The organism is Halioglobus japonicus, from assembly GCF_001983995.1.
GTDB classification, from domain to species: Bacteria; Pseudomonadota; Gammaproteobacteria; order Pseudomonadales; family Halieaceae; genus Halioglobus; species Halioglobus japonicus.
This window is the reverse complement of record NZ_CP019450.1, coordinates 1,842,606-1,900,276: the sequence shown is the minus strand read 5'-3', so window position 1 is coordinate 1,900,276 and position 57,671 is coordinate 1,842,606. Positions and strand designations below refer to the sequence as shown.

44 protein-coding genes, 1 tRNA gene and 3 pseudogenes (2 of these 48 cut by a window edge) are annotated in these 57,671 nt (G+C 58.5%); 20 read left to right on the top strand and 28 right to left on the bottom strand.

All coding sequences use genetic code 11. The features are described from left to right. Together BST95_RS08925 and BST95_RS08920 are read left to right on the top strand one after the other, a co-directional pair. On the top strand, window positions 1-286 hold the final stretch of the coding sequence (locus tag BST95_RS08925) for a DEAD/DEAH box helicase (protein WP_084198968.1). The gene continues 1,376 nt to the left of window position 1, outside the view; 286 of the gene's 1,662 nt are visible here — the last part of the coding sequence; its start codon lies beyond the left edge, outside the window; it ends in the stop codon at window positions 284-286. 1,182 nt (window positions 287-1,468) lie between these two features. Beyond that, on the top strand, window positions 1,469-2,638 hold the full coding sequence (locus BST95_RS08920; RefSeq protein WP_084198967.1) for a tyrosine-type recombinase/integrase: 1,170 nt from the start codon (window positions 1,469-1,471) through the stop codon (window positions 2,636-2,638). Window positions 2,639-2,670: 32 nt separating this feature from the next. Here the strand turns inward: BST95_RS08920 and BST95_RS08915 are convergent. The 7 genes and pseudogenes from BST95_RS08915 to BST95_RS08885 form a co-directional block, all read right to left on the bottom strand. Then, a tRNA-Ser gene (locus tag BST95_RS08915) sits at window positions 2,671-2,761 on the bottom strand. 124 nt (window positions 2,762-2,885) lie between these two features. After that, a complete protein-coding gene (gene csrA, locus BST95_RS08910) occupies window positions 2,886-3,083 on the bottom strand; it encodes a carbon storage regulator CsrA (protein ID WP_084198966.1) in 198 nt (65 codons plus the stop codon). A gap of 184 nt (window positions 3,084-3,267) precedes the next feature. Continuing rightward, window positions 3,268-4,509 (bottom strand): aspartate kinase, encoded by a 1,242-nt coding sequence (locus tag BST95_RS08905; protein ID WP_066058371.1) that lies wholly within the window; start codon window positions 4,507-4,509, stop codon window positions 3,268-3,270. A 212-nt stretch (window positions 4,510-4,721) separates the two neighbouring features. After that, window positions 4,722-7,321 (bottom strand): annotated as a pseudogene (gene alaS / locus BST95_RS08900) (alanine--tRNA ligase). 33 nt (window positions 7,322-7,354) lie between these two features. Then, the gene (locus BST95_RS08895) at window positions 7,355-7,702 is read right to left on the bottom strand and encodes a histidine triad nucleotide-binding protein (RefSeq protein WP_084198965.1); all 348 of its coding nucleotides are present in this window, start codon (window positions 7,700-7,702) and stop codon (window positions 7,355-7,357) included. A 3-nt stretch (window positions 7,703-7,705) separates the two neighbouring features. Further along, a complete protein-coding gene (locus BST95_RS08890; RefSeq protein ID WP_084198964.1) occupies window positions 7,706-7,891 on the bottom strand; it encodes a Trm112 family protein in 186 nt (61 codons plus the stop codon). A 59-nt stretch (window positions 7,892-7,950) separates the two neighbouring features. After that, window positions 7,951-8,775, bottom strand: coding sequence for a M23 family metallopeptidase (locus BST95_RS08885; RefSeq protein WP_229801663.1), 825 nt, complete (start codon window positions 8,773-8,775; stop codon window positions 7,951-7,953). Between the two features lie 89 nt (window positions 8,776-8,864). Here BST95_RS08885 and greB point away from each other — a divergent pair, with 89 nt between their 5' ends. The 4 genes from greB to BST95_RS08865 all read left to right on the top strand — a co-directional run bounded on the left by greB (window position 8,865) and on the right by BST95_RS08865 (window position 13,196). Next, entirely contained in the window at window positions 8,865-9,365 is a 501-nt protein-coding gene (gene greB / locus BST95_RS08880; RefSeq protein ID WP_084198963.1) for a transcription elongation factor GreB, read from the top strand. Between the two features lie 46 nt (window positions 9,366-9,411). Continuing rightward, window positions 9,412-10,728: an MFS transporter gene (locus BST95_RS08875; RefSeq protein ID WP_084198962.1), complete on the top strand. Its 1,317-nt coding sequence runs from the start codon at window positions 9,412-9,414 to the stop codon at window positions 10,726-10,728. 41 nt (window positions 10,729-10,769) lie between these two features. Next, on the top strand, window positions 10,770-12,668 hold the full coding sequence (locus BST95_RS08870; RefSeq protein WP_146004192.1) for a hypothetical protein: 1,899 nt from the start codon (window positions 10,770-10,772) through the stop codon (window positions 12,666-12,668). A 174-nt stretch (window positions 12,669-12,842) separates the two neighbouring features. Beyond that, window positions 12,843-13,196 carry a BTB/POZ domain-containing protein gene (locus BST95_RS08865; RefSeq protein ID WP_084198960.1) on the top strand — a complete coding sequence of 118 codons (354 nt, stop codon included), beginning with the start codon at window positions 12,843-12,845 and terminating at the stop codon, window positions 13,194-13,196. 18 nt (window positions 13,197-13,214) lie between these two features. Here the strand turns inward: BST95_RS08865 and BST95_RS08860 are convergent, their stop codons facing one another. Continuing rightward, complete coding sequence (locus BST95_RS08860) at window positions 13,215-13,805, bottom strand: uracil-DNA glycosylase family protein (protein WP_084198959.1); 591 nt, start codon at window positions 13,803-13,805, stop codon at window positions 13,215-13,217. Window positions 13,806-13,932: 127 nt separating this feature from the next. Here BST95_RS08860 and gcvP point away from each other — a divergent pair, with 127 nt between their 5' ends. Both gcvP and BST95_RS08850 read left to right on the top strand, forming a co-directional pair. Then, window positions 13,933-16,830 (top strand): aminomethyl-transferring glycine dehydrogenase, encoded by a 2,898-nt coding sequence (gene gcvP / locus BST95_RS08855; protein ID WP_084198958.1) that lies wholly within the window; start codon window positions 13,933-13,935, stop codon window positions 16,828-16,830. Between the two features lie 356 nt (window positions 16,831-17,186). Next, window positions 17,187-19,700 (top strand): TonB-dependent receptor plug domain-containing protein, encoded by a 2,514-nt coding sequence (locus tag BST95_RS08850; protein WP_084198957.1) that lies wholly within the window; start codon window positions 17,187-17,189, stop codon window positions 19,698-19,700. A gap of 63 nt (window positions 19,701-19,763) precedes the next feature. Here BST95_RS08850 and BST95_RS08845 read toward each other — a convergent pair whose 3' ends face one another. Further along, the gene (locus BST95_RS08845) at window positions 19,764-20,399 is read right to left on the bottom strand and encodes a peroxiredoxin family protein (protein ID WP_169843892.1); all 636 of its coding nucleotides are present in this window, start codon (window positions 20,397-20,399) and stop codon (window positions 19,764-19,766) included. Window positions 20,400-20,594: 195 nt separating this feature from the next. Here BST95_RS08845 and BST95_RS08840 point away from each other — a divergent pair, with 195 nt between their 5' ends. The 8 genes from BST95_RS08840 to BST95_RS08805 all read left to right on the top strand — a co-directional run bounded on the left by BST95_RS08840 (window position 20,595) and on the right by BST95_RS08805 (window position 32,010). Then, on the top strand, window positions 20,595-21,344 hold the full coding sequence (locus BST95_RS08840; RefSeq protein WP_084198955.1) for a DUF3348 family protein: 750 nt from the start codon (window positions 20,595-20,597) through the stop codon (window positions 21,342-21,344). After that, entirely contained in the window at window positions 21,334-23,715 is a 2,382-nt protein-coding gene (locus tag BST95_RS08835) for a hypothetical protein (RefSeq protein ID WP_084198954.1), read from the top strand. Before BST95_RS08840 ends, BST95_RS08835 begins: the two co-directional genes overlap by 11 nt. Beyond that, on the top strand, window positions 23,715-24,359 hold the full coding sequence (locus BST95_RS08830; protein WP_084198953.1) for an OmpA family protein: 645 nt from the start codon (window positions 23,715-23,717) through the stop codon (window positions 24,357-24,359). Before BST95_RS08835 ends, BST95_RS08830 begins: the two co-directional genes overlap by 1 nt. 222 nt (window positions 24,360-24,581) lie before the next feature. Further along, a complete protein-coding gene (locus tag BST95_RS08825) occupies window positions 24,582-24,980 on the top strand; it encodes a DUF2894 domain-containing protein (protein ID WP_084198952.1) in 399 nt (132 codons plus the stop codon). Between the two features lie 14 nt (window positions 24,981-24,994). Further along, entirely contained in the window at window positions 24,995-26,746 is a 1,752-nt protein-coding gene (locus tag BST95_RS08820; protein WP_084198951.1) for a DUF885 domain-containing protein, read from the top strand. 222 nt (window positions 26,747-26,968) lie between these two features. After that, on the top strand, window positions 26,969-28,129 hold the full coding sequence (locus tag BST95_RS08815; RefSeq protein WP_084198950.1) for an efflux RND transporter periplasmic adaptor subunit: 1,161 nt from the start codon (window positions 26,969-26,971) through the stop codon (window positions 28,127-28,129). A gap of 3 nt (window positions 28,130-28,132) precedes the next feature. Next, window positions 28,133-31,258: an efflux RND transporter permease subunit gene (locus BST95_RS08810; protein ID WP_084198949.1), complete on the top strand. Its 3,126-nt coding sequence runs from the start codon at window positions 28,133-28,135 to the stop codon at window positions 31,256-31,258. 191 nt (window positions 31,259-31,449) lie between these two features. Next, window positions 31,450-32,010, top strand: coding sequence for a DUF2452 domain-containing protein (locus tag BST95_RS08805; protein WP_084198948.1), 561 nt, complete (start codon window positions 31,450-31,452; stop codon window positions 32,008-32,010). Here the strand turns inward: BST95_RS08805 and BST95_RS08800 are convergent. Then, window positions 32,007-33,275, bottom strand: a complete 1,269-nt coding sequence (locus BST95_RS08800; protein ID WP_240500284.1) for a ribonuclease J — start codon at window positions 33,273-33,275, stop codon at window positions 32,007-32,009. The two genes, BST95_RS08805 and BST95_RS08800, sit on opposite strands and share 4 nt — an antisense overlap. Before the next feature lie 166 nt (window positions 33,276-33,441). Here BST95_RS08800 and BST95_RS08795 point away from each other — a divergent pair, with 166 nt between their 5' ends. From BST95_RS08795 to BST95_RS08780, 4 genes are read left to right on the top strand one after another with little or no spacing between them, the layout of a single operon-like run. Next, on the top strand, window positions 33,442-33,654 hold the full coding sequence (locus tag BST95_RS08795; RefSeq protein WP_084198946.1) for a hypothetical protein: 213 nt from the start codon (window positions 33,442-33,444) through the stop codon (window positions 33,652-33,654). Window positions 33,655-33,671: 17 nt separating this feature from the next. After that, window positions 33,672-35,930: a PEP/pyruvate-binding domain-containing protein gene (locus BST95_RS08790; RefSeq protein WP_084198945.1), complete on the top strand. Its 2,259-nt coding sequence runs from the start codon at window positions 33,672-33,674 to the stop codon at window positions 35,928-35,930. Continuing rightward, a complete protein-coding gene (locus BST95_RS08785) occupies window positions 35,927-36,949 on the top strand; it encodes a hypothetical protein (RefSeq protein WP_084198944.1) in 1,023 nt (340 codons plus the stop codon). Before BST95_RS08790 ends, BST95_RS08785 begins: the two co-directional genes overlap by 4 nt. A gap of 12 nt (window positions 36,950-36,961) precedes the next feature. After that, window positions 36,962-37,978 (top strand): TIGR03617 family F420-dependent LLM class oxidoreductase, encoded by a 1,017-nt coding sequence (locus tag BST95_RS08780; RefSeq protein WP_084198943.1) that lies wholly within the window; start codon window positions 36,962-36,964, stop codon window positions 37,976-37,978. A gap of 51 nt (window positions 37,979-38,029) precedes the next feature. Here BST95_RS08780 and BST95_RS08775 read toward each other — a convergent pair whose 3' ends face one another. From BST95_RS08775 to BST95_RS08690, 18 genes and pseudogenes are all read right to left on the bottom strand, one after another. Further along, window positions 38,030-39,553, bottom strand: coding sequence for an arylsulfatase (locus BST95_RS08775; RefSeq protein WP_084198942.1), 1,524 nt, complete (start codon window positions 39,551-39,553; stop codon window positions 38,030-38,032). 21 nt (window positions 39,554-39,574) lie between these two features. Continuing rightward, complete coding sequence (locus tag BST95_RS08770; RefSeq protein WP_084198941.1) at window positions 39,575-39,865, bottom strand: DUF1244 domain-containing protein; 291 nt, start codon at window positions 39,863-39,865, stop codon at window positions 39,575-39,577. Window positions 39,866-39,875: 10 nt separating this feature from the next. Then, window positions 39,876-40,232, bottom strand: coding sequence for an NUDIX hydrolase (locus tag BST95_RS19940; RefSeq protein WP_268244994.1), 357 nt, complete (start codon window positions 40,230-40,232; stop codon window positions 39,876-39,878). Window positions 40,233-40,345: 113 nt separating this feature from the next. Next, window positions 40,346-43,834, bottom strand: a complete 3,489-nt coding sequence (gene dnaE, locus BST95_RS08760; protein ID WP_084198939.1) for a DNA polymerase III subunit alpha — start codon at window positions 43,832-43,834, stop codon at window positions 40,346-40,348. Window positions 43,835-44,311: 477 nt separating this feature from the next. After that, window positions 44,312-44,902: a ribonuclease HII gene (gene rnhB / locus BST95_RS08755; RefSeq protein ID WP_066058288.1), complete on the bottom strand. Its 591-nt coding sequence runs from the start codon at window positions 44,900-44,902 to the stop codon at window positions 44,312-44,314. Beyond that, window positions 44,895-46,040 carry a lipid-A-disaccharide synthase gene (gene lpxB / locus BST95_RS08750; protein WP_084198938.1) on the bottom strand — a complete coding sequence of 382 codons (1,146 nt, stop codon included), beginning with the start codon at window positions 46,038-46,040 and terminating at the stop codon, window positions 44,895-44,897. The genes rnhB and lpxB overlap by 8 nt, the downstream gene beginning before the upstream one ends. Window positions 46,041-46,045: 5 nt before the next feature. Further along, complete coding sequence (lpxA, locus tag BST95_RS08745) at window positions 46,046-46,816, bottom strand: acyl-ACP--UDP-N-acetylglucosamine O-acyltransferase (protein WP_084198937.1); 771 nt, start codon at window positions 46,814-46,816, stop codon at window positions 46,046-46,048. Continuing rightward, the gene (gene fabZ / locus BST95_RS08740) at window positions 46,813-47,244 is read right to left on the bottom strand and encodes a 3-hydroxyacyl-ACP dehydratase FabZ (RefSeq protein ID WP_084198936.1); all 432 of its coding nucleotides are present in this window, start codon (window positions 47,242-47,244) and stop codon (window positions 46,813-46,815) included. Before fabZ ends, lpxA begins: the two co-directional genes overlap by 4 nt. Before the next feature lie 29 nt (window positions 47,245-47,273). After that, on the bottom strand, window positions 47,274-48,275 hold the full coding sequence (gene lpxD, locus BST95_RS08735) for a UDP-3-O-(3-hydroxymyristoyl)glucosamine N-acyltransferase (protein WP_084198935.1): 1,002 nt from the start codon (window positions 48,273-48,275) through the stop codon (window positions 47,274-47,276). Between the two features lie 12 nt (window positions 48,276-48,287). Then, complete coding sequence (locus BST95_RS08730; RefSeq protein WP_229801664.1) at window positions 48,288-48,800, bottom strand: OmpH/Skp family outer membrane protein; 513 nt, start codon at window positions 48,798-48,800, stop codon at window positions 48,288-48,290. Window positions 48,801-48,826: 26 nt separating this feature from the next. Beyond that, window positions 48,827-51,397, bottom strand: a complete 2,571-nt coding sequence (bamA, locus tag BST95_RS08725) for an outer membrane protein assembly factor BamA (protein WP_373295090.1) — start codon at window positions 51,395-51,397, stop codon at window positions 48,827-48,829. A gap of 55 nt (window positions 51,398-51,452) precedes the next feature. Continuing rightward, window positions 51,453-52,808 carry an RIP metalloprotease RseP gene (gene rseP, locus BST95_RS08720; protein WP_084198933.1) on the bottom strand — a complete coding sequence of 452 codons (1,356 nt, stop codon included), beginning with the start codon at window positions 52,806-52,808 and terminating at the stop codon, window positions 51,453-51,455. Beyond that, window positions 52,808-53,998 (bottom strand): 1-deoxy-D-xylulose-5-phosphate reductoisomerase, encoded by a 1,191-nt coding sequence (gene ispC / locus BST95_RS08715; RefSeq protein WP_084198932.1) that lies wholly within the window; start codon window positions 53,996-53,998, stop codon window positions 52,808-52,810. Before ispC ends, rseP begins: the two co-directional genes overlap by 1 nt. A gap of 2 nt (window positions 53,999-54,000) precedes the next feature. After that, window positions 54,001-54,803 (bottom strand): annotated as a pseudogene (locus BST95_RS08710) (phosphatidate cytidylyltransferase). Window positions 54,804-54,828: 25 nt separating this feature from the next. Beyond that, entirely contained in the window at window positions 54,829-55,608 is a 780-nt protein-coding gene (uppS, locus tag BST95_RS08705) for a polyprenyl diphosphate synthase (protein ID WP_084198931.1), read from the bottom strand. A gap of 23 nt (window positions 55,609-55,631) precedes the next feature. Next, a pseudogene (frr, locus tag BST95_RS08700) lies at window positions 55,632-56,188 on the bottom strand (ribosome recycling factor). Between the two features lie 2 nt (window positions 56,189-56,190). Then, window positions 56,191-56,940, bottom strand: coding sequence for a UMP kinase (gene pyrH / locus BST95_RS08695; protein ID WP_066058265.1), 750 nt, complete (start codon window positions 56,938-56,940; stop codon window positions 56,191-56,193). A gap of 123 nt (window positions 56,941-57,063) precedes the next feature. Further along, window positions 57,064-57,671 carry the 3' portion of an antitermination protein NusG gene (locus tag BST95_RS08690; protein ID WP_066058262.1) on the bottom strand. The gene runs 13 nt beyond the window's last position, so the window shows 608 of its 621 coding nt (coding positions 14-621); its start codon lies beyond the right edge, outside the window — the gene reads right to left on this strand; its stop codon occupies window positions 57,064-57,066.

Below are 57,671 nucleotides of genomic sequence, written 5' to 3'. Positions count from 1 at the left end.
ATGTGGCGACTGCGGTGCACTCAACCCTATGGCAGCCAAGAACTGCCACGCCTGCGGCTCTTCGTTCGAGCAGGCTTTTAATCTAACCCTGGATGAGGCACTCCGAACGGGCGCGATCGTTCGCGGAATCGACATCGAGGAAGAGGAGGTCCAGAGCGCTGAGGAGATTGCACCAGTTGTCCGCGGCCGGATCCTCAGGAGTGGCGACCAGAGGCTTGTCAAAATCATTCAGACGTTGCCTGATGAGAGCTGGGCGCGGTTGCGCACCATACTGGAAGCAAATTAATCCAGCTCAAACCTTGTGCGGGGCGTTATGCTCGAGCTCTCACCCCGTACAACCTAATCTCTCTTCCGCAAGGCCAATGACTATTGGAGTAATCGAAACCTCTTTGGTGTGGCCCGCTTACGCCGAACCAGCCGATCTTAATGTATTACTTTAATACCGATAGAAATCTGGTCTACTCCCCATGTTACATCCCAACCGCTGGGGGTGTTACATCCCAAGATTTACCACGTTACATCCCAATGCCTACTCCGTTACATCCCAAGACATGCAGAGCGTTACATCCCAATCCCAATGAGGTCAAACGACCAGAACTAACTTATTTCCCAACATCAAGCGGGGTGCGGAATTCTTCTGTAGGTTTTTAAACACAACGTACATCAGAGGATCGTTCTGGCATGAGCAACACATCGTTTACGAAACCAAGTCGACTTGGGACCAAGGACGCTATAAAGACAGCCCTACAGGAAGAGCAACGAAAAAGTCTCGAGTTGAGAGAAGCAAAGCATCTTTGCCTCGCGGTGAACATCGACCCGTACGGCCAAGAACTGATTGGCAAACTCGGCGACTCCAGCTGCCAACGGAATGTTCATATAGCCAGGCAGTGGATTGCGACAAGTTGCAGCTCAGATGATCATCCAAAGAACTTGAGGAGTCTAGCTAGACGGTTCCGCCAATTTCTAGTCACGACTTGGGAGGAGGATCTTTAGATCCCGGGAACAAATCGCGAACCACCGCACAGATGCACTTCGAACAAATGCGATTTCCGGCATTTCATTTTTTCGAATGCGTTTTTCGGCAGCCACAACTTCGAATAATGCGTTTTCCGGCAGTTCCCAACCTCAATTTTAAGCTTTAAAAATAGGGATAAATGCGTTTTTCGGCAATCGATTGGAATCTGTAAGTTTACCTTGGTCTTTCGAAAATTTGGGTTGACACTATGAATTCACTTTGCGGGGAACTGCCACTAGTGAACTGCAAAAAAATGGCTGTAACAGGTGATTTTATGAAGCCACAGGACACCAATAGCTCACCAGATCCTTGGATCAGCAAAAAGGGCTACGCAGAAAGATTACAAGTTTCAGTAGGGACCATCGAGGGCTGGATGTGTAGGCATTGGACAAGAGGCAAACACTACAAAGTCATCGGCAGAACTACTCTGATTAACACATTGAAGGTGGACGAATGGATTTGCCAAGAGGAATAAGATCAAGGGGGACTGGCCTTGAGATCACTATCTGGAAGGGTAAGCATCGAGTATGGCGGGAGTTCATTCGTTGCGATCCGCAAGATCCCGTTCACGTCAGAGCGGCGGCCAAGAAACTTGAAGATAAGAGAGCTAGATACAGACTAGGTCTGCCACTTATCGAAGGCAAGGTGGGGGCACCGCGTCTATTCTGCGAAGTCGCTGAAGAGTACTTGCAATCTGTCCAAGTGGGTAAAAAGCAAATGCATGACTACCGCAAGTTCCTCAATCAGCACTGGATACCAAAGTTTGGCAACTGGCCGATCACAGACATTCAGACTTCCGACATCAAGAAACAGCTCGCCAGAATGGGTGTAGGCATAAAAACCCAGAAGAATCGATTGGTGCCACTGCGGGGTGCATTCACCCAAGCCGGCATAGACCCGAACCCAGCGGCAGGGATCACGTGGTCCCGAGCACAGAGGAAAAGGGAGAGTAAAAAAGTACTACGGTATCGCCCAGATGAGCGGCACCAACTAATCTCACAACTTGATCGGATGAAAGATGAATACGCAGTCGCTGCTAGACAGGAGCGCACCCCTACAAGTCTGTCCAACGCCTTCTGGTCACACCAAGCCTCTTACTACTTTCGCTTTATGTTCGCGCTGGGCACACGACCTGGTGAAAACCTAGGCATAGACTGCGAGGATTACGATGGTCAATTTGTGCGCATCTGGAAACAGCGCTCAGAATCTGTCGAGAAGGACCACACCAAAACTGGAGAAGAGCGATCAGTATATGTCCCTACCTGGGTCAGGCCCTATCTAGAGTCACTGAAATCACTGCGAAAGGCGGGCCCTCTATTTCTGGGAATCAATGGACAGCCACTCAAATATCGAGGAAAGCTCAACCAGATGTGGAGAGAAGCGCACAAGAGGGCTGGCTTGGCATATCGCGTGCCCTATACCTGCCGACACACCAGGGCTGCAGAACTTCTGTCACAGGGAGCCAATCCGGCTGAAGCCGCCAATCAGCTTGGCCATTCGACCGACATGTTCCTGAAGAGGTATTCCGAGTTTATCGAGGAGTATCGCACCGACAGGGACTGGAGTAGGTTTGAATCTACTACCCCCGGTGCCACACAAATACCACACAGTGGCCGGGGGTAGGATTCCAGTGCGTTGTTTTCACACTGAAAATATGGCGGAGAGCGAGGGATTCGAACCCTCGATAGGGGATAAGCCTATACACCCTTAGCAGGGGTGCGCCTTCAGCCACTCGGCCAGCTCTCCGGGGGTACGTTCAGACAGAACTGAAAACGTTTTTCTCTATGTCGGACTGACTGTCTGACACAGGCGCGGCATCATACCACAACTATTGGAAAATCAAAGCTATAGAGAGCCTTTGAGGTGCGAATTATTCGCTACTGTTGGCACTCTTGTGACGTTTTTCATCGTCCTGGATGCGCGCGTAGATTTCTTCGCGGTGAACGGCAACTTCGCGGGGCGCGTTAACGCCTATGCGCACCTGATTGCCTTTAACGCCGAGCACGGTGACGGTAATTTCGTCCCCTACCATCAGTGACTCGCCTACTCTGCGGGTGAGTATCAGCATATATTTCTCCAGTCTCCTAGCTGCCATGGACTTACGCCTGTTTTGTGGCAGTTCGCATTCCCGACGCGGATCGGATCCCTGCGATTTAGTTCGAGTATGTGTAAGTGTAGTTTGCCGCTAATTCTTTACCAGTACAAAAAACCTTGTTTCATATGCCTACATTAAAAGGCGACAGCACTGTGACTTAGGCCACAGTTTCATCCTTTGGTTCCCCGTCCAGCCCGAACGAGGAGTGCAGTGCGCGCACCGCCAGTTCGAGAAACTTCTCTTCGATAATCACGGAGATCTTAATCTCAGACGTCGTGATCATCTGGATATTGATACCAACCTCGGCTAACGCCGCAAACATCTGGCTTGCCACACCGGCGTGTGAACGCATGCCCACACCTACCACGGATACCTTTGCGATCTTACTATCAGCACGAACCTCGCGAGCCTTAATCTCGTTGGCAACCGCCGTGAGCACCTCTTCCGCCCGGGGCAGATCATTGCGGCCCACGGTGAAGGTAAAGTCGGTGGTACCGTCTTCCGCAACGTTCTGGACAATCACGTCCACCTCGATGTTGGCCTCGCCTATCGGACCGAGAATGCGGTGAGCGACGCCAGGCATATCAGGCACACCCAGAATCGTGAGCTTGGCCTCGTCGCGGTTAAAGGCAATACCGGCAATTGTAGGCGTTTCCATCTCGTCATCTTCCTCAAGTGTGATCAACGTTCCAGGACCTTCCTGGAAACTGTGCAATACCCGCAGGGGTACATTGTATTTTCCGGCGAATTCCACAGCGCGAATCTGCAGCACCTTGGAGCCCATGCTGGCCATTTCCAACATTTCTTCGAACGTAATTTTGTCCAGACGGCGGGCCCCATCCACCACACGAGGGTCGGTGGTATATACGCCATCAACGTCGGTATAGATCTGGCACTCGTCGGCTTTGAGGGCGGCGGCCAGCGCCACTGCCGTGGTATCTGAACCGCCGCGGCCGAGGGTGGTGATATTGCCCAGCTCGTCCACGCCCTGGAATCCCGCCACAACTATAACAAAGCCATCGTCCAGATCAGCGTGCAGGCGCGCGTCGTCAATCTCGCGGATACGGGCCTTGGTATGGGCGTCGTCGGTGAGAATGCGTACCTGGCTGCCGTTGTAGCTCTTGGCCTTGACGCCGCGCTTGTCTAACGCCATGGAGAGCAGCGCCGTGGTCACCTGCTCGCCGGTGGACACCAGCACATCCATCTCCCGCGGTACGGGGCGATCCTGGATTTCCTGGGCCAGGCCGATCAGGCGATTGGTCTCGCCGGACATCGCAGATACCACCACGACCACGCTGTGGCCATCGGCGCGAAATTTCTGCACCTTGTCAGCGACCTGTTCAATACGCTCGATACTTCCCACGGAAGTACCGCCAAACTTCTGTACGATTAAGCTCATTACTGCTCGCAAAGGCCCACACAACGGGCATTTCAGCCGATTTTGGCAAGATAAAAAGGGGCGCTATTAAACACCAGATCGGTGAAGAATTAAACCGATCCGGAGAGGAGAATAATGGGAATTTGTTGGGGCTATGACCAACGGGCCACAGGGAGCGTTAGCGCCCGGCAGACAAAACGTCGGGCCGGGCGATATTCGGGCTGGAATCTGCCTCAGGAAAGTTGGGACTCAACCCACGCAGGGACCGCTTCCAGCGCACCCGGCAACGCCGCGGCATCGGTACCGCCGCCCTGGGCCATATCGGGACGACCGCCGCCTTTACCGCCGAGGCGACCGGCAAATTCGCGCATCAGGTCGCCGGCTTTCACCTTGTCGGTCAGGTCCTTGGTCACACCGGCAGCCAGCGCCACTTTACCGTCATTTACGGCGGCTAGCAGGATGACACCAGAGCCCATTTTGTTCTTTACCTGATCGAGGGTGTCGCGCAGTGATTTAGCATCAGCGCCATCGACATTCGCCGCCAGCACTTTGATACCCTGCACGTCTACGGCACCCGCCGTCAGGTCGGTACCGGCACCGGTTGCGAGCTTCTGCTTCAGACGGGCGATTTCTTTCTCCAACTCGCGGTTATCCGCGCGCAGGCCCGCCACCTTTTCGGCGACATTGTCGATGGTTCCCTTCACGACATCACATACCGCGTCCAGGCGTGCTTCGGCAGCATCGATATAAGCCATTGCACCCACACCTGTTACCCCCTCAATACGACGCACGCCCGCGGCAACACCTGATTCGGCGGTAAGCCGCATCAGGCCAATATCGCCAGTGCGGGCCGCGTGGGTACCGCCACACAGTTCTACCGAGAAGTTGTCTTCACCCATAGCAAGCACACGGACTTCATCGCCGTATTTCTCCCCAAACAACGCCATTGCACCGGCCTCAACCGCCTCGTCCATGGACATCAGGCGAGTAGATACCTCGGTATTGGCGCGAATCTGGTCGTTCACCAACGTCTCGATCTGCTTGAGTTCGTCGGCGGTAACGCCTTCAAAGTGGGAGAAATCAAAGCGCAGCCGCTCCGAGTCCACCAAAGAGCCCTTCTGCTGCACGTGGTCACCCAGCACCTTGCGCAGGGCAGCGTGCAACAAATGCGTCGCAGAATGGTTCAAACGGGTGCGCTGGCGCAGACCGTTGTCAATCTCGGCTTGCAGCGTATCGCCTTTGCTCACGGAACCGGCCAGCAATTTCACATGGTGTAGGTGTTGGTCTGAGGCCTTGGTCGTATCGGTAACTTCCAGTTTCACACCCTGGGCACTCAGGAACCCGGTATCGCCCACCTGGCCCCCGACTCACCGTAAAAAGGGGTACTGGAGAGCACGACCACACCTTCGTCATCTGTGCCCAGGCTGTCGACTTCGGCACCGTCTTTGAGCAGCGCGGTCACCGTGCCCTCGCCCTCGGTGCACTCGTAGCCGGTAAACTCCGTCTGGCCCTCGAGTTTGAGGACGTCGTTGTAATCCACCTTGAAGCTGCCGCCTTCCTGGGAACGCGCCCGTTGTGCGGCCATGGCGGCGTCATAACCTGCCATATCCAGGCCGAGATCGCGCTCGCGGGCAATATCATTGGTCAGGTCAACCGGGAATCCGTAGGTGTCGTAGAGTTTGAATACCACGTCGCCCGGGATTTCCTTGCCCTCCAGTCCAGCAAGGGCCTCCTCGAGTATCTGCATGCCATTGTCGAGGGTTTTGGCAAATTGCTCTTCCTCGGTCAGCAGGGCTTTATCGATCTGGCCCTGCAACTTCACCAATTCAGGATAAGCGCCACCCATTTGTTCAGCGAGAGTGGTCACCAGCTTGTGGAAGAACGGTTCTGTAGCGCCAAGTTTGTTGCCGTGACGAACCGCGCGGCGAATAATCCGACGCAGCACATAGCCCCTGCCTTCGTTGCCCGGCAGCACGCCGTCGGCAATCAGGAATGCGCATGAGCGGATATGGTCGGCAATTACGCGCAGTGACTTTTCCTCGAGGTCCTGCACATTGAGCAGCTTGGCTGCGGCACCGATCAGGGCCTGAAAAAGGTCGATCTCATAGTTGCTGTGGACTTGCTGCATCACCGCCGCAATACGCTCCAGCCCCATACCGGTATCCACCGAAGGCGCAGGCAGCGGATGCATCTCGCCGCTGGCATCGCGATTGAACTGCATGAACACCAGGTTCCAGATCTCAATATAGCGATCCAGGTCGTCGTCAGGTGAACCCGGAGGGCCACCCGGCACATCTTCACCGTGGTCATAGAAGATTTCCGAGCAGGGCCCACAGGGACCGGTGTCACCCATTTGCCAGAAATTGTCTTCATCGAGGCGCGAAATACGCTCGCGCGGGAAGCCGATCTCGTTCACCCAGATCTCTTCCGCTTCGTCGTCGGAAACGTGGCAGGTCACCCACAGCTTTTCCGGGGGCAGGCCCAGGGTGCCCGTCAGGAATTCCCAGGCAAACTTGATCGCATCCTGCTTGAAGTAATCGCCGAAGCTGAAATTGCCCAACATCTCGAAGAAGGTATGGTGACGCGCGGTATAACCCACATTTTCGAGATCATTGTGCTTGCCGCCGGCACGCACACAGCGCTGACTGGAGGTTGCACGCACATAGGGGCGCGGATCGGCGCCCAGGAACGTGTCCTTGAACTGGTTCATGCCCGCATTGGTGAACAGCAAGGTGGGGTCATTGGCCGGCACCAGGGAGCTGGAAGGCACCCGGGTGTGACCCTGCTGCTCAAAGTATTCCAGAAAAGCTTCGCGTATCTCTACGGTCTTCATGTTGTGTGTCTCGATTGTGTGATGAAACAGGCCTCAGCCCGCCATTTGCCCTTCAGCGAAAGTTCGCCCGGCAATGATATGCAGATGCAGGTGGAAGACGGTCTGGCCGGCGCCCTCTCCGTTGTTCACGATCAGGCGGAACGCCTCTTCCACGCCCAGTTGCTTTGCCACTTTGCCAGCGGCGAGCATCAGATGTCCCAGCAGGGCCTGGTCGTCCGCCTCAGCATCCACCAGGCGGGGAATGGCTTTCTTCGGAATTACCAGAACGTGCACCGGCGCCTGCGGCGCTATATCGTTAATAGCGATGCAGTGCTCGTCCTCGTAAATAAACTCCGAGGGGATCTCACCAGCAATAATTTTGCCAAAAATCGTATCTGTCATGGCTCAGGCCAGTTTCTCGTCGGCGCTGAGCTGGCGTGCCTCGGATTCGAGCATGACCGGAATGCCATCGCGCACGGGATATGCCATGCCAGAGGCCTTGCAAACCAATTCGTTTTTTTCCTGATCATATTCCAGAGGTGCCTTACTGACGGGACACACCAGGATGCTGAGGAGTTTTTTATCGATCATTACGCTCTCGCGGGGTACAAAACGGGAGCGGCATTATACGGGTTTTTGCCAGGCAGGGGCTACTGCTCCGGCATTGGCGGCACCAGTAGCTGCGGGTCGACCCGCTGGTTACGCCAGCTCATCCGCCAATCCAGGTGCGGGCCCGTGGCCCGGCCGGTCGCGCCGACTTCACCGAGCAGGTCGCCGGTTTTGAGCTCCTGGCCCACCTCCACGTGAATCTTGCTCATATGCAGGAACGACGATGACAACCCAAAGCCGTGATCGAGAATCACCGTCCCGCCTGAATAGAACAAATCATCCTCGGCCAATGTGACCACGCCCGCAGTTGGCGCATAAACCGGGGTACCGGTGGGCACTGCCACATCCACGCCATAGTGCGGATTGCCCGGCTTGCCATTGTAAAAACGCTGGCTGCCATACACGCCGGAGATTCGGCCTGTCGCAGGCCACTCAAAACCTGCCAACGCCCCGAGGAGCAAGTCCTCGCGATCCAGGCGCTGGCGCTTGGCCGCGCTGACCAGGGCTCGTTCGCGCCGGATACGAGCCAGGTGTTCTTCCGAGGGAGTCACGGTTTTCTGCGGCACCCCCTCCACCCGCGAGATTCGATACTCGCGGCTGGCGATATTCAATGTCTGGGTACAGGGTGAGTCGCCGGTGATCACCAATTCGGCCGTAGCGGCATTGTCACGCCCGAAACCGGCAAAAAAAGTGCCGTCTTCAAGCACCGTTAAAGCGTCGCCATCAAGGGTTACCTGACTCCCCGGCGCCACTTCACCGTACACCAACCCACCCTGTATCAGGTTGCCCTCGAGGTCAGGGCAAGCGGCGAGCACATTCAGGGGCGCGCAGAGCACAGCGCAAGTAGCGATAACACGAGTCAACACGGGGGCAGCCACCTCTCAGATTCAGACACCGCCATTTAACCACAACCGCAGGCATGGAAAAGGGGCCATCCCCCTTTTATGATGCACCCATGGGACGATACAGACCGCCGCGCAAACGCGGTTCCAAATACATTACGCCAGAGGGAGAAGCCGCCCTACGCGAGGAAGTGCATCAGCTGTGGAAGGTGGAGCGCCCCCAGGTGACCAGCGCCGTGCACGAGGCTGCCAAAAATGGCGACCGTTCCGAGAATGGCGATTACATCTACGGCAAGCGCCGCCTGCGGGAGATCGACTCGCGGGTACGCTTTCTGAACAAGCGCCTCGACGAACTGGAGGTCGTGGACCGGCCACCAGCAGACACCAGCAAAGTGCGCTTCGGTGCCTGGGTGACGCTCGAGGATGAACAGGGCGAGGAAAAACGCTGGCGCATTGTCGGGCCCGATGAATTCAACCTTCGAGAATACAAGCTGAGCATGGATTCGCCCATGGCGCGGGCCCTGCTCGGCAAAGCCATCGACGACGAAGTCGTGGTCGCCAGCCCCTCGGGAGAGCAGGTGTACTACGTCACCGGCATCGATTACTCAACCTAGATTTTTCGCCGAGCGCTCCGACTCAATAACAATAAGGACCCACCGTTTGCAACGCTCCAGCTTCCAGGCCAACTACGCGCTGTTCGTATTGCTACTGGCCTACATACTGTCCTTTGTTGACCGCAATGTTATGGCGGTACTCATCGGCCCTATTCGTGCCGAATTTGATATCTCAGACTTCGAGTACAGCCTGTTACACGGCTTCGCCTTCTCGATGTTCTACATTGCCCTGGGGCTGCCGATCGCCCGCTGGGCAGACCGAGGCAATCGCAAGTTCATCATTACCGTGGGGGTCTTCCTGTGGAGCCTGATGACCTGCCTGTGCGGCATGGCCAAGAGCTTTACCACGCTGTTCCTCGCGCGAGTTGGTGTCGGTGTGGGTGAGGCCGCCTTGTCGCCCCCCGCCTACTCACTGCTCGCCGATTTTTTCTCGCCCGAAAAGCTGCCCCGGGCCACCGCCGTTTTCACGCTGGGAATTACCCTCGGAGGCGGCCTGGCCTATATCATCGGCGGTGCCATCTACCAGCATTTCGAGACCAGCGGTGCCCATGTACCCCTGATCGGTGAAGTCAGTGCATGGCAGCTCACGTTTATCGCTGTAGGGCTCCCGGGGTTGTTGATCGTTGCGCTGCTGTCACTCATGCGTGAGCCGCCGCGCAGCGGTATAGATGGCAACAAAGCGGCCGAGGCAGTCTCCCTGGCGGAAGTGGGCGCGCAACTGGGTGCTCACAGCCGCGCCTATGTGGGACTCATCGGCTCCATGTCGCTGCTGGCAGTGCTCGGCTATGGCACCATGGCCTGGTACCCGGAATTTCTCATGCGCAGTTTCGAGATGGATCGCGCCGCGGCAGGCGGCCAGTTCGGGACCATTTTCCTCATAGCCGGCAGCGCAGGTGCACTTGCCGGAGGCTGGAGCGTGCAACCCCTGACCAAGCGGGGCTACATCGATGCACCGCTGCGCGTCATCATGGTCTGCGCCCTGCTGTGGCTGGTACCTGCAACACTCGGACCATTGGCGCAAGATGCAAACCTGGCAGTACTGGCCGGTTGGCCGATCGTGTTCTTCCTGAACGCTTATTTCGGGGTGGGCATAGCCGGCATTCAATTGATCACACCTAACCGCATGCGCGCCCAGATCTCGGCACTAATGCTCTTTTCGACAAATTTGTTCGGCCTGACATTCGGCCCGAGTGCGGTGGCGCTGTTGACCGATTTCCTGTTCGGCGACGACCTCAAACTTCGTTATTCTCTGGTACTACTGCCCCTCATTGTATGCCCTTTGTCGGCAATTCTTGCCGCCCGGGGCTTCAAGGCCTACCGCAAAGCAGTTAAAGTTGTTGAACAAAATACAGTCACGTCATAACTATGTCGAACTTTACAGCGCCAATACGCCGAGGCACTGCTGTGCTTCGCTCCACCCTGGTCATCCTGGGCCTCGCACTGCTAAGCGGCTGCAAAATCCTGATTACCGTGCCACCCGGTGGCACCGTAGTGTCGGAGAGCACCTTCTGTCCCAGCGACGGCATTTGCGAAGTGGATGTCAGCAGCACCCAGTTCAAGGAAACTTTCAGCGTTGAAACCGAGCCGGGCTTCGAGTTCGTCGGCTGGCGCAGTGCGTTCCGCCATCTGTGTGGTGGCAACAACAACGACTGTGCGATCGAAACCGCCGGTTTCGCAGGCAACGCGGCACTAATGGCCTTCCTCAATAACGACGAAATTTTCTATCTGGCGCCCATCATCGTGCCCAGCGCACCGACTGTCTCTGGCAATATTACCTATGACAGGGTGCCCCAGCGCAGCCTCGGCCAGGGTCTGGACTACAACAACATCACGGCCATGCCCGTGCGAGGTGCCACGGTACAGCTGATAGACAGCGCCACCGACCAGGTACTGCAGGAGACGTTATCCGACGCCGCGGGTGCCTATGCCTTTACCGCCAACAGCACCGACGCGGTGTTTGTGCGAGTGCGCGCACAAAGCCAACGTGTCGGCACACCCAACTGGGATATCACGATCCGCGACAACACCCAGGGAGATGCGCTGTATGTGATGGATGGAGAAGATGCGACACCAGCAGATATGCCTCAACGCAATCTGCACGCACCCTCCGGCTGGGGTGGCTCAAGCTATACCACTGAGCGCACCGCGGGGCCCTTCGCGCTGCTGGACACCATGTATGACGCCACCCTGCAGCTGGTGGAAATCGACCTGGACATCAATTTGCCGCCGCTGCAGGTGTTCTGGAGCGAAAAAAACAGCACCGCATCAGGCAATCTCGCCGACGGGGATATTGGCACCAGCTTCCACGTCATCGACAACGGCCAACCCAAGCTCTACATCCTCGGCCAGCAGGACGACGATACCGACGAGTACGACGTACACGTGGTTGTACACGAGTGGATGCACTACATGGACAACCAGATTGCCCGCTCAGACTCCTTTGGCGGGCGCTGGGGCGGCGGCGAAATTCTGGATATCCGCCTGGCCTTTGGCGAAGGACTGGCCAATGGCCTGGGTGCAGCGCTGCTCGACAACCCCTGGTATGCCGACAGCCACGGGCCGGGCCAGCAAGGTGTATGGAGCTTCTCCATGGAGGCAGGCGCCCGGTTCAACCCGGGCTGGTTCAGCTCAAGCAGTGTGCAGTCACTGATTTACGATCTTTACGACGAGCAGCACGATGGCGCTGACGACCTGACCCTCGGGCTGCGGCCCATCTATGCTGCCCTCACGGGCGAACACCGGGTCACCCCTGCCATGACCAGCATTTTCAGTTTTGTGGACTCGCTGCTCAATCATCACCCTGAGCTAGCTGGTTCCCTGGCCAACATGCTGGAAGCTGAATCCATCACCGGGGACATCGTCGACCCCTATGGCAGCCGAGAGCAGAATCGCCCGCCCGGCGATCGCGATGGCGTCCAATCGATGTTGCCGGTGTATCCCGAGCTCGACGTGAACGGCAATGCCATCGAGGTCTGCAGCCAGACGCACTTTGACTTTAATGGCGACGGTAACAAGCTGGGGGTCGACGCTCTGGTGCGATTCAGCGTTCCGGGCTTTGATCAATACCAGGTGCTGATTGAACGCACTTCCGGGATGTTTGGCAGCGACCCCGACTTCACTGTCTACCGCCAGGGCCTGCCCGTGCTGGGTGGATTCAACCCCGACGCCGATTTCGAATCTGCCACTGGCCCCCTGAATGCCGGGCCACATATCCTCAACCTTTACGGCTATTACAATGCGATCCAGCCCGGCGATGCCAATGCCGGTGACGTTTGCTACGCCGTCAGCATCCAAGCCCAATAACGAGGAACGCGCCATGAAATGCCTGAGTAAACTCGCCCTGGCTGCCTGCCTGGCACTTTCCACCGCAGCCTGTGCGCCAGAGAAGGCTACCGTGGCCGACACCCCCATCGGCCCGACCACAGCAAGCCGGGCGCACCTATTACGCTGGTATCAGACAGCTCATATCGCTCTGAAGTGGGCGCCGAACTCAATCTCACACTCAGCCTGCGTGCCCACGCCACCGAGCGATTGACAGTGGCAATCAAGGCCGACAGCGCACTCAATCTGATCAGCCCCCTGACACCGGTTGAACTCACCAGGGACAGCGACGGTCGTTTCAATCTTGACATTAGCGTGAGAACACCGGCCGCCGGGCGCCACTATCTTCGTATCTATGCCACTACCGCAGGCCAGGGCGCATCCATGTCCCGCAGTATGTCGGTGGGCATTCAAGTCGGTGATCCGCCCTCCTCAACGCAAAAGTCCTCAACCAATGCCGACCAGGGCGAAAAACTCAGGCGCATGAAAGCGGATGAATCCGAGCCCTAATCGCGCGCCGGCCACCGGCTAATCAGGGAATATTGCCTGCACCCGGGCTCTTAACGCGGGTACCACTTCATCTTCGAACCAGGGATTGCGCCGCAACCACAGCGTGTTGCGCGGTGATGGGTGCGGCAGTGGCAGGTACCGCGGATCGACATCGCGCCAGTTGCGGACCCGCTCGGTAAGCGTCGCTCGGCTTTTGCCGAGATAGCGGTCCTGGGCGTAGCGCCCGATCACCAGTATCAGTTCAACGTCGGGCATATGCGTCAGCACTTTCTCGTGCCACAGCTCTGCACACTCCGGGCGCGGGGGTAAATCGCCGGACTTGCCTCGCCCCGGGTAACAAAAACCCATGGGGACAATAGCGATCAGGCTTTCGTCGTAAAACGTTGCGTGATCTATCGCCAGCCAATCGCGCAGTCGTTCCCCGGAAGGGTCGTTCCAGGGAATACCGGTTTCATGCACCCGGGTGCCCGGAGCCTGACCGACAATCAGCAGCCGTGCGCTGGTGCTGGCACGCACTACAGGATTGGGCCCCAGCGGCAGATGCGGCGCACAGTGGTCACAGGCGCGAATCTGCGCCAACAGGTCGACCAGTTCCAGTGAATCAGACATGACCTGAACAGCGCCAATCAGGGCTCAGAAAATAGCCAGATTGATTGCCGCGGAGCAGCCCTGCTGGTAGTATCGCGCCGGTCAAATCGACCCCCATTTTCATCTGTATTTGCCTGTCGGAGCACGTATGAGCCGTCCCTCTCTGTTCGAGCTGGAAAACCATTCAGATTTCATCCAACGCCACATAGGCCCCACTGTCAAACAACAGCGCGAAATGGCGCAGATTCTGGGCTATGACAGCCTCGATGCGCTCATCGACAATACGGTGCCCGCTGCAATCCGCCGCGCCCAGCCCATGGACCTGCCGGGCGCACAGACAGAACAGAATGTGGTGAGGCGGCTGAAGGCGCTGGCGAGCCAGAATGTGATCAACAAGACCTTTATCGGTACCGGCTATCACGACACATTCACACCACCCGTCGTTCAGCGCAATGTACTCGAAAATCCCGGCTGGTATACCGCCTACACACCCTACCAACCCGAGATCTCCCAGGGTCGTCTGGAGGCTTTGCTCAGCTATCAACAAATGGTCATGGACCTGACCGGCATGGACCTGGCCAACGCCTCCATGCTCGATGAGGGCACGGCCGCGGCAGAGGCGATGACCCTGCTGCAGAGGGTTAACAAGAAAAACCGCAGCAGCGTGTTCATAGTTGCTGAAGACTGCCACCCGCAGACCATCGCTGTCATAAAGACCCGTGCAGAAGTACTGAACATCGATATCGTCGTGGGCAATCCCAATGAACTGGTGGGCAAGACAGAAGCCTTTGGCGTGTTACTGCAGTACCCGGGCACCTACGGCCACCTGGACGACATCGCACCGCTGATCGAGCAGGCGCATGCCGCCAAGACACTGGTTACCGTGGCGGCCGATATTATGGCACTGCTGATGGTGAAGGCCCCCGGCGAACTGGGCGCTGACGTTGTCGTAGGCAATAGCCAGCGTTTTGGTGTACCAATGGGCTTCGGCGGCCCACACGCTGCGTTCTTCGCCACGCGCGACGCCTACAAGCGCTCCACCCCGGGGCGTATTATCGGTGTTTCCATCGACCGCCGCGGCAACCAGGCCCTGCGCATGGCCATGCAAACCCGCGAACAGCACATCCGCCGCGAGAAGGCCACCAGTAACATTTGTACCGCCCAGGCCCTGCTCGCCATCATGGCCACGTTCTATGCGATGTATCACGGGCCCGAGGGGCTGCGTACCATCGCCAGCCGCATCCACCGTCTGACCAGCATCTTCGCTGAAGGCATGGTTGGCCTTGGCTTTAACGCGGACAACACCACCTATTTCGACACCCTGACCTTTACCGTGTGTGAGCAACAGCAGGCCATCGTGGACCGCGCTCTCGCTGCGGGCATGAACCTGCGGGTCATCGGCACTGATCAGCTCGGTGTCGCTCTGGACGAGACCACCACGGCCGCGGATATCGAACAACTGTGGCAGGTATTCAGCGGGCGTGAGGACACCCCCGACGCGGCAGCACTGGATACCGGCATCGACGGCTTCCCTGGTATCCCTGCTGCCCTGCAACGCGAGGTGGACTACCTGCAGCATCCGCTGTTCAACGACTACCACTCCGAGACCGAGATGCTGCGCTATATGCGCTACCTCGAAGACAAGGACATCGCCCTGAATCGCGCCATGATCCCGCTCGGCAGCTGCACCATGAAGCTCAACGCCACCACCGAGATGATTCCGGTGACCTGGCCTGAATTTGCCGGCTTACACCCCTTTGCCCCTGTCGATCAGACCAAAGGCTACCAGGCCATGCTGGCAGAGCTCGATCACATGCTGCTCGAAGCCACTGGCTACGATGCCATCTCCATGCAGCCCAATTCCGGCGCCCAGGGTGAGTACGCGGGCCTGCTGGCCATCATGCGTTATCACCAGAGCCGCGGCGACCATCAGCGCAACGTGTGCCTGATCCCCTCTTCTGCTCACGGCACCAACCCGGCCTCCGCAGCCCTGGCAGGCATGAAGGTCGTCATCGTCGAGTGCGACGACAACGGCAACATCGACATGGCCGACCTCAAGACCAAGGCAGAGCGCCACACCGAGGATCTCGCCGCCATTATGGTGACCTATCCATCTACCCACGGTGTTTTCGAGGAATCGATTATCGAACTGTGTGACGTGGTCCACGCCCACGGTGGTCAGGTCTACGTGGATGGCGCCAACCTCAATGCCCTGGTCGGCATTGCGGCGCCAGGTAAGTTCGGCGCCGACGTATCACATCTCAACCTGCACAAGACGTTCTGTATTCCTCACGGCGGCGGCGGCCCGGGCATGGGCCCCATTGGCGTCGGCGCGCACCTACAACCGTTCCTGCCGAGCAACCCGGTGGTTCCGGTCCCCGGCCTGGATGAGAACAACGACGTAGTGTCGGCTGCGCCTTACGGTAGCGCCTCCATTCTGCCAATCTCCTGGTCCTATATCGCGCTCATGGGCGGCGAGGGATTGGCGCAGGCCACCAAGGTGGCAATTCTGAACGCCAACTATATTGCCCACCGTCTCAAAGACCACTATCCGATTCTGTACACCGGTACGACCGGCAATGTGGCCCACGAGTGTATTATCGATATCCGCCCTATCAAGGAAGCGTCCGGCGTCTCAGAAGAGGACATTGCCAAGCGCCTGATTGATTTCGGCTTCCACGCGCCCACCATGAGCTTCCCGGTGGCCGGCACCTTGATGGTTGAGCCAACAGAATCTGAATCGATGTTTGAACTGGATCGTTTCTGTGACGCACTGATTGCGATCAAAGAGGAGATCAACAAGGTTCAGGCCGGCGAGCTGGATGCGCAGGACAATCCTCTGGCCAACGCGCCGCATACGCTGGCGGATGTCGCTGCCAGCGTATGGGACCACCCCTATTCGCGAGAACTGGCCGCCTATCCGGTCGCGTCACTGCGACGCTACAAGTACTGGGCGCCGGTCAACCGGGTCGACAATGTCTATGGCGATCGCAATCTGTTCTGCGCCTGCCCGGCCATCGACAGCTATCGCGAAGAAGTCGAATAGCGCTTCATCACGCTCCAAAAGCCCTGCATCGCAGGGCTTTTTTTTTGCCCTGCTAAACGTCCCGCTGCGCGAGCCAGCACACATTCATGATCGACCAATAAGCAAAATGTCGGGCTTTGAAAACTGCTGGATTCGCATTTTGCGAATTTTCTTCCTCCCCAATAGGCAAATCGACCAAACCCTCAAGCTAAAAAATGCGAAATATTACCGCCCAGATTCTTTAAACAATTTGGACGAGACAGATAGGGTATATAGCTAGTACATACTCTAACGTGGGTACTGCTGTATGCGCATGGGTAATCCATTCGCAGCAATTGTCGTAAATAGGACAACCAACAACAACAAATGGTGAAAAAATGAAAATATCCACTCCCCGAAAGCTCGCCCTGGCGATCTCTGCGCAGATCGCTGTTACGGCGGGCTATAGTCAGGTCGCTCTGGCTCAGGAGGGCGCTGATCAACTTGAAGAAGTAGTAGTAACGGGTACTCGTAGGGAAGCCCGTTCAGTCTTCGACTCTGCAGCTCCTATCGACGTCATCGGTGGTGAGGAGTTCCGTAACCAGGGTGCCAGTGACATGACCACCCTGCTGCGTAATTCTGTGCCGTCTTACAATGTAAACAACCAGCCTATCTCCGACGCGGCCACCGTGGTTCGTCCGGCAAACATGCGCGGCCTGGCCTCAGACCACACCCTGGTCCTGGTCAACAGCAAGCGTCGTCATCGCGCAGCGGTGATTTCCTGGTTGGGTAACGGCGTGAACGATGGTGCCCAGGGCCCGGATATTTCCGTTATCCCCTCCATCGCTGTGAAGCAGGTAGAAGTACTGCGTGACGGTGCGGCGGCCCAGTACGGCTCCGACGCCATCGCCGGCATCGTCAACTTCATCCTCAAGGATTACGACGAGGGCGGCAGCATCGAGGCCAAGTACGGCCAGTACAGCGAAGATGGCGACGAAGACCTGTGGTCGGTAGCCGGTAACATCGGCCTGCCTTTCACCGCCAACGGCTTCTTCAATGCCAGTTTCGAATACGGCGAGGCTGCACCCACCAGCCGCAGTGTGCAGCGCGATGACGCCGCTGCCCTGATTGCCGGCGGCAACACCGACGTTGCCAACCCTGCCCAGATCTGGGGTAACCCTGAAGTTGAGGAAGACCTGAAGACCTTCTTCAACATGGGCGTTGACCTTAACTCAAACAACTCCTGGTACGGCTTCGGTAACTACGCTTCCAAGACCGTCACAGGCGGTTTCTACTTCCGTAACCCTGATACTCGCGGCGCGGTATTCGCCGACTCCTCCACGGGCAACAGGCTGGTAGGCGACGTGACCGGCGACATGTCCGGCAACTGCCCCACCGATCTGGACCCGTCAGATGCTGCTGGCCTGGCCGCAGTAATCGCTGACCCGAACTGTTTCGTGTTCAACGAGCGCTTCCCCGGTGGCTTTACACCCAGCTTCGGTGCAGACACTGAGGACGCCTCCTTCGTTACCGGGGTCAAGGGTACTACCGACGGCGGGCTGTATTGGGACGTGAGCGCAGGCGTAGGGTACAACGATGCTGACTTCTTCATCGTGGACACCGTGAACGCTTCTCTTGGCCCACAGTCACCCACTGAATTTGATCCGGGCTCATACACCCAGATCGAGAAAAACTTCAACGTCGACCTCTCCTATCCAGTAGCAGTAAGTTTCCTCGCTTCTGACCTCAACATCGCCGGTGGCTTTGAATGGCGTGACGAAGAGTTCGAAATTGGCATCGGTGACCAGGCTTCCTGGGAAGTGGGCCCGCTGGCCGACCAGGGCTTCTCCGCTGCATCCAACGGCTTCCCGGGCTTTGGTCCGATTGCCGAGGGTGACTGGAGCCGCTCCAACATCGCTGCCTACATTGACTTCGAAGCGGACGTGACCGAGAACCTGCTGGTTGCCGCGGCACTGCGCTGGGAAGACTTCGATGATTTCGGCACCACCACCAACGGCAAGATCGCTGCCCACTGGCAGATCGTTGACAGCTTTGCGGTGCGCAGTACCTACAGCACCGGCTTCCGCGCGCCGACGCCCGGTCAGTCCAATGCCTACAACGTGTCCACTGAGTTCAACCTCGCCACCAACGAGCTTGAGAACAACGGCACCATCCCCGCCACCAGTGCGGTGGCAGCCCTGCGTGGCGGCCAGGCCCTCGATCCTGAGGAATCCACTAACTTCACCGCTGGCGTGATTTGGCAGGCAGGCGACTTCAGCGTCACCGTAGACTACTTCGATATCGATCTGGAAGACCGTCTGGGTGTATCCCAGAACTTCGTGCTGACTGACGAAGAGCGTCAGGCCCTGATCGATGACGGCGTTGCCGGTGCGAACAGTCTGCAGACCTTCCGCTTCTTCACCAACGGTATCGAAACCAACACCAAGGGCTTCGACGTGGTTGCCACCTATGAGCTGGACAGCAGTATCGGCCTGACCAGCTTCAACCTGGCATACAACCAGACCGAAACCTCGGTTGAGGACTTCGTGGAAGGTATTATCGACGAAGTGCGTATCCAGGAACTGGAAGAGGCACTGCCGGAGACTCGCTGGAACCTGATGGCGAACCACACCATGGACGCCTGGCGTTTCATGGCTCGCTACAGCTACTTCGATGACTGGTATGACTCTGAAGACACCCTGACCTACGATGGTTACGGTGTTGTGGATGCGGAAATTGGCTACACCTTTGACAGCGGCTTCGCCGTGGTCCTTGGTGCCGACAACATCCTCGATGAGACGCCCGACCGCAATCCCAACGCCGCCGCAGGCGTGGGTAACCAGTACAGCCAGTGGGCACCGGGAGGCTTTAACGGCCGCTTCATGTACGCCCGCCTGCTCTACGATTTCTAATCAAGCGGTTGACCACAAAAAACGGGAGCCTCGGCTCCCGTTTTTTTATGCTTTGAAAGTCCCTCAGGGCGTCAGGCCAAGGGCCTCCTTGGCGTAGGCTAGAGAGGACATGGCATCCACCCGGCTGCTGTAGGCCTCCACAAACAGCTTGCCGCGCACAACACCGTCAGGGGCGATCACAATCATGCCCGGGTAGGGAATGCCATAGGCGCCGTCGCCCGGCGCGTACTGGTCATTGAGGATGCCCAGGGTCTTGAAAGTCAGGGCATCGACGTCCTGAATCAACGGGTAGGTAATACCCTGCTTTTCAATGAACACCTGTTGCAGCTCCGGCGCGTCATAAGTGATCGCGACAATCCCCAGTCCAGCGGCATCATAGGCGGCTTTGCTGGCCTGCAGTTCTGCCACCTGGCGCATGCAGTAGGGACACCAGTCCACCGAGCGAACAGCTAGGAAAACCGTGCCATTGGGCCCGGCGAAGTCGTCAATCCGGCGAATATCCCGCCCCTGGTAGCGAGCGTTCACACCGGGAAACCGGGAGCCGAGCGCAGGCCCCGGATCGAAGCCGTCGGCATCCTCACTGACAAACATATCCTCGGTGAGTTTGTCATAGGCGGCGTCCTTGAGCGGTGCCCGCATGAACACGGCTACGGCGGCAATAATGAGCAGCAATCCTGCTGCAAAGGCGATTTTCCTCACGGATATTCCCCAGGTCAGTTCTAATGGCTCCCAGTATAGAGCGCCCTCAGGCAAAAGGGTTCCCTTCGGGCCGCCAGTTCGCCAAGTTAGCCCCGCCAAGGAAACCGCTGGCATGCCTTGCAACCGGCCCGACATCAGGGATAATGAGGCCTTGAGCCCTGTGGGCTCCGTCCCGCAGGACCCATAAAACGATTAATGACCCAAGCGCTCCCCCAAGTATCTCTGGGCAGTTCGCGGCTTGTCCGCTTCCTGTCCGATCTGGCCGTCACTGACACCCAGGTTTCCCACCGCCAATTTACCGAGCGGCTGGGCCAGTGGATCGATTTTTCCGACTCGATCACGCTGTCTGACGCCCATGCCCGGGACCTTGAAATCGAAGACGACGCGGCTCTGGCAGACTTCTCCGACGGCATTACCCAGGAGTTCCTGCGGGCGCGCAGCACCCTGATTCAGGCCGCCATGCGGTCCTTTTTCCCCAGCAGCGGCCCCACTCGTATCAAATGGCCGACCCAGGAAAGTGAGATACCAAAAGACGCCGAAGCTGCAATGGCGCCATATCTCAAGTTTTACCAGTCCCAGCAAATGGACATCGAGACCAAGATCCGCGGCCTGCACCTGCGCACCCGCGAGGCCAGCAGCGCCCTGTCGACCAAGCTCGCCCGGATCTGTGCTATCGACGCCGCCCTGGGCGATGCCCTGGCACCGCGCTCGCGGCGCTTTTTTGCGGCCATCCCGGCCCTATTGCAAAGCCGGCTCGAATTCCTGTTTGGCGAATACCAGGTGGCCGTCGAGGCGGGCAGCACCCCGGCCGATGCCTGGGCCAACACCCGAGAACAATATCGCCGCGAGAGCCAGGGGCTCCTGCTGGCAGAAATCGAGGCCAGGCTCCTGCCCGCACTTGGCCTCATAGAAGCACTCAATGAAGAGACCCCCCATGAAGACTGATTTGTTGTTTACCCTCGCCGCCGCCTTTGGCGCCGCCGCCATCCTCTGGATGGGATTTGATTTTGTCGGCGCGAATGGCCTGGCTTTGCTGGTAACTGCAGTCATTGGCTTCGTGTATACCCTGGGACAGCTGGAGCTGTGGCGTTTCCGTCGCGATACCGCCAGCCTGACCTCGGCATTGCAAACACCCCCCATCGACACAGAACTGGCGCCGTGGCTGACCCAGCTCCCCGCTACTTTGCGCAACGCTGTCGGTCAGCGTATTGAGGGTGAGCGCGTCGGTTTGCCAGCGCCCGTCTTCAGCCCCTACCTGGTGGGCCTGCTGGTTATGCTCGGCCTGCTCGGTACCTTTGTAGGCATGGTCGACACCTTACAGGGCGCCGTCATCGCGCTGGAGGGCAGCACCGAACTGGCGGCCATCCGCCAGGGCCTGGCCGCGCCCATTGAGGGCCTGAGTCTGGCCTTTGGCACCTCCGTGGCCGGTGTGGCCGCCTCCGCCATGCTGGGACTTAACGCCACCCTGAGCCGACGCGAGCGTATGCAGGCTACCCGCCAACTCGACAGCCTGATCGCCGGCGAGCTGCGCCATCACTCACTGAACTGGCACCGCCAGCAGACCTATATCGCCATGCAGCAACAGGCAGAAGCGCTGCCGCGGGTGGCCGACCGCCTGGAAGCCATGGCGGGTGAGCTGGAACGCATGGGCAACACGCTCGGTGACCAACTCATGGGCAGCCAGCAGCAATTTCTGGCCGGTGCCGAAGGCCAGTACCAGACCCTTGCCAGTGACGTGGGCCAGAGCCTGCGCGACAGCCTCGCCGACAGCGGCCGACTGGCAGGCGAAAGCATTGCCCCCATCGTCGCGCAAACGCTGGGCAAGCTGGTGGAACACTCCGAAAGTCTTCATCAACAGCTCAATGCGGCCAACCAGAAGCACCTGGAGCAGGTGCAGGCAGAGCTCGCCAGGAGTTCGGGCCAGGTCATTGATCAGTTGCAGGAAACTGGCACCGCCATGGCCAGTCACGCCGGCGATACCTCCACTGCGCTGGTTGCAAAAATGGGCGAACTCCTCGCCGGGACAGAGGCTCTGGTACAACAGCGCGCGGCCAACGAGTCCCAATGGCTGGAGCAACAAAGCGCACGCATGAATGAGTTGACCGAAGCCCTGCGCGGGGAGCTGAGTGAATTTCGGGCCACCGACCGTGCCCACAACGCCGCCAGCCTGGAGCAGCTTGGCGCATTACAGGAAGCCACGGCTGCAAGACTGGCCGAACTGCAGACCCAGACCGCCAAGCAACTGTCACAACTGCATAGCTCGGCCGGCGAGACGATGACATCCATCGACGCGCAGCAACGCGAGCAGGCCTCTCAGTTACACCAGACCCTGGAACAGTCCCTGACCACCCTGAGCGCAACCACCAGCGATCACCTGAGCAACTTGACCGAGGCCACCTCCGGGCATCTGAGCACGCTGAGCAACGACACCACTGAGCACCTGAGCACGCTGACCGAAACTGCCAGTGGCCATCTCAGTAACCTCACCGAAATCACCACAGGCCAGCTCAGTGCGCTGAGCAGCGACACCAGCGAGCACCTGACCAAACTCAGCGCCGGCGCCGCCGACCAACTGACTCGATTAACCGACGAAACCGCCGAGCAGCTGAGCGCCCTGGAATCCACGGCCGCCTCCCAGCTCGGCAATCTCACCGGTGAAGCCAGCACCCACCTCGCGGCACTGGAGAGCACTGCAGCTAACCACCTCGCGACCCTGGGTCAGGAGCTGGAAGAGCCGATGACACGGCTGATCGAGACCGCCTCGGAAACACCCCGCGCAGCCGCGGAAGTCATTGGCAAGCTGCACGAGGAAGTGGCCAACAACCTCGAGCGCGACAACACCCTGCTGAAGGAGCGCCAGCAAATCATGACCGACCTGGCGGAACTGACCAAGACCATGGAGCAATCCACCACCTCCCAGCAGGCCGTGATTGCCGAGCTGGTAACGACCACGACCAACATGCTTGGCGAGGTCAGCGACAGTTTCCGCAGCAGCCTCAGCGACGAGGCCTCCAAGCTATCCGACCTCACGGTGGACGTAGCCGGCAGTGCGGCTGAGATGGCAAGCCTGGGCGAAGCCTTTGGCCTGGCTGTGCAGCTCTACAGCGAGTCGAACACCCAACTCGTGGAAAACCTGTCGCGCATTGAGGAATCGATGGAGAAGTCCACCGAGCGCTCCGACGAACAAATGAGCTATTACGTCGCCCAGGCCAGGGAAATCATCGACCAGAGCATGCTGTCGCAACGCGAGATCATCGAGGAGCTTCGCCGCCTCGGCCAGACCGGTGACCTGTTCGCTGACGAGGCCAACTCCTGATGGAAGAGCTGCAACAGGAGCTGGCCGACGACACCCCCGTATGGGCGGTATTTGGCGATCTCATGTCAGGCCTGGTGGGGGTATTTGTCCTGCTGCTGGTCTGGGTGGTGGGCTATCAGGTGGAGTTGTCCCAGTCGCTGCAGGAACAGGTCGACTTGCGCGAGGCAGAGCAGGAACGGCGCATGGTATTGGAACAAGCACTCCAAGCGCCACTGGCCAGCGGTCGTATTACCCTGCGCGATGGTCGCATCGGCATCAGCGGCAGCGTGTTATTCGCGCTTAACTCATCGGACCTGCAACCAGAGGGACGGGAACTGCTGGAATCGCTGGTAGAACCCCTGAAACTGTACCTGGGTGAACAGGATGAGCTGTTAATGGTCTCCGGCTTTACCGACGACTTGCCCATTCACAGCGACAACCTCCATTTCTCAGACAACTGGGAGCTTTCCGCGCAACGATCGCTGACGGTAACGCGTGAACTGATTACCGCCGGCATGCCCCGCGGGCTAGTATTTGCCGCTGCCTTTGGTGACCAACATCCAGTGGCGTCCAACGCCGACAGTGAAGGCAGGGCCCGCAATCGCCGGGTAGAGCTGGCGCCCGTACCCAAGACATCCGCCGAACCGCAGGACATCGATGAGTGAGCTGCGCGCCGATCTGACGGCGCTTAAAACCAGCCCCGGCGGTCGCCACGACCTGCCCCGCTTGCGCTATATCGAAAGCTTGCTGGCTCGCGCCGAGCGGGCCAGAGAACCTCTCGCGGCGCGCCTGGAGGCCAGGGTTCGCGACGCGCTGCAGGCTTACCGCAACGCTGTGCCTGGCAGCACATCTGCTGAACCTCGCCGTTCCCAACGTAAGTCGCCCCCCTGCGCGAACTCAATCGCCTGCTGGATAACCTGCAGGGGCCTGACGATGTCGACATCGCCCCGCTGGAAAAAGCATTGCGCCAGCAGGAGTTGGACCTGGTGGGAGCCCTGTCCAGCCACAGCAATGCACCGAGCGCACCTGGCCCTTCACCGCGCCGCGAAGAGCTTAAAGCCGCACGTCGATTTCATAGCGCCATGGTACGCCTGAATGCGGATAACGTGGTGACTGACGCCATCGCCGAGATTCCCCCGGAGTGCGGCCCACTCAACCCACAGCGCCTGGCCACCCGTTCGCTGGAGACCATGCGCGACCTGTCGCCCCACTATCTGAGCCGCTTTGTCAGCTATATTGATACTTTATTCTGGCTGGAAGAAGCCGATAAAAAGAAGCCTCGTTAATCACGGAGAACCTTATGCGCCAAATCATGCTGTTGATTTGCCTCGCGGCCAGCCTGCAGGTACACGCAGGTGCCAGCGATACCCTGGACACGCTGATTGAAGAGCACTGGGCATGGTACCTAAACCAGTTTCCCGAGAGTCGCACCTATCGCGGCGACCACAGCCAGAACGATCGCTGGACCGACCAGAGTGCACCGGCCATCGCCGCCCGTCTGAAGGAGCGCAAGCGGTTCCTGGCGGATCTGCAGGAGATTGATCGCGGCGCGCTCGATGCGGAAGCCCAGCTCAACTACGACCTGTTCGAGCGCATGCTCAAACTGCGCATTCAGCGCCAGCAGCACGGCCTGCATCTGATGTCGATGAACATGCGCAATGGCCCGCATACCGTCTACACCATTAGCGCCTACACCCGATTTTCCACCGCAGAAGACTACCGCATGTGGCTGTCGCGTCTGACGGCCATGCCCGACTACCTGCAGCAGCAACAGGCCCTGCTCGACGAAGGCATCGCCAGTGGCAGGGTGCAGCCAAGCGTGGTCATTCAGCGCATTCCCACCCAGATTGGCAAGATGCTCGACAGCGACGTCACCGCCAACCCGTTCTATGGTCCGCTACTCAAAATGCCAGAGACCATGGACAGCGCCGAAGCAGAGCTGTTCCAGGCCGAGGCCCGCGACATCATTAAAACCAGAGTGAATCCTGCCTATAAGAAATTTGCTACCTACCTGGAAGACACCTACCTGCCCGCCAGTAACAGCGCGCCGGGCATCGGCAGCCTGGAAGGCGGCAAAGCCGTGTATGAGTACCTTGCCCGTCAGTTCACCACCACCGACCTGACCCCGGCGGAGATTCACGAGATCGGCAAACAGGAAGTGGCGCGCATTCTTGCGGAGATGGAAGAGGTGCGCAAGGAAGTGGAATTTGACGGCGACCTGCAGGCCTTTAATGAATTCCTGCGCACCGACCCGCAGTTTTATTACGAGACCCCGGAGGAGCTGTACCACGCTTATCTGGCGATCTCCAAACGCCTTGATCCAGAGCTGGTGCAATTGTTCGGCAAGCTGCCACGCATGCCCTACGGGGTGACCCCGATCCCTGATCAGATCGCACCGAATACCACCACAGCCTATTACATGCCGCCGGCGAATAATGGTACCCGAGCGGGTTACTACTACGTCAACCTGTATCGCCCCGACGTGCGCCCCAAGTATGAGATGGAGGTGCTCAGCGTGCACGAGGCCGTACCCGGCCACCACCTGCAGATAGCCCTGGCACAGGAACTGGAGGGCTTGCCACCCTTCCGCACCGAGAGCCGCGTCACCGCCTTCACCGAAGGCTGGGGCCTCTACTCCGAGCGCCTGGGATATCAAATGGGCCTGTACCAGGACCCCTATTCGCGTTACGGCCAACTGGTGTATGACATGTGGCGTGCTGTGCGCCTGGTGGTCGATACCGGCATCCACTACTTTGGCTGGAGCCGCGAACAGGCGATTGAGTACTTCAAGGCCAATGCCGCCAAAACCGAAGCTGACATCATCAACGAGATCGACCGCTACATCGGCTGGCCCGGCCAGGCTCTGGCCTACAAGATCGGCCAGCTGAAAATACTCGAGCTGCGCGCTGAGGCGGAAACCGCCCTCGACGACAACTTCGACATCCGCCGTTTCCACGATGAATTGCTCGGCGCCGGCGCTATCCCGCTGGACGCACTGGAACGCCGCATGGACGCCTGGCTTGAAGCCGAACGGGCTACCAGCACCAACTGATCTCCTCCACTTCTCGCCCTTCATCGCAGGCCACCTGCGACGAAGGGCGAGCACCCACTAGCCCACAGCTGAGCTCAACTCCCCGCGTAAATCACTCTGTTGGTCGCAAAAACCGGGGGTCGTATAGGAAAATCGTTACTATTGCCGAAACGCTGATAACCCCGCCTGACCGAGGGTTATTTGGCCTAGAATAGGTCTGTATACAGGGATAGAGAAATGAATATGGCCGGCAAGATTGTCAAGATTGTTGCACCTATTGCGGTAATCGCCGCCAGCGCAGGTGCCTTCGCAGTACTTCAGGCCTCGCGGCCTGAGCCAGAGAAAAATGAAGAGGGTCCGCGCCCTACTTCGGTGTATACCGCGACGGTAGTCCAGGAAAGCACCGCACTTGAAGTGGTCACCCAGGGTGAAGTGCGATCGCGCACCGCGATTGATCTTGTCTCGCAGGTGGGAGGCCGGATCGTGGAAGTGTCGCCGGAATTTGTCGAAGGCGGTCGCATCGAACCCGGTGCCACGCTGGTAAAAATTGACGACACCGACTACAAGCTGGCCCTGAGCCAGGCGGAAGCACGCCTGGCCGAGGCCGAACTGGGGGTACAACAGGCCCTCGCCGACCAGGACGTCGCACGCAAGCAGTTGCGCAACCAGCCCGATGCCTCAGACCTGGCACTGAAAAAGCCCCAGGTCGCCCAGGCCAGGGCGTCGCGCGCCGCTGCGCGCGCGGGCCTGGAACAGGCCAGGCTCGATCTGGCCCGCACCCAGGTCACGCTGCCCTTCCGCGGCCGCTTCGCCAGCACCAACGTACACATCGGTCAGTTTATAGGCCCCGGCACGGTGATCGGTCAGGCCTTTGGCACCGACAGCGTCGACGTACGCCTGCCCTTGAATAACGCCCAGCTCGCGTCTCTCGGTTTGCCCATTGGCTATGTGGCAGAGCCAGGAGCCGGCCTGCCGGTGCGCTTCACAGCCCAGGTCGCGGGCCAGCATCACGAATGGAATGGCACCCTGGTACGCCTGGATGCCGCCGTTGATCCGAATACCCGCATGCTCTATGCACTGGCAGAGATTACCGACCCCTACGACGCAGGCGTATCTGACAGAGGTATGCCCATGGCCGTGGGCCTGTATGTAGAAGCCCACATCGCCGGTCGCAACATCGTAGACGCCACCATCATTCCCGCCAACGCCCTGCGCGCGGGCGACAAGGTCTTCCTGATTAACGACGAAGGCCTACTCGAGTTTCGCGATGTCAACGTGGCCCACTCCACTCGCCAGCGGGTGATTGTCAGCGACGGTCTGAGCGCCGGTGAACAGGTAGTGACCTCGGCGATACGCAACCCCATCCAGGGCATGGCCCTGGCCGCTGTCGACAAGGAGAGCTAAGCCATGCGCCGCATAGTCAGCTGGTGGGTGGAAAACCCCGTCGCCGCCAACCTGTTAATGATTGGCATTCTGCTGTCCGGTTATCTCGGTCTGCAGGCCATGGAAAAAGAGGCCTTTCCCCAGGTCAAAATCAACCAGGCCCAGATCAACGTGGCCTGGCCAGGCGCCAACCCCCAAGAGATGGAAGAACAGGTTATCTCGCGGATCGAGCAAGCTCTGGAAGACGTTGATCGGGTGTTCCACTATTACTCTACGGCCACCGAAGGGTTTGGTGAAATCAGTGTATCGACCTATCCCAATGTCGACATCAATGAGTTTATCAACGAGGTTAAAAATGCCGTCGACTCGGTCACTTCATTACCCCGCGATATGGAACCACCCCGGGTCCAGCGCATGCGCAATCGCGAGGAAATGCTTCGCGTCGTGGTGTTTGGCGACATCAGTGAACGGGAACTGACCCGCCTTGCCGAAGACCTCAAGGACGATATGGCGTCACTGCCGTTCGTATCAACTATTGAATTGTTCGGCACGCGCAGCGAAGAGGTGTCGGTGGAACTATCTGAGTCGGCGATGCGCCGCTATGGCCTGACCTTCTCTGAAGTCGCTGACGCCATCCGCGCCAATTCTATTAACCTGTCCTCCGGACGGGTGCGCACCGAGACCGGTGACGTGCAATTACGCGCGCGCAACCTTGCCGACTCACAAACCGACTTTGAACGCATTGTGATTCGTCAGACCAGCGAAGGCGCGGTGGTGCGTGTGGGCGACGTGGCCAGAGTGATTGACGGCTACGAAGACAACGAGATTCTCGCGACGCTGAACGGCATGCCTGCCGTGCTACTGCAGGTGCAGGCCACCGACAATATGCAGGTGGTCAAAGCCTCCGACGCGGTACATGCCTGGATGGAAGAGACCCGCCCCACCCTGCCCAAGGGCGTCGACCTGTCGATGTGGTTTGATACGGCCGACATCTACAAATCACGCATGGATCTGATCAGTGAATCCTCCTTCCTCGGCCTGTTCCTGGTGTTCCTGGTACTCATTCTTTCGCTGCGCCCAAAAGTCGCACTGTGGGTAACCGCCGGTATTGCCGTGGCGTTCCTGGGCACTTTCTCCATGCTGCCCATGAACGATGTGTCGATGAATATTATGTCGACGTTCGCCTTCCTGCTGGTCCTGGGGATCGTGGTGGACGACGCCATCGTGGTGGGGGAAAGTATTCACCACGAAGCCCATGTCAGCGGCGGCGGGCCACAGTCCGCTGTAGATGGCGCCATGGCGGTCTCGCGACCGGTCTTCTTCGCGGTGATTACCACCATTATCGCTTTTGCCCCCTGGCTATTCGTGACCGGCGAGACAGCCCAGGTAACACGTCAGATTTCCATCGTGATTACCGTGGCACTGGTGATCTCCCTGATCGAAGCGTTCTTTATTCTGCCCTCTCACCTGCGTCACCTGGAGCCACGCAAGGAACTGCACGGGCTGGCAAGAGTGCAGCAGAAGATCGAGCACAGCATTATCAACTTCGGTCAGACTCGCTTCCGTCCGCTACTGCAGAGTGCGGTTAACAACCGCTATCTCACGGCCAGCATCTTCTTGGGTGGCTTTGTGCTTGCCATCGGCATTTTCAGCAGCGGCTGGGTGCGCTTCTACTTCATGCCCGAAGTAGAATCGGAAACCATTTACATCAACGTCACCCTGCCCACGGGATCGCCCTACTCCCGCGCACTGGAGGTACTTGATCACCTGCAGGATGCCGAGCGTCGACTCATCGAAGAAGTGGACCAGAAAGCGGAAGCCTCCGGTGAAGGCAGCGGTAAACTGATTGAAGGCTGGTACACCCGCTCTCGTCGCGACAGTGTGATTGCCATCGTGAAGCTGGCGCCACCGGAGATTCGCGACCTGTCGGCGAAAGAAGCCGCCGAGCGTTTCCGCGAACTGGTGGGTGAGATTCCGGATGCGGATGAGATTGATGTGAACTACACCATCATGAACGGCGGCGGTGCGGATGTGACCTACTTGTTGAAGCACAAGGACCCCGTCAGCCTGGCCAATGCCAGCCGCGATCTGCAGGCTGCCCTGCGCTCCTACGAAGGCACCTTCTTTGTGCGCGACAGCCAGCGCGGTGAAGCCGACGAAATTCTGCTCAATCTTCGCCCCGGTGCCGAGAAGCTGGGTATTACCCTGGCCGATGTCTCCCGGCAGGTACGCCAGGCCTATTACGGCGAGGAAGTGCAGCGCCTGCCACGTGCCAATGGTGACGTAAAAGTAATGGTGCGCTACCCCAGCGAACATCGCAGCAACCTCGCCAGCCTCAACAACTTCCGCATCCGCACCGCCGATGGTCGCGAGGTACCGCTGCTGTCGGTCGTTGAAGTAGAAATTGCCAAAGGTGCCCAGCGCATCCGGCGCCGCGATGGTGAACGCTATATCCGCGTACGCGCTGATATGGATCACGATCTCATGGGCGATATCACCGATGACATCAAGGAGACCGTACTGCCCAAGCTGGAGGAAGACTACCCTGGCCTCATCATCCTCAAGGGTGGCCAGCAGGAAGAAGAGGAACTGTTCTTTAACGAGATCATGGCGCTCTACGCGGTGGCGCTATTCATCATGTATGCGCTGATCGCCGTGGCCTTCCACTCTTACTGGTTACCGCTGCTGGTGATGACAGCCATTCCCTTTGGCTTCATGGGAGCGGTGTTCGGCCACCTGATTTTCGGCACACCCATGGCCCTGTTCTCCTGGTTTGGTATTGGCGCTGCAGCGGGCGTGGTCGTGAACGACAACCTGGTGTTGGTGGACTATATCGGCCGCTTGCGAAAACAGGGCAAGTCCATCGTAGACGCTATCGTCGAAGCCGGCGTGCTGCGTTTCCGTCCCATTCTGCTGACCACCGTCACCACCTTCGTGGGCCTGATGCCGATCATGGCCGAGCGCTCAACAGACGCCCAGTTCCTGAAGCCCGCGGTACTGTCCCTGGCCTTCGGCGTCCTTTTCGCGCTGTTCGTGACGCTGCTTATGGTACCCGCACTGTACGCCATCGGCGGCGACTGCTCCCGCGGCATCGCCTGGGTGAAAGCCAAGCTGTTCGGCAGCAAAACCAATCCTGCGGAGCAGCACTAGAACGCAAGTAGCCAATAAATACAGGTAGCCGCTGAATCGAAAGGCGGCGCGGCAAATGCTACAAATCTCAAAGGCCCCCTTGCGAGACGCGAGGGGGCCTTTATTGTATCACTAGCACTTAAACTCATAATTAGTGACACATTTGCGGTTGCTATACGTATCAAGCCACGTCATATGAGTTGAGGCATACAATGTCAGCCAATCCACAAGGCAAGGGTCTGGTGCCCGTTGTCGAAGACTGGCGCGAGGCCCAGCCTGCCGTCGTGAGCGCCCGCACCCCTCGGGAAGTGCTGCGCGACTACCTGGTCACTTCACTGGTAGTGGCGGCAGAAATTCGCTTCAAGCCACGACCGGGCATCCACTACTTTCTCTACCTCATCCAGAGCAACTGGACGCTATCGCTACTGTCGCCTGAAGACTGGCACGGACATCCACCCGGCCCCTGCCTGGGTCGCTGTGTCATGCAGCCGGACATGACCTGGCAGCTCACGCCACGGGCAGATATCAACAGGCAGGACGAGCTGGTGAAGGCACTCAGTGCATTTCGCGAAGGGTTCGCTGACTGGTTAAATCAGGACGGCACACTGGAGGACCACCTGCCCTTCTATGTGCGTGAACTTCCGTATTATCGCCGGCTACTCGCCGCCGGGATGTCCAATTCGCTGCGGAGTTCATTGGCCAAATCAGGGTTGGACGCACGAAGCAGCCGCGATTGGCTGGCAGGACAGGAGCTGCCAGCGCTGCTCAGCTAACGCCGCAGTACAACGCGGCCCACGGCCGCGGCGCCACGGCGCAATCCGGGCTGTGGGGCGAGCATATACAAATCGCCATTGCGGCCGTTGAGCTGAACCGGCACCGCCAACTCCCTCGCCAGATCTGTATGAGCATCAAGGTGACGGCCTTCGCCGTGCACAGGTACGGCAATCTGGGGGCGAATCCACGCATACATATCTCTCAGCTCATCGCGCGCAGGGTGGCCTGACGCATGAATTGGGGCGGCTTCGTCTACATCGTGGATGACGTTCACCCCCATCGCCTGCAAGCGTGCATCAAGCGCCGCCAGGGCACGCTCGTTCCCCGGAATTACCCTTGAGCTAAAGATCACGGTATCCCCGGGCTCCAGGTCCATATCCGGGTGATTGGCGGCGGCCAGGCGGCTCAGGGCAGCGCCGCGTTCGCCCTGGCTGCCGGTAGCGATAGCAACGACTTCTGCCGCGGGAAGATAGCCAAGATGAGCCGCAGGCACCAGCTCCTGCTCAAGCGGCCATACGCCACTTAGCCGGGCGGCACGGTAGTAGTTGATCAGCGAGCGGCCCAACAGCCCCGGATAACGTCCCGTCGCGATCGCGATTTTTGTCAGCGTAGTGAGGCGAGCCACATTGCTGCCGAAACAGGCGAACACCACCCTGCCCCTGGCGGCCTTGGCTCTGTCCAGTAAGCCCTTATACAAGTCCCCCTCACTGTGCGAGCGCCCCTCCACCGTGGCATTGGTGGAGTCGCACACCATGGCAGTAATACCTCGATCACCGATGCGACGAAATACAGAGGCATCGAAGCCATCACCCACTACGGGCGCCGGGTCCAACTTCCAATCGCCAGTGTGGAAGACCGTGCCTGCGGGCGTGTGAATGACCAGTGCCTGGGACTCAGGTGTTGAGTGGTTGAGCGCCACCCACTCTATATTGAAAGGCTGCAAGCTGTGTCTTTCACCGGTCTCAACACAATGCACCGGTGTCACACCCAACAGGCTCGCATCAGCGAGCTTGCGCGACAGGATTTCAGCGGTAAAACGCGTGCAGTAAACCGGGCAGCGCAACTCCCGCCAGTGATCTGCAACTGCGCCAATGTGGTCTTCGTGGGCGTGGGTTAATAGCAGCCCAACCAACTGATCCCGTCGTGCGGCAATAAAATCCGGCATAGCAGTAATAATGCGAGTCTCGGCACTCTCATCGTCAAACCCGATGCCGCAGTCCACCATCAGCCAGTGCCCATCATGGCCGTAGAGGCTCATATTCATGCCGATCTCACCGCAACCGCCCAGCGGGAGAAACCAGAGATCTTTTGATGAAGGGGTCATAGTGCAAGCATACTACGGTCATTCGCTCGCCACCGTCTTGACCCCACCCATTAACTGTGCGAGCTTTATGCCTACTCACTATCCGATCGTATAGTAAAAATAAAACATGAAGGAAGACACAGTAGCAGCGGATTCCGAGACCGGTACAGCGGCGCAACTGCTCTGGCTCGGCGAACTAGCCCACCAAGCGGCCGGCGGCAAAGCCCACGGCCTGAAACAGCTGATGGACTGGCAACTGCCCTGCCCGAACGGCTTTGTGATTCTCGACGCTACCCGCCCGGCCCCGCGCAGCTTCTCGCGCAGTTTTACCGAGAATTAGGAGAGTGCAAGGTTGCGGTGCGGTCCTCTGCCATTGGTGAGGATGGCGAGCATGCCTCCTTCGCCGGGCAATACGAATCCATTCTAAATGTTCAGGGCCTGGAACAACTGCAAAGTGCGATCGAGCAATGTGTCGCATCGCTGCACAGCGATCGCGCCGACGCCTACCAACATGACCAGCACATCGCCCCGGCGACCATGTGCGTGGTTGTCCAGAAGATGGTCGACGCCGCCGTCGCCGGTGTGCTCTTTACGGTGGACCCCGTAAGCAACCGCTACGATCGGCTGGTGATTGACGCTGTAGCCGGCCTGGGCGAGGCGCTGGTCAGCGGCGAAGCGACACCTGACCACTACGAGTTCGATGAATCCGGCACCCTGTGCTATTCGGAAGTCGTCAACGACAGTCCCCTGTTGGCTGACGATCAACAGCAGTTACTGATCAGCCAGGCTCGCGCCGCAGCGCAACAGGCCGGGCAGCCACTGGACATGGAATGGGCCATCGACGGCGCAGGCCAACTCTACTGGGTACAGGCCCGGCCTATTACCACCCTGGCGAGCGATCTGCGTGAGCAGGACACGGTTGTTCCGCCTCAGGACATAGTCACTCGCTGCAATATTGGCGAAATGATGCCCGGGGCCTGCTGCCCCTTAACGCTATCGGTAACAGGTCGCGGCATCGAACAGGGAATGCAACATATGCACGTATCCTATGCCGGACGCCCCGCTATCACCGATGACTGGACCCAGGTCGCCATCAGCCACGGCCAGATGTTCATCAATATGACTGGCGGTGCCGTCGCCTCCGCGAGCGTCATGGGCATTGATGTGGAATCCCAGGGCCAGAGCTTGTGTGGTCGCGTAGTTCCGGGTCTGCAAGGGCCACCGCCCAGGCCCCTACCCATCAGGCTGCTGGGGTTCGCCAGGCTGTTGAAATACATTCTGGGCGCAGACAAGGCTATCAACACCTTCCGCACCGAGCTGGACAGCTTCAGTATCAATACGTCAGGCGATAGTGCCGCCGTTCTACAAGCCATAAACACGGCGCTTCCTGTGCTACACCGGGCCTACTGGGTGCATCTGCAATCCTCCGCCACCTCGGGCTTTTCAGGCGCCGTCTTGCACGTCATGCTCGCCCGCGGCCCCGGCGACGAGGCAGACCATGAATCCGAGGCTGCGCGCCTGCTCGCAGGCGCAAAAGACGTAGAGAGTGCCGTGCTCGTGGAACAGCTGGACGACATTGCCCGCGGGATCGCCGGCCTTGAGCGAGATACGGCAGAGGCGTTTTGCGAACTATCCCCAGCGGAAGCGCTGGCGTGGTTGGGCGACAAAACCACATCGGACATTGCCAACGCATTCGACGCCTTTCTGGAACGACATGGTCATCGCGGCTATCGCGAGCTCTGTGTGCGTCAGCCCAGCTGGTCACAACACCCTGAGAGCCTTGTGTCTACGCTTCAAGCCAGTGTCAAAGCCCGACTGGCCGGCGCCACAGATGACGTTTCTCCCACCGCTATCAATCTCGATGAGCTTTCCCGAGGGCTGCGCTGGATTCTGCCTAAAGCTCACAACGCCATCCGCCGACGCGAGGCAACGAAGTCAATGCTGGTGAAAGCCACTCACACTTTGTCAGAGGCGTATCACGTACTCGGGCAACGGCTGGTCGCCAAAGGCGTACTAAAAGACAGCGACCAGGTATTCTTTTTCAGCCATGCAGAGCTCCAGTCACTGACTAATGACGCGCACAGCGAAGAGAGCGACTGGGCCAATATCGCCGATCGACGGCGTATGGCGCTGGCGTTTCAGAACCAGATCGAATTTGAAGAAATCTGCTATGGCCCACCGCAGCCTATCGACAAACGCACCCGGGCCCACGACGAGGACGGTCAGATCCGCGGCCGCGCTGTCTCCAGAGGTGTGGCTGAAGGACCGGCGCGCGTGGCACATAGTGTCGAAGAGGCCAGCGCCCTGGAGCCGGGTGAAATTCTGGTAGCACCTATTACGGACGTTGGCTGGACACCCTACTTCAACCTGATAGCCGGACTTGTAACTGACATCGGCAGCTCTGTATCTCACGGCGCTGTCATCGCGCGCGAATATGGCCTTCCAGCCATCGTAAATACCCGCGAAGGCACTCGCCGCATTACCACAGGTGACCTGATTCGCCTGGACGCTGATAACGGTACTGTAGAGGTTCTTCAATGCAGCGCCGGATCAGCGGGGACACCGAGCACAACCGACAACACCACGGATAGCGAAGCCAGGAGTAACCCGAGATGAGCGCACCGTTCGATATCAGCCAATTCGGCATCGTCGCTGAAGATGAATACCCCCACCCGTTCAGCCCCGATCACATGGACTGGAATGAGTCCTACTTCTTTGACTGGTATAACGACGATGCCACTTTCGCCGGGCACTGCCGGGTAGGCTGGCACCCGACACAGGAACGGCTGCTGTTCTGGCTGTTTGTCTACCACAACAATGAATGGCTGGTGATTGAAGAATACCGTTTGCCCTTCTCAGCATTGACTCTGAATAACGACGACAAGGCCTTTAGCTACAGTGGCTGGGGTCTGGAATGCAGCTATACCCCCGGACAACCTCTTGTCGACGGCAAGCTAAGCGTCAGGGGATTCGCCAGGGTGATCAGTGGCGTGCGGCTGGGCACAGTGCTTCCGGTCGCGGTGGACCTGCAACTGGAGGCGGTAGCACCACCGCACTCCCGGGGTGCTGGCGAAGTGGAGAGTCACAGTGCCGAGGGCTATGCGACCAACCGCTATGAGCAACCCATGAAAGCTCAGTGCACCACCAGTATTGCCGGTATTGAGAGTGTCTTCGATGTTCGCGGCGAGCGCGATCACTCCTGGGGGCCTCGCCCCTGGGACATGGAGTGGGCGTTCCTGGTCATCAATAACGAGCAGTTCAGCCTGCAGGCCACGGTGGTCAATATTCCCGAGTGGCCGGCCATCAAAATGGGCTACTTCAAGCCGGCGGACGCTGCTATGGTCAACCTCACGGACGTCGATTTTCAGGTGGAATACAACGCAGCATCGCCGGAGCAAGCCGTAAGCGGCACCATCGTCCTCACCGGTGAAGACGGCTCGGTAATTCGTGCCGATATGGCGGCTGTCTCAGGCACCGAAATCGACATTACCCATACCTTCGCCATTCCGAAGCGCACAGAGTATCGGCGCTCGCTGGTGCGGTGTACATTCGATGACACGTATCAGGGCATAGCCAGCCCCGGCTGGTTCGAATGTAATCGCAACATTGACAGCGGCAGTGCCGGCAACCACTAGGACATCAGCATCATGACAAGCATCGACGCGCCCTTTTACGCCACGGTGGAGAACGCCGCTGAAGAAGCCAGGCGGCTGGCGGCAGAGGGGTTTGACGGGGTCTATACCCTGGAGGGCAACACCGACCCGTTCTTCCCGCTACTGCTTGCTTCCGAGCACGCACCGCAACTGGATATCGCCACCGGTATTGCCGTCGCCTTCCCCCGCAACCCCTCGCACCTGGCGTACCAGGCCTGGGACTTGCACAAATTCAGCAAGGGCAAATTTTTGCTTGGGCTGGGCTCCCAGATCAAAACCCATATTGAAAACCGCTTCGGCTGCGAGTTCTCGCGCCCGGCGGCGCGCATGCGCGAGCATATTCTCGCGACCAAGGCGTTTTTCGATTGCTGGCAGGACGGCGAGCGCCTGAATTTCGAAGGTGAATTCACCCGCCACACCTTGATGACGCCCATGTTCAATGCAGGGGAAAACCCCTACGGCAAGCCTCCCGTGCTGCTTGGCGCGCTGGGGCCAAAAATGACCGAAGTGGCCGGCGAGGTGGCCGACGGCATCATCATGCACCCCTTTAACAACCAGGCCTTTATCGAGCAACACGCCCTGCCCGCAGTACACAAGGGGTTGGAGAAGGCCGGCAAGTCGAATACGGATTTCATCATTTCTCTCGGCGCCATGATTGCCACCGGTGCTACCGAAGAGACCATGCGAGCCGCCAAGGACAGCATTAAAGGCCTGTTGGGTTTTTACGCCTCTACCCCCGCCTACAAACCCCCGATGGAAGCCATCGGCTACGGCGAGCTACAGCCAGAGGCCAATCGCCTGACTAAGGAAGGGAAGTGGGACCAATTGGCAGATCTGATCGACGACACCTTCTTCGAAGCCTTCTGTATCTACGATGAGCCAGAAAATGTTGCCGTACGAGTGAGAGAAAAATACGGCGACATGCCCAACCGCATCAGCCTGTATACGCCCTATGCCACACCCGAAGGTTTCTGGGCACCGATTATCGAGCAAATAAAAGCCCACGCGTAGGTGGGCTTTAGCGACACCATTGGCGCGGTCTCTATCCGCGCCTGAGCAGGGTTACTTGATATCCTGCAGGTACTTGTCCGTCAGCTTATCGATGCTCCAGGAATCGGGCACCTGACTCGGCGGATACTGTTCAAACGTCTGCAGGTACTGCGTGGTGACAGCGCTGGCCATATACATCCAGGCGGCCTTATCAATCATCCAGTCCCAGTAGGTGTTGGAGTTGTGATCGGCTCGTTCAAAGGGGTCGCGGCGCAGGTTGAAGATCTTCGGTACGCGCAATGTCACAGAAGGCTCGGCCCACAGCGCCATGGTCTGGGCGCGGTTCTCTGCATACACAATCTTCCAGTCGCCAACGCGCACACATACTGGTAAGCCGCCGTCATTGTGGTAAATGAACTCCTTGCGTGGGCCTTCCTCGCTTTCACCGGTCAGGTAAGGAACGAAGTTATAACCATCAAGATGAAGCTTGGATTTCTTCTTTCCGACGCGCTTGCCTTTCAATAAATCCGCTTTGAGATCGGCATCGCCGGCTGCGGCCACGAGGGTGGGCATCCAATCCAGGTGTGACATCACCGCATTAGAGACCTGGCCGGCTTCAACCTTAGCGGGCCAGCGCATGACAGCGGGCACGCGATAAGCGCCTTCCCAGTTGGAATTTTTCTCACTGCGGAACGGCGTAATACCGGCATCAGGCCAGGTGTTGTAGTGCACGCCATTATCGGTGGAGTAGAACACAATGGTGTTTTTGGCGATCTTGAGTTCATCCAACTGGTCGAGCATTGCACCCACTAATTCATCGTGAGCCACCATGACGTCGTTGTAAAAATCCTGGCCAGACTTACCCAGGTGTTTCTCAGCAGGGTGAGTACGGAAGTGCATGCCGGTGGTATTCACCCAGACAAAAAACGGCTTGTCCGCCTTCACAGACTGATCGACAAACTTCTTCGCCGCGGCGACGATTTCTTCGTCGACGTTCTCCATGCGCTTGCGCGTCAGTGGCCCGGTATCTTCAATACGACCGTCCGCATAAGAGCGGATAACACCACGGGGGCCAAACTTTTGTTTGAACCACGGTGCAGTCGGGTAGTCCACATCTTCAGGTTCTTCCTCGGCATTGAGGTGATAGAGATTTCCGAAGAACTCATCGAACCCGTGATTGGTGGGCAAATGTTCGTCTTTGTCACCCAGGTGATTTTTGCCAAATTGCCCGGTAGCGTAACCGTGATCTTTGAGCACCTCGGCAATTGTCAGGTCGCGATCCATGAGGCCTAGTTCAGCGCCCGGCATACCGACTTTCGACAAGCCGGTACGCAATGGCGACTGACCGGTAATGAAACTGGAGCGGCCGGCGGTACAACTTTGGTCGCCGTAGTAGTCAGTAAAGCGCACGCCCTCATCGGCGATACGATCAATATTCGGCGTGCGATAACCCATAATGCCGTCGCTGTAGGCGCTGATATTGGTAATGCCGATATCATCACCCCAGAACACCAGGATATTGGGCTTGTCGTCTGCCAGGGCAGGCACGACGGCAAACGCGCAAAATAATAACGTGTGTTTGATGAGTTTTATCATTATCGTTCCTCGTCGCTGGAATTATTCAGCGGGTTTGTTATTCGCAAACGCCGCCATTTGTTCCGGGGTAGCCTTGGTTTGGTAACGCGCTTTCCACTCGCCATACGGCATGCCATAGACACGCTCACGGGCGGCGTCATAGTCGACACTCTCGCCCTGCTCTTGTGCCGCGGCCACATACCACTTGGACAGGCAGTTGCGGCAGAAACCAGCCAGGTTCATCAATTCAATGTTCTGCACATCCTTGCGGCTGTCGAGGTGTTCAAGAAGGCGGCGAAACACCGCCGCTTCAATTTTGTCGGTGTCTGACATGTTGATTTCTCTACTCTTGTTCGAGTTGCTGGTAGGGGGTATTCAGTATAGTTCGCAGGGCAGCACCCTGCCCGGGGAAGCGCCATTCGACGTCATCGACGTCTGTTACAGGGAGCCATATCGCGCGACGGGCCTCGAGTACAGCGGGCTTGATCTGACCCGATTCAGCGTGAATCTGGCAATGGTAAAGATGAAATCCGGTATCAAACACGTGCAACAGTCGACCGGGGACCAGGTCCAGGCCGATCTCTTCGTAAGTTTCCCGATGGGCAGTACATTGCGCCGATTCACCCTGCAACGATTTGCCACCAGGGGGCGACACTTTTCGGGCCAAATTCTCAATCAACAAAATCTTACCGTGGACCACCGCGAGGCACCCCCCGGAAGGAGCAAAATCGGCCTTGCCCTGGTGAGGGCAGGGACGGGAAGAGTCCGCGCAAGCGGCCAACAGAAGCGTCAGCACTAGCGCCGCAGTAAGCCTCACCGGTATTCCAGCGCCACTCTGTCCTGACCTAACTGGTCGCGCAGCGATTGCAGCAGTTCATCGGTCGGCGACACACGCCAGTTCTCCCCGCAGGTGAAGCGAGCCTGGTTATGGCCCTGCAGGTACATCATAGACACCGGACAGCTGCCGCCGCGCCCTGACTCCAGGGTGCGCTGTAACTGGGCAACAAATGTGTCATTGAGTTGCTCGCCGCGCAACTGCAGGCTCAGGGCTGAGGCATAGCTCTGGCGGGCCTGGGTCAGATCGCGCACGCCGCTAACGCGCATGGCCAGGCCACCTGAATAGTCATCGTGGGCCACCTTGCCCTCGACAATCACGATCTTGTCTTTACCGAGCAACTCACGCGCCTCATTAAACGCCTCGGCGTACACCGTGACTTCGAGGCGCGCGCTGCGATCATCGAGCGTAAGAATGGCCATGGTATCGCCGCGCTTGGTCTTCATGGTGCGCATGGCCACAATCAGTCCGGCCAGCACCTGATTCCCCTGCTTGTCGGCACGTAAATCGGCGATGCGCGTCGGCGCGAATTTACGGATCTCACGCTCATACTCGTCGATGGGATGCCCGGTAATATACAGCCCCAACGTGTCCTTTTCGCCGCCCAGGCGCTCCTTATCAGGCCAGGGGCGCATATTGCGAAACGGTGCGTACACATCCTCGTGGCCGCTTCCCTGGCTGGGCACCACCTCGCCAAACAAATCATCGATGCCGGCATCCCGGTTGCTGGCACTCTGCTCTGCAGCCTTGAGTGCATCCTCCATGCTGGCCATCAGCACCCAGCGGGTCTCGCCCATGGAGTCCAGAGCACCGGAACGAATCAGAGCTTCAATCGCCTTGCGATTAACCTTGCGCGGATCGGTGCGCGCACAGAAATCAAACAGGTCCTTAAATGGACCGCCCTCTTCACGGGCCTTGAGAATATTCTCGATCGGGCCCTCACCGAGGCCTTTAATCGCACCGAGACCATAGATGATATCGTCCTGCTCGTTCACGGTGAACATGTACTGCCCTTCGTTCACATCGGGCAGTTTGAGCGACAGCTTCATGCGCCGGCACTCTTCGACAAAGATCACAATCTTGTCGGTATTGTCGAGTTCCGAACTCATCACCGCCGCCATAAATGGTGCGGGGTAATGCGTCTTCAGCCAGCAGGTCTGATAGGAGACCAGTGCATATGCTGCCGAGTGCGACTTGTTAAAACCGTAGCCGGCAAACTTTTCCACCAGGTCGAAAATCTTCATGGCCAGGGTGCCGTCAACACCCTTGCCCTGGGCACCCTCTTCGAAGATGGCGCGCTGCTTGGCCATCTCCTCGGGCTTTTTCTTACCCATGGCACGACGCAGCATATCCGCACCACCCAGGGTATAGCCGGCCAGCTCCTGGGCTATCTGCATCACCTGCTCCTGGTACAGGATGATGCCGTAGGTGGGCTGCAGAATCGGCTGCAGCCACTCGTGCTGGTATTGCGCGTCGGGGTAAGAGATTTCCTCGCGCCCGTGCTTGCGGTTGATAAAGTTATCTACCATGCCCGACTGCAGTGGGCCTGGGCGGAACAGGGCCACCAGTGCCACAATGTCCTCGAAACAGTCTGGCTGCAGGCGTTTGATCAGATCTTTCATACCGCGCGATTCCAGCTGGAACACGGCGGTAGTCTCGGCGGACATGAGCAGGCGGAAACTGGGCGCGTCGTCCAGCGGAATCTGCATAATATCCAGAGGCTCTTCACCGGCGCGCGCCCTAGCCGGGTTAATCATTTTCACGGCCCAATCGATGATTGTGAGGGTACGCAGGCCGAGGAAGTCGAACTTGACCAGCCCGGCGTCTTCCACGTCGCCCTTGTCGTATTGGGTGACGAGGCCGGAACCCGTTTCGTCGCAATAAAGCGGCGAGAAATCCGTCAGTTTGGAAGGCGCGATCACCACACCACCGGCGTGTTTGCCCACACCCCGGGTCACCCCCTCGAGTTGCTCGGCCATGTCCCAGATTTCTTGGGCCTGGTCATCCTCGGCAAGAAACTCACGCAGTGGCTCTTCCTGCTCGAGCGCTTTTTCCAGGGTCATGCCCACTTCAAAGGGAATCATCTTCGAGAGTTTGTCGGCCAGGCCGTAGGACTTACCCTGAACCCGGGCCACGTCGCGCACCACCGCCTTGGCGGCCATGGTGCCGAACGTAATAATCTGCGAAACGGCCTCGCGGCCGTAGTTATCCGCCACGTACTCGATAACCTTGTCGCGCTTCTCCATACAGAAGTCGACGTCAAAGTCAGGCATGGATACCCGCTCGGGGTTAAGGAAGCGCTCGAACAGCAGGTCGTATTCGATGGGATCGAGGTCGGTAATCTCCATCGCATAGGCCACCAGCGAACCGGCACCGGAACCCCGCCCTGGCCCGACGGGAATATCGTGCTCCTTGGCCCAGCGGATAAAGTCCATCACGATCAGGAAGTAGCCGGGGAAACCCATTTGCACAATGGTGTCGAGCTCAAAATCCAGGCGCTCGCGATAGCGTTGTTGCACCTCGGGAAAATCGCTGGCACTGGTATCAAACAAAACTTCCAGGCGCGCATCCAACCCATCGTGGGACAACTGCCGGAAAAACTCATCCATGGTCATGCCATCGGGGATGGGATAATCGGGCAGATACGGTTTGCCTAACTCCAACACGACGTTACAACGGCGGGCAATAGCTACCGAGTTGGCCAGTGCTTCGGGAATATCTGCAAACAGCTCCTGCATTTCCTGGGGCGAGCGCAGGTACTGCTGATCGGTATAAGCGCGCACCCGGCGCGGGTCGTCCAGCGCCCTGCCCTCACCAATACACACCCGCGCCTCATGCGCCTCAAACTCTGAGGCCTCCAGGAAGCGCACATCGTTTGTCGCCACCACGGGACACTCCAGTTCTCCAGCCAGTGCCACGGCCCGGTGCAGATGAGTCTCGTCACCTTCACGCCCGGTGCGATGCAACTCGAGGTAGTAGCGCCCAGGGTAAAGATTCATCCAGTACTCAGCCCGCTCCCGGGCAAGCTCGGGCTTATCGCTGAGCAGTGCATGGCCCACATCACCGGCAGCACCGGCCGACAGGGCAATCACGCCTTCAGCGCACTCCTCAAGCCAGGCTTTGCGCACATAGGGCTCACCGAGATACTGGCCATCGGTATAGGCCTGGGATATCAGCAGCGTAAGGTTCTTGTAACCGGCCTCATTCATGGCCAGTAGGCACATGGGGTAGGACTTCTCGGGATCGTCGGCTTCCATCACCCTGAGGTCGGTGCCAAAAATGGGCTGCACACCGGCGCCAAAGGCAGCTTTGTAGGCCTTTACCAGGCCGTAGAAATTGGTGAAGTCAGTGACTGCTACGGCGGGCATGCCCAGCTCGGCTACCCTGCCCATCAGGGGCTTGAGCCGCACCAGGCCATCGACAATTGAATACTCGGAGTGGAGGCGTAAATGCACAAACGAAGTCATTCATGCAGTGTACATTTGTTGGGTTTTTTCGGCAGCAGTTTTCTCTCGCTCGAAGTGTTTGCGGAGTTTTTGCTAACCGGATCGGAGTCACCTGTAAGCCTTCAGAAACCGCTGCAAGGCCATCCATGGCGCGCTTCGGCGCACGGCATCCATGCCTCCCGACGATTTCTGAAGGCTTACAGCTGCCTCCGCTCATCGATCCGTACCACAAGGCAGGTAAAATGAGGCGCCACTATCATGAGGCCTTTCACGCCAAGAGCAGTGCGGATGGTCGGTGGGGCTTACCTCACCATCAGACCGCGCCAATGCGCAGCGAGAGGCGGCGAAGGGCTTTCCTCGGTAAGTGTTTGAGGCGTGCTTGAGGATTGCGCAGCAATCCCACGCCGAGTTGCCCCGAGGCCGTAGCCGCCGAAGCGGAGCATGCGGCCGTGAGGTAAGCCTCACCGGCCACCCGCGCTGCGGCGGGGCACTAAAGAACTACAATAGCTCTCTGACAGGCCCGAACGACCGACGATGCACAGGCGTCACCCCCAGCTCGCGCAAGGCACTCAGATGGGCTGCCGTCGGGTAGCCCTTGTGCTTCGCGAAACCGTAACCCGGATAACGGGCTTCCAGCTCAATCAGCTCATTGTCGCGCTGCACCTTGGCCAGAATCGACGCCGCCGCAATGGCCGGCACCCGATCATCGCCCTTGACGACCGGCTCCGAGGCGTAATGCCAGACCGGCAGGCGATTGCCATCAACCAATACATAGCCCGGCTGTGGGGCCAGCGCTTCAACCGCGCGTTTCATGGCCAGCATTGATGCATGCAGAATATTGAGTTCGTCGATCTCCGCCACCGAAGCCCGGGCGATAGACCAGGCAATGGCGTGTTCCTTGATAGCCTTTGCCAGTGATTCACGGCGAGCCTCGGTGAGTTTCTTGGAATCGCGCAGGCCCTCGATCGGCCGCGCCGGATCGAGGATGACTGCGGCAGCCACCACGTCGCCCGCCAGCGGGCCCCGCCCTACTTCGTCGACACCAGCAAGATCGGCACCTTCATAACTGACTTCGAACAGGTCATCCACGGGCCAGCTCCAGCAGGGCTTCGGCAGCCCGGTGCGCATAGTCGCGGCGCAGGGTGGCATGGATATCGTCGAAGGCACTGATCTGCTTCTGGGCGGCCTCACCGCCCTCCAGAAGCGGTTCTGCTGAGGCGGCCATGGCCTCCGCCGTGGCGCCATCCTGCAGCAGCTCTGGCACCAGTGCTCGACCCGACAATACGTTTGGCAATGCCGCAAACGGAGTGATGGCCAGGCGCAGCACCAGCCACCAGGACAGCGCGGCCATGCGGTAAGCCACGACCATAGGACGCTTCACCAATGCGGCCTCCAGGGTGGCGGTACCGGAGGCCAGCAGAATGGCATCAGCGGCGGCCATCACCTCGCGGGAGCGGCCACTAATCAGAGTTACCGGCAGGTCGGTTTGTTGGGTCAGTAGCTTGCGCAGTTCGGCTTCCCGGGCCTGATTTGCAGCAGGCAACACAAAGCTGAGCTGGGGGTTGAGTTGCCACAAAAGGCGAGCCGCCTGCAGGAATACCGGGGCCAACATGCGAACCTCACCGCCGCGACTGCCGGGCAGTAAGGCGAGTATCTTGCCCTGAGCGGGCAAATTCAGGTCGTTGCGGGCCGCAGCCGCATCGGCGCGATCAGGCAGCTCATCGGCCAGGGGATGCCCCACAAACCGCACGGGCACATCGTGCTCTTCGTAAATGCGCGTCTCAAATGGAAACAAGCACAGCATCAGATCGACAGAGCGCTTGATCTTGTGGATGCGGCGCTGTCGCCAGGCCCACACTGAGGGACTGACCAGATGCGCAGTTTTGACGCCGTGGGCCTTGAGCTTGCGCTCCAGGGTCAGGTTGAAGTCCGGTGCATCAATGCCGAGGAATAAATCCGGCGGATTGTCGCGAAAATGCTCGAACACCGTGCGGCGGATACGCAACAGTTCTGGCAGGCGCTTGAGTGGCTCGACAAAGCCCATGACCGACAGACGGTCCATGGGAAACATGCTCTGCAGGCCCTGGGCTTCCATTAGCGGGCCGCCAATGCCTTCAACGATGAGTTCGTCGCATTGTTCTCGAAGTGCTGCCAGCACTCGGGAGCCGAGAATATCGCCAGAGGCTTCGCCGGCAAGGACACCAATACGCAATGTGCCCGAAGGCATGAATACTACCTGACGATGCCGCGCTCAGAAGCGCGCACGGAATCGATAAGAATCTGCACTTCGGGCGTTTCTCGGAGCATAGACTCCAGCCGTTGCAGGGCAATATCCAGGGTCAGGCCCTGGCGATAGAGAATCTTGAATGCACGGCGCAGCTGACTAATGGCATCGGCGGATAAACCGCGGCGACGCAGGCCTTCGATATTGATCGTTTTGGCCTCAGCGGGTGAGCCGCTGACCGTGACATAGGCAGGTACATCCTTGCCAATGGCAGTGCCCATACCGCTGAAGCTGTGTGCGCCGATCTTGCAGAACTGATGCACGAGGGTATAGCCACTGAGAATCGCCCAGTCACCCACATGCACATGGCCAGCCAGGGCGGTGTTGTTAACCAGAATAGTGTTGTTGCCCACCACCGAGTCGTGGCCAATATGAACGTAGGCCATGATCAGGTTGCCGTTACCAATCGTGGTCTCGGAACGGTCCTGCACCGTGCCACGATGAATCGTCACGTTCTCACGGATAATGTTGTTGTCGCCAATCACCAGCCGGGTCGGCTCGTTGCGATACTTGAGATCAGGAGTAGCCTCGCCAATGCTGGAGAACTGGTAAACGTGGTTATTGGCACCGATAACGGTGGGGCCACGGATAATCACATGGGGCTCGATAATCGTCCCGGGGCCAATTTCGACCTCAGGCCCGATCATCGACCATGGGCCGACCACCACGTCATCCGCAAGCTTTGCGGAAGGATCGACAAGAGCCAGTTCGTGAATCATCGGTCAGCGCAGAGAATCGTGGCGGAAGCCGCCAGCTCGCCATCGACATCAGACTTGACGTCGAATTTCCAGATACCGCGGCGCTCGCCGACAATGGAGGCCCGCAGCATCACCTGGTCTCCTGGCACACAGGGACGCTTAAAGCGCAGGTTATCGGCGCCGACAAAGTAGTAGATAGAGCCGTCAGCAGGCGTCTTGTCCATGGTTTTGAAACCGAGGATACCGGCCGCCTGGGCCATGGCCTCTACCAACAGTACACCGGGGAAAACGGGTTGGTCAGGAAAGTGACCGTCAAAAAACGGTTCGTTAACCGAAAGATTCTTGTAGGCGACGATTGATTCGCCCAGATTCAGTTCCACCACCCGGTCTACCAGCAAAAACGGGTAGCGATGCGGAAGGTGTTTGCGGATTTCGATGACATCCATCATGAATTGCTGTTCCTTTGGAGCTAGGGCCCTTACTTGTCTTCAAGGGAGGCCAGCCGCTGGTAGATACGTTCCAATTGGCTAAAGCGCACCGCGCTTCTGCGCCAGTCCCGCGAGGGCATCATTGGCGTACCGGAGGAGTAGGAACCGGGCTCGGTAATGGACTTGCTCACCATGCTCATGCCTGTCACATGGACGTTGTCACAAATCTCGAGATGCCCTGCCACACCCACCATTCCAGCCAGCGTACAGTTAGCGCCTATGATCGAACTTCCGGCCATTCCGGTGCAACCTGCTATCGCGGTATTTTTGCCGATACGACAGTTGTGGGCGATGTGCACCTGGTTGTCGATTATCACACCATCTTCGAGCACCGTATGCTCAAGTGCACCGCGATCAATCGTCACACCGGCGCCAATTTCCACGTCATTACCGATGCGCACGCCGCCCAGCTGATGGATTTTTTGCCAGCCGGCCTTACAGGGGGCAAAGCCAAAGCCATCGGAGCCAATCACGGTCTGGCTGTGGATGAGGCAGCGTTCACCCAGGTGCACGTCGTGGTAGAGCACCACACCGGGCATCAGGGCACTGCCGGCGCCAATCCGACAGTTTTGTCCGACCACCACGTTCGCCCCGATAGAGACACCGGCACCGATATCAGCCCCGGTTTCCACCACCGCATTGGGGCCAATAGAGGCTCCCTCACCGATGTTTGCTTCCGCGGCAACCGTTGCGCTGGGGTGCACGCCCTCAGGGACAGCGGGCGCCCCATCAAACAGCGCCGTAGCGCGGGCGTAGCTAAGATATGGGTCTTCGGCAGCCAGGCTGCCCACCGGACAGGCCTCGACCATATCCGCACGTAAAATCACCGCTGCGGCTCGGGTTTTTTCGAGTTGGGACAGGAACTTGGGATTGGCGAGGAAGGTCACTTCCTCGGGGCCAGCATTGGCGAGGGTGCCAAGGCCGGACACGGGGCGCTGGGGATCGCCTGAGAGTGTCAGGCCCAATTGTTCCGCCAGCTCCCCGAGAGTCATTACCAGGGCGCCTTAGTTGGCCTGGTTGAGCTTGTCAGTCACCTTGGCGGTAATGCTGTAGCCGGGATCCGCGTGAATCACGGAAGCGCGCGGCATCAGCAGGCCAATGCCTTCAGTAGCGATCAGTTCACGCAGGACTTCCTGAACCTTGGGAGACAGCTCCTGCAGCAACTGCTGGCCCGCCACCTGCTCGGCCTGCTGCAGTTTGCCACCAACGTGCTCAAGGTCTGACTGCTTGCTGGCCAGCTTCTGGCGCGCAGCGGTCTGTTGTTCCTGGCTCATCACCGCGGCATCTTTCTGGAAAGACTTCACCAGCTCTTCCATTTCGGCTTTGAGCTTGTCGAACTCGGCTTTGTCGGCCTTGTAGTCGTCTCCGTTGCGCACTTCTTCAATGCGCTTCTGGGCCAGATCAGTCTGCAGAATAGCTTCCTGCAGGTTTACAACGGCAATTTTGCCCTGGGCCATCGCAGCGCCAGACAGTGTAAACGCCAGCGCAGCAAGGGTTACTTTGAAAAATTTAGACACGGTTATCTCCAATCGTCAGGTAAAAATCAGAAGCCTCGGCCGAGGGTGAACTGGAAGGCTTCTTCCTCATCCTCGTCGCCGGCATTAAGCGGCTTGGCCAGGCTGAATGTCATGGGGCCGAACCCGGTAATCCAGGTTACGCCCACACCCACGGAATAACGCAGTTCATCGGCATCGATATCGAAGCAGTTGATCTGGTTTACACCGCAGTTGGTATTGAATACGTTGCCCACGTCCACGAAGAAGGCAGAGCGCAGCTGGCTGCGATCCTTGATGAACGGCAGCGGGAACAGGAGCTCAGCACTACCCTCAACCAACACGTTGCCACCGAAGGGATCGGGGTCGTCGTTGAGAGTCTCATAGAGCAATTTGTCATCAACCGCGACATAACCAAAGTCGCCGATGGCGGTGGGCTCGCCGGTTTCCTCGTCGACCTCTGTCACCGCGCCGCGGCCCTCATAGAGCTCTGCGGGCGTGGAACGCGGTCCCAAGGTGTTGCTCTCGAAGCCACGCACACTGCCGAAACCGCCGGCAAAGAAGTGCTCGTAGAACGGCAGCTCGGTGGCATCGCCATAACCGTCGCCATAGCCCAGTTCTCCGCGGAAGCGCATTACCCACTCACCCTTGATCGGGAAGTAGACTTCACCGCGGTAATTCAGCTTGTAGAACTCCAGGTCAGAGCCCGGCATGGCCACTTCCAGCGAAACTGAGTTCGAGGTACCTCGGGTGGCGAAACGACCGCGGTTCAGGGTGGATTGTGTCCAGCTGGCGGTGATGGTCCAGTTCAAGAATTCGTCGCCGTTCTCATCGAGGAAGCCCAGGTCAGCAGGCGGTGTCAGATACGACGGTGGCAGCGTATCGATCGGGAACACCTCTTCAGGTCCGGCAAAGGTGCCATCGGGCAGCTGGGTGCTGTCAAACCAGTACTCCACCCCGTCTTCCAGACGTGGGCTGGCCTTGATCTCCTGGACGGCAAAGCGACCGGCTGTGATCTCGGTGTCGGAGATACCGAAGCTGAAACCCAGACGCTGGGTTTCCTTAATCGGGTAACCGAAGTTCAGGGATGCGCCCATGGTATCGGTGGTATAGCTGGCCACGTTCACCTCGGAAAGGTCAGTGGAGCGGTAGAACACATTAAAGCCGCGGCTCACACCGTCTTCAGTGTAATAAGGGTTGGTGTAGCTGAAGTTATAAAGATCCTGGTAGCGCGAGGAGTTCAGGTTAATACCAACCCGCTTACCAGTACCCATGAAGTTATCCTGCTGCAGATTCAGGCCGAGAATCAGGCCCGCGTCCTGGGCGTAGCCGAAGCTGGCGCCAATACTGCCCGAGGACTGCTCTTCCACGCTGTATTCGACGTCAATCAAATCATCGTGGCCAGGCACCTGTGGTGTTTCCACCGTGGCCCGGCTGAAATAGCCCAGTCGCTCCAGACGAACGCGAGACTGCTCAATTTTGGCCGAGGAGGCGGGGGCACTCTCCATCTGGCGCATTTCACGGCGCAGTACATCGTCGGCCGTCTTCATGTTGCCCTTGAAGCTGATGCGGCGCACGTAGGTGCGTTTGCCGGGATCAACGAAGAACTTCATGCTTACCGTGGTTTCACCTTCTTCCACCTCGGGAATACCGGTCACCTTGGCGAAGTTATAGCCTTCATTGCCCAGGCGACGAGTCATATATTCCTCGGTACTCGTCACCAGCTGCTGTGAGAAGGTCTGCCCCTCTGCTACCAGCATGAAGCGACGCAGGTCTTCCTCAGGTAACACCAGGTCTCCGGACAGATCGACGCTGCCCACAGTGAACTTGTCGCCCTCGGTCACGTTGGCGGTAATGTAGACTTCTTCTTTGTTGGGGGATACCGACACCTGGGTAGAGTCGATGCGGAACTGCAGATAGCCGCGGTCCATGTAGTAAGAGGTCAGGGATTCCAGGTCACCGGTCAGCTTCTCTTTGGAATACTTGTCGTCGTTGGTAAAAAAGGACAGCCAGCCCGTCGTTTTGAGTTCGAAGACTTCCCCGAGCTCATCGTCGGTGAATACTTCATTGCCCACCACGTTGATGTGCTTGATCGCCGCCACGGTACCTTCGTTGACGTCGATATTGATTGTGACCCGGTTGCGCGGCTCCGGCACCACCTCGGTATCAATGCTGGCGTCATAACGACCCTGCTGGACGTACTGGCGCTGCAGTTCCAATTGCATGCCTTCGAGGGTAGACCGCTGGAATACCTGGCCAACCGCCAGGCCCGCACCCTTGAGGCCTTCGAGCAGAGCTTCGGTTTCGATCGCCTTGTTGCCGTCGATATTGATCTCGCTAATGCTGGGGCGCTCGGCCACCACGACCACAAGGACATTGCCGTCCCGGCCGATGCGAATATCGTCAAAATTACCTGTCGAGAACAGGCTGCGTGCCGAGGCGCGAATCGCGCGCTCGTCCACCATGTCGCCCACCGCCACCGGCAGCGAAGCAAAGACACTACCGGCTGAAATCCGCTGCAGTCCCTCCACCCGAATGTCAGAGATGATAAATGTCTCGGCGTAGGCATGAGGTACCAAAAGGAGAAGTACCACGGCCAGGTGTTTGCAATATCGCTTAATCAAAATTCACTCAATCGACAGATTCAGCATGTAGCTGAGTTGTTCTTACTGTTCGCTACAAGCGCGTAAAATCGTTATATAGAGCCAGTGCCATCATTCCCAGCACCAGAAACAGGCCCACCTGGTATCCAAGGGCCTGTATTTTCTCAGGTACAGGCCGTCCAGCCAAGAGCTCCACGGTGTAAAACAACAGGTGTCCCCCGTCCAGTACCGGGACCGGCAACAGGTTCAATACGCCGAGGCTTACACTGAGCAGGGCCAGGAAGCCAATATAGGACTCCAGCCCCGACTTGGCGGAGGCGGAGGCCACTTTAGCAATGGTAATAGGGCCGCTCAAGTTTTTCGGCGAGATGAGCCCCATGATCATTTTCTTGATCGAATTCAGGGTAAATCCGACCAGTTCCCAGGTCTGCACCACCGCAGCCCCCATTGACTCAATCGGGCCGCGCTGGAAGGTGCGAATCATTTCCGGGGGCATTTCCGGCAGGGCAACGCCCACACCGACGCGGCCAAAGGGCTCAGCACCCTCTTCCACCACGCGTTCAGGGGTGATGACACGCTGCTCAATCTGGCCGTCGCGCTCAATCTCAAGGGTAATGGGCTGGCCTGGTCGGGCGCGCACATATTCCACCCAATCCATCCACTTTTCCATGGGCACAGCATCTGCCCGCAGCACCCGGTCGCCGGTCTGCAGGCCAGCAGCGGCAGCGGGGCTGCCCTCGCTCACGCTGTCTACCACAGGCGGTACATCCGGGGTGTACATGGCAATACCCAGGCCGCCGAACAGATCGGGTTCCTCCTGCTCAGACAGCCAGCGGTCAATAACCACCTCTGACTCATAGACCATATCGGAACCGGGGTAGCTCACCGCAAATTCAATGGTGCCGGAATCACCGATACGATCCAGCAATGCAAAGCTCAGGGCGCGCCAGGTGGGGGTATCGGTGCCATCTACCGCGACAATTTCCTGACCAGTCTCCAGGCCCGCCACATCGGCGATGGAGCCGGTCTCTACCTCACCAATAACCGGCGCATAGCCGCGCTCACCAGCCATAAACAGGAACCAGTAGGCGACCACAGCCAATAACAGGTTTGCCAGCGGGCCGGCGGCCACAACGGCAATGCGCTGGAGTACGGGTTTGCGATTAAATGCCTGTTCGAGCTCTTCCTCGGGCACGTCGCCCTCGCGCTCGTCCAACATTTTGACGTAGCCGCCCAGGGGAATGGCGGCGACTGAATATTCCGTGCCCTGGCTGTCCCGCCAGCTGCCGAGGGATTTGCCGAAGCCGATGGAGAATCGAATGACTTTAACGCCGCACTTGCGGGCCACCCAGAAATGGCCGTACTCGTGCACCGCCACCAGCACGGCCAGGGTGAAGAGCGTGATAAGTATGGTGTACAACATGTCCATTAGCTGACCAGCGTCCCTATCGCTTCGCGGGCGGCCTCCCGGGCCTCCCTGTCTGCAGTTTCGACCACATCGAGGTCCGTCGGTTCAACCGAGGTCACCCGTTCCATGGCCGACTCAATCACTCGCGGAATGTCCGTAAAGCGAATTCTCTCGTCCAGAAATGCCTCTACCGCCACCTCATTGGCAGCATTACAGATAGCCATGGCCGTGCCACCGCTCGCCACCGACTCACGGGCCAGGCGCAAACAGGGGAACCGCTGCTCGTCCGGAGCCTCGAAATCGAGCCTGGCGGTGGTAATCAGATCCAGCGGCGCCACGCCGGCATCCACCCGCTGGGGCCAGGCTAGCCCGTAAGCTATGGGGGTACGCATATCGGGATTGCCGAGCTGGGCAATCACCGAACCGTCCACATACTGCACCATGGAGTGAATAATACTCTGCGGGTGCACAATCACATCAACCTGTTCCGGGCCGACATCAAAAATCCAGCAGGCTTCGATAAATTCCAACCCCTTGTTCATCAGGCTTGCGGAGTCTACGGAAATCTTGCGCCCCATGGACCAGTTAGGGTGCGCGCAAGCCTGATCCGGGGTGGCCTCGGCCATTTGCGCGTGGGTCCAGTTGCGGAACGGGCCACCAGAGGCCGTCAGCAAAACCTTACTCACGCCCTTGAGTTGAGGGCGCGCCTCGCTATCAGCGGGCATGCACTGAAAAATCGCGTTGTGTTCGCTGTCGATAGGCAACAATCGGGCGCCTGAATCGCGCACGGCCTGCATCAGGAGATGGCCTCCCATGACCAGCGACTCCTTGTTCGCCAGCAACAGAGTTTTGCCCGCTCGCGCCGCCGCGAGGGTAGAAGGCAGGCCGGCGGCACCGACGATGGCCGCCATGACACAGTCGACTTCCGGGGCAGTCACAACCTGCTCCAGGCCTGCATCACCACACAATACCTCGGTGACCGAACCCGCTGCCAGCCCCTTGCGCAGGGCCTCAGCAGCCCTTTCATCAGCCATAACGGCATAGCGCGGCTGGAACTGCTCACATTGGGCAAGCATGGCGTCTACCGAGCGGTGTGCGGCCAGGGCATACACCTGGAAATCTTCGGGGTGGCGCCCGATCACATCGAGGGTGCTGACACCAATAGAACCTGTGGACCCTAGAACAGAGACCTGACGTACCGCACTGCTCATCGTCACCAGCCCGCCAGAACCAGACCCAGGGTAAATACCGGTGCGGCTCCACAGAGACTGTCGAGACGGTCGAGGAAACCACCGTGACCCGGCAGCAGGCTACCGCTGTCTTTGCAGCCACTTTCGCGTTTGACCATGCTGACGGTCAGGTCACCCACGACTGAGGCAATACTGGTCGCCACTACAATGGCCAGCACGGCCAGCAGGGAAATATGTGCGCCCTGGGCGGGCAGGAAAAACCACAACGCAACACCGACCGCAGCAGCGGCAATCTCACCACCCCAGAAACCCTCCCAGGTTTTCGCGGGCTGACCGCCGGCGCCAGCTTGTGTTTGCCCAGGGACTTCCCGCTGAAATACGCACCGACATCCGCTGCCACAACGATGACCACCATGGAAATCAACAACAGGCCTCCCTGAGAGAAGCTCAGCAGGTAGATCGCCGCTGTCCAGGCCGGCGCAAGCACCAGCAACCCGATCAGGGAGCGCATCCACCGGTTACTCCAGAGCACCGCACTTCCCGGGTAGGACTTAATCCACAACAGGGCAAATGACCACCACAGGGTCGCCAGACCAAGAATCGGCTGAACCTGTTCACGAGCCGGGTTTTGACCCAAGCCGCATGTTACGTAGATAACACCCAGTACGCTGCCCAGCACTGCTACAAACAGGCCTCTGGCAGGGGCACTTTCCCAGCCGGCCAGACGCGACCATTCCCAACCGCCGGCGAGCACAATCAGGGCAATCGCCAACGCCAGAGCAGGGACCGAGAGAAAGGCGATAGCGGCGAGAAAGAGGCCCGCCATTATCAGCGCAGTAATAATGCGCTGCTTAAGCATCGAGATCTGCTCCTGCCACCAGGCCATCGGGATCACGCAGCCCGAAACGCCGTTCGCGGCGGCTATAGTCAGCCAGCGCCCGGGCGAATTCCAGTTCGCCAAAATCAGGCCACAGAGTGTTCGTGAAATACAGCTCACTGTAAGCGAAATGCCACAGCATGAAATTACTGATACGAGCATCGCCCCCGGTGCGTATGCAAAGGTCGGGGCGCGGCAGGTCGGCAATAGAGATATTCCGATCAATCATCTGAGCGTCGATGCTGTCGGGGTCAAGCTCTCCCAATTGGGCCTGGCGGGCCAGCTTTTGCGCTACCTGGGCGATGTCCCACTGGCCGCCGTAATCTACCGCAATCACGACAGTGGCCTCGGTATTGCCAGCAGTGAGATGTTCAGACTGCTGCATCAAGCGCTGCAGGCGGCCACTGAATCGCGAGCGCTCGCCAATAAACCGCAGGCGAATACCGTCCTTGTGCAGTTCGCGCACTTCACTGCGCAAATAGCGCGACAACAGGGCCAGCAATGCCCGCACCTCGGGCAGCGGACGACCCCAGTTTTCACTGCTGAAAGCAAATAGGGTGAGCACTTCAACGCCGTGGTTACGGCAGGCTCGGAGAATATTGCGGACTGCTTCTACGCCGGCGCGATGGCCGGCTGGGCCGGGAACGCCGTTGCGCTTTGCCCAGCGATTGTTGCCATCCATGATGATGGCAACATGCCGTGGCACAACGGTTTCGCGACTGTCAGTTTCGCCCCGCGAATTGGATTCAGACATGGCTGAGACCAGGGCTAAGGGCCCTAGATCTCCATGAGGTCGGCTTCTTTCTCAGCCAACATTTTTTCAACTTTGGCAACGAAGCCGTCGGTGAGCTTTTGCACCTCATCCTGACCGCGACGCTCATCGTCCTCAGAAATTTCCTTTTCCTTGACGAGGTCCTTGAGCATGCCATTGGCATCGCGACGGGCATTGCGAATAGAGACGCGAGCAGACTCCGCCTCCTGGCGCGCCTGGCGAATATAGCCCTTGCGGGTTTCCTCGGTCAGCATCGGCATCGGGATACGAATCACCTCGCCTGCCGTCGCCGGGTTCAGGCCGAGGTCGGACTTCATAATCGCTTTTTCAATGGCCGGGATCATAGTCTTGTCCCAGGCAGTCAGAGACAGGGTGCGTGCATCTTCCACGTTCACGTTAGCCACCTGATTCAGGGGGTATCGGAACCGTAATACTCTACCTTCAGGCCATCAAGCAGGCTGGGGTGCGCACGGCCTGTGCGGATTTTGTTGAAATTGTGATTCAGCGCGTCGAGGCTTTTTCCCATGCGCTCTCCAGCTTCAGATTTAATATCGTCGATCACGTTTATGATTCCTCCTGTGGCGCCGATTGTTCAATCAAAGTACCGTCATCGCCACCGCGGACGATATTGAGCAGGGCGCCCTGCTTCTCCATTTCGAATACCCGCACCGGCATATCGTGATCCCGACACAGGCAAATTGCGGTGAGGTCCATCACCTCAAGTTTTTTGTCCAGCACCTCATCGTAAGTGAGGCGATCATACTTAACGGCATCCGCCACTTTCATGGGGTCGGCCGAGTACACGCCATCGACCTTGGTCGCCTTGAGCACCAGCTCCGCATCGACCTCGATGCCTCTAAGGCAGGCCGACGAATCTGTGGTAAAGAAGGGGTTACCGGTGCCTGCTGAAAAAATAACCACATCACCGTTATTCAACGCTCGAATGGCCTTGCGGCGATCATAGTGATCTACCACGCCACTCATGGGAATCGCAGACATGACCTGGGTTGAGATGTTGGAGCGTTCCAGCGCGTCGCGCAGTGCCAGTGCATTCATCACCGTGGCCAGCATGCCCATATGGTCACCGGTGACCCGGTCCAGACCCGCTGTCTGCAGCGCGGCGCCGCGGAACAGATTACCGCCACCTACTACCAGGCCCACCTGCACACCAATACCAACCAACTGGCCGATTTCCAGCGCCATCTGGTCGAGCACTTTGGGGTCAATGCCAAAAGCTTCACTGCCGGTCAGCGCCTCGCCGCTCAACTTGAGCAGAATGCGCTTGTACTTCTTTTCACCAGTCATCTGGGGCATATCTCACCTCTCCTGAACTGGGACGCTATCTTACAGGAACAAGGCCCGGCACCCCAGCGACAATTTCGGCAAATTCAAACGAAAAGAAGCCCGCGAACGGGCTTCTCAGGAACTGCCTGGTGCTTACAGGAAAGCCAGCAACGCCCAGATAACAGCCGTCAGTGCGACACTGCAGTGAATGACACCTTTCACTGAGGTCATCGGGCCAGTTTTACCGAACAGGGCGTTGGCTTCGAGCGCCAGAATAATCGCCGCGCACGCGCCGACACCGGCCATGCTGATATCGGCAATGTACAGGTGCTTGGAACCGAGCATACCGAACAGCATGGGGCCAGAAAACAGCGTATTGGTGCGTGATGCCAGGCCAGCCTTCGCAGCCGCTGCAGGGCCGTCGCCTTCTTTCAGGCCAATAACAATCTGCTGGTTAGGCCAGATGATGAGCCATACGTTCAGGAACATCAGGATACCCGCCAGGGAGCCAATCCAGATCACCGGCATACCTTTGAGGTTGGTTGATGCACCGACCAGGTGCAGCAGTACCAGACCGGTAAGGAACGTGAACATGGCGCCCCAACGGAACCACCACAACGCGCGCGGAGCCAGTTTCTTTACGGCATCGGCCTTGGCGTCTGCCTCGGCTTCCTTGAAGTATTCTGTCTGTACGAAGTTGAAGTAATAGAGCAGGCCGATCCACGTAATGCCAAACAGCACGTGGGCCCAGCGGAAAATAA

Coding starts and splice junctions, on each gene's coding strand:
- ispC (WP_084198932.1), bottom strand. CDS start 53,998: ATGAGCAGTGCGGTACGTCAGGTCTCTGTTCTAGGGTCCACAGGTTCT.
- uppS (WP_084198931.1), bottom strand. CDS start 55,608: ATGTCTGAATCCAATTCGCGGGGCGAAACTGACAGTCGCGAAACCGTT.
- BST95_RS08775 (WP_084198942.1), bottom strand. CDS start 39,553: ATGATAAAACTCATCAAACACACGTTATTATTTTGCGCGTTTGCCGTC.
- BST95_RS08890 (WP_084198964.1), bottom strand. CDS start 7,891: ATGATCGATAAAAAACTCCTCAGCATCCTGGTGTGTCCCGTCAGTAAG.
- BST95_RS08770 (WP_084198941.1), bottom strand. CDS start 39,865: ATGTCAGACACCGACAAAATTGAAGCGGCGGTGTTTCGCCGCCTTCTT.
- BST95_RS08780 (WP_084198943.1), top strand. CDS start 36,962: ATGACAAGCATCGACGCGCCCTTTTACGCCACGGTGGAGAACGCCGCT.
- greB (WP_084198963.1), top strand. CDS start 8,865: ATGGGACGATACAGACCGCCGCGCAAACGCGGTTCCAAATACATTACG.
- BST95_RS08810 (WP_084198949.1), top strand. CDS start 28,133: ATGCGCCGCATAGTCAGCTGGTGGGTGGAAAACCCCGTCGCCGCCAAC.
- BST95_RS08815 (WP_084198950.1), top strand. CDS start 26,969: ATGGCCGGCAAGATTGTCAAGATTGTTGCACCTATTGCGGTAATCGCC.
- fabZ (WP_084198936.1), bottom strand. CDS start 47,244: ATGATGGATGTCATCGAAATCCGCAAACACCTTCCGCATCGCTACCCG.
- BST95_RS08785 (WP_084198944.1), top strand. CDS start 35,927: ATGAGCGCACCGTTCGATATCAGCCAATTCGGCATCGTCGCTGAAGAT.
- gcvP (WP_084198958.1), top strand. CDS start 13,933: ATGAGCCGTCCCTCTCTGTTCGAGCTGGAAAACCATTCAGATTTCATC.
- BST95_RS08800 (WP_240500284.1), bottom strand. CDS start 33,275: ATGAATATGAGCCTCTACGGCCATGATGGGCACTGGCTGATGGTGGAC.
- BST95_RS08830 (WP_084198953.1), top strand. CDS start 23,715: ATGGAAGAGCTGCAACAGGAGCTGGCCGACGACACCCCCGTATGGGCG.
- BST95_RS08895 (WP_084198965.1), bottom strand. CDS start 7,702: ATGACAGATACGATTTTTGGCAAAATTATTGCTGGTGAGATCCCCTCG.
- lpxB (WP_084198938.1), bottom strand. CDS start 46,040: ATGCCTTCGGGCACATTGCGTATTGGTGTCCTTGCCGGCGAAGCCTCT.
- lpxA (WP_084198937.1), bottom strand. CDS start 46,816: ATGATTCACGAACTGGCTCTTGTCGATCCTTCCGCAAAGCTTGCGGAT.
- BST95_RS08840 (WP_084198955.1), top strand. CDS start 20,595: ATGACCCAAGCGCTCCCCCAAGTATCTCTGGGCAGTTCGCGGCTTGTC.
- lpxD (WP_084198935.1), bottom strand. CDS start 48,275: ATGACTCTCGGGGAGCTGGCGGAACAATTGGGCCTGACACTCTCAGGC.
- BST95_RS08835 (WP_084198954.1), top strand. CDS start 21,334: ATGAAGACTGATTTGTTGTTTACCCTCGCCGCCGCCTTTGGCGCCGCC.
- rseP (WP_084198933.1), bottom strand. CDS start 52,808: ATGGACATGTTGTACACCATACTTATCACGCTCTTCACCCTGGCCGTG.
- BST95_RS08860 (WP_084198959.1), bottom strand. CDS start 13,805: ATGTCTGATTCACTGGAACTGGTCGACCTGTTGGCGCAGATTCGCGCC.
- BST95_RS08805 (WP_084198948.1), top strand. CDS start 31,450: ATGTCAGCCAATCCACAAGGCAAGGGTCTGGTGCCCGTTGTCGAAGAC.
- BST95_RS08920 (WP_084198967.1), top strand. CDS start 1,469: ATGGATTTGCCAAGAGGAATAAGATCAAGGGGGACTGGCCTTGAGATC.
- BST95_RS08795 (WP_084198946.1), top strand. CDS start 33,442: ATGAAGGAAGACACAGTAGCAGCGGATTCCGAGACCGGTACAGCGGCG.
- BST95_RS08850 (WP_084198957.1), top strand. CDS start 17,187: ATGAAAATATCCACTCCCCGAAAGCTCGCCCTGGCGATCTCTGCGCAG.
- BST95_RS08905 (WP_066058371.1), bottom strand. CDS start 4,509: ATGAGCTTAATCGTACAGAAGTTTGGCGGTACTTCCGTGGGAAGTATC.
- BST95_RS08820 (WP_084198951.1), top strand. CDS start 24,995: ATGCGCCAAATCATGCTGTTGATTTGCCTCGCGGCCAGCCTGCAGGTA.
- csrA (WP_084198966.1), bottom strand. CDS start 3,083: ATGCTGATACTCACCCGCAGAGTAGGCGAGTCACTGATGGTAGGGGAC.
- pyrH (WP_066058265.1), bottom strand. CDS start 56,940: ATGCCCCAGATGACTGGTGAAAAGAAGTACAAGCGCATTCTGCTCAAG.
- dnaE (WP_084198939.1), bottom strand. CDS start 43,834: ATGACTTCGTTTGTGCATTTACGCCTCCACTCCGAGTATTCAATTGTC.